The 56,038-nt window shown below is 59.1% G+C and carries 71 protein-coding genes (1 of these 71 cut by a window edge); 65 read left to right on the top strand and 6 right to left on the bottom strand.

The window, feature by feature from the left end; all coding sequences use genetic code 11:
• From V7116_RS09525 to V7116_RS09510, 4 genes are all read left to right on the top strand, one after another.
• Window positions 1-87 carry the final stretch of a coiled-coil domain-containing protein gene (locus V7116_RS09525; protein WP_324391679.1) on the top strand. It extends 636 nt beyond the left edge of the window, so the window shows 87 of its 723 coding nt (coding positions 637-723); its start codon lies beyond the left edge, outside the window; its stop codon occupies window positions 85-87.
• 33 nt (window positions 88-120) lie between these two features.
• Complete coding sequence (locus V7116_RS09520) at window positions 121-549, top strand: hypothetical protein (protein WP_324391678.1); 429 nt, start codon at window positions 121-123, stop codon at window positions 547-549.
• Window positions 550-644: 95 nt separating this feature from the next.
• Entirely contained in the window at window positions 645-1,160 is a 516-nt protein-coding gene (locus V7116_RS09515) for a hypothetical protein (RefSeq protein ID WP_324391677.1), read from the top strand.
• A 2-nt stretch (window positions 1,161-1,162) separates the two neighbouring features.
• Complete coding sequence (locus tag V7116_RS09510; RefSeq protein WP_324391676.1) at window positions 1,163-2,611, top strand: SH3 domain-containing protein; 1,449 nt, start codon at window positions 1,163-1,165, stop codon at window positions 2,609-2,611.
• A 90-nt stretch (window positions 2,612-2,701) separates the two neighbouring features.
• Here V7116_RS09510 and V7116_RS09505 read toward each other — a convergent pair whose 3' ends face one another.
• The 6 genes from V7116_RS09505 to V7116_RS09480 all read right to left on the bottom strand — a co-directional run bounded on the left by V7116_RS09505 (window position 2,702) and on the right by V7116_RS09480 (window position 5,317).
• On the bottom strand, window positions 2,702-2,881 hold the full coding sequence (locus V7116_RS09505; RefSeq protein WP_324391675.1) for a helix-turn-helix domain-containing protein: 180 nt from the start codon (window positions 2,879-2,881) through the stop codon (window positions 2,702-2,704).
• Between the two features lie 56 nt (window positions 2,882-2,937).
• A complete protein-coding gene (locus V7116_RS09500) occupies window positions 2,938-3,213 on the bottom strand; it encodes a hypothetical protein (protein WP_324391674.1) in 276 nt (91 codons plus the stop codon).
• A gap of 94 nt (window positions 3,214-3,307) precedes the next feature.
• On the bottom strand, window positions 3,308-3,445 hold the full coding sequence (locus tag V7116_RS09495; protein ID WP_324391673.1) for a hypothetical protein: 138 nt from the start codon (window positions 3,443-3,445) through the stop codon (window positions 3,308-3,310).
• An 83-nt stretch (window positions 3,446-3,528) separates the two neighbouring features.
• Window positions 3,529-3,822 carry a hypothetical protein gene (locus tag V7116_RS09490; RefSeq protein WP_324391672.1) on the bottom strand — a complete coding sequence of 98 codons (294 nt, stop codon included), beginning with the start codon at window positions 3,820-3,822 and terminating at the stop codon, window positions 3,529-3,531.
• Between the two features lie 301 nt (window positions 3,823-4,123).
• On the bottom strand, window positions 4,124-4,537 hold the full coding sequence (locus tag V7116_RS09485; RefSeq protein WP_324391671.1) for a hypothetical protein: 414 nt from the start codon (window positions 4,535-4,537) through the stop codon (window positions 4,124-4,126).
• Window positions 4,538-5,044: 507 nt separating this feature from the next.
• A complete protein-coding gene (locus tag V7116_RS09480; protein WP_324391670.1) occupies window positions 5,045-5,317 on the bottom strand; it encodes a hypothetical protein in 273 nt (90 codons plus the stop codon).
• A gap of 226 nt (window positions 5,318-5,543) precedes the next feature.
• Between V7116_RS09480 and V7116_RS09475 the strand changes: the two genes are divergently transcribed.
• The 61 genes from V7116_RS09475 to V7116_RS09180 all read left to right on the top strand — a co-directional run.
• The gene (locus tag V7116_RS09475) at window positions 5,544-5,768 is read left to right on the top strand and encodes a hypothetical protein (protein WP_324391669.1); all 225 of its coding nucleotides are present in this window, start codon (window positions 5,544-5,546) and stop codon (window positions 5,766-5,768) included.
• 62 nt (window positions 5,769-5,830) lie between these two features.
• Window positions 5,831-7,399: a DNA cytosine methyltransferase gene (locus V7116_RS09470; RefSeq protein ID WP_324391668.1), complete on the top strand. Its 1,569-nt coding sequence runs from the start codon at window positions 5,831-5,833 to the stop codon at window positions 7,397-7,399.
• Between the two features lie 10 nt (window positions 7,400-7,409).
• The gene (locus tag V7116_RS09465; RefSeq protein ID WP_324391667.1) at window positions 7,410-7,655 is read left to right on the top strand and encodes a hypothetical protein; all 246 of its coding nucleotides are present in this window, start codon (window positions 7,410-7,412) and stop codon (window positions 7,653-7,655) included.
• A complete protein-coding gene (locus V7116_RS09460; RefSeq protein WP_324391666.1) occupies window positions 7,637-7,882 on the top strand; it encodes a hypothetical protein in 246 nt (81 codons plus the stop codon). Before V7116_RS09465 ends, V7116_RS09460 begins: the two co-directional genes overlap by 19 nt.
• Entirely contained in the window at window positions 7,870-8,283 is a 414-nt protein-coding gene (locus V7116_RS09455; RefSeq protein ID WP_324391665.1) for an ASCH domain-containing protein, read from the top strand. Before V7116_RS09460 ends, V7116_RS09455 begins: the two co-directional genes overlap by 13 nt.
• A 41-nt stretch (window positions 8,284-8,324) precedes the next feature.
• Complete coding sequence (locus V7116_RS09450) at window positions 8,325-8,609, top strand: hypothetical protein (RefSeq protein WP_324391664.1); 285 nt, start codon at window positions 8,325-8,327, stop codon at window positions 8,607-8,609.
• Window positions 8,579-9,292, top strand: a complete 714-nt coding sequence (locus tag V7116_RS09445) for a hypothetical protein (RefSeq protein ID WP_324391663.1) — start codon at window positions 8,579-8,581, stop codon at window positions 9,290-9,292. The genes V7116_RS09450 and V7116_RS09445 overlap by 31 nt, the downstream gene beginning before the upstream one ends.
• Window positions 9,293-9,429: 137 nt before the next feature.
• Window positions 9,430-9,732 carry a hypothetical protein gene (locus V7116_RS09440; protein WP_324391662.1) on the top strand — a complete coding sequence of 101 codons (303 nt, stop codon included), beginning with the start codon at window positions 9,430-9,432 and terminating at the stop codon, window positions 9,730-9,732.
• Window positions 9,725-9,919, top strand: a complete 195-nt coding sequence (locus tag V7116_RS09435; RefSeq protein ID WP_324391661.1) for a hypothetical protein — start codon at window positions 9,725-9,727, stop codon at window positions 9,917-9,919. The genes V7116_RS09440 and V7116_RS09435 overlap by 8 nt, the downstream gene beginning before the upstream one ends.
• Before the next feature lie 2 nt (window positions 9,920-9,921).
• A complete protein-coding gene (locus V7116_RS09430) occupies window positions 9,922-10,155 on the top strand; it encodes a hypothetical protein (RefSeq protein ID WP_324391660.1) in 234 nt (77 codons plus the stop codon).
• Window positions 10,148-10,453, top strand: a complete 306-nt coding sequence (locus tag V7116_RS09425) for a hypothetical protein (protein WP_324391659.1) — start codon at window positions 10,148-10,150, stop codon at window positions 10,451-10,453. The genes V7116_RS09430 and V7116_RS09425 overlap by 8 nt, the downstream gene beginning before the upstream one ends.
• A 189-nt stretch (window positions 10,454-10,642) precedes the next feature.
• The gene (locus tag V7116_RS09420; RefSeq protein ID WP_324391658.1) at window positions 10,643-11,644 is read left to right on the top strand and encodes a tyrosine-type recombinase/integrase; all 1,002 of its coding nucleotides are present in this window, start codon (window positions 10,643-10,645) and stop codon (window positions 11,642-11,644) included.
• Window positions 11,645-11,654: 10 nt separating this feature from the next.
• Window positions 11,655-11,894, top strand: coding sequence for a hypothetical protein (locus tag V7116_RS09415; protein ID WP_324391657.1), 240 nt, complete (start codon window positions 11,655-11,657; stop codon window positions 11,892-11,894).
• Window positions 11,895-11,982: 88 nt separating this feature from the next.
• On the top strand, window positions 11,983-12,237 hold the full coding sequence (locus V7116_RS25765; protein ID WP_442891810.1) for a helix-turn-helix domain-containing protein: 255 nt from the start codon (window positions 11,983-11,985) through the stop codon (window positions 12,235-12,237).
• Window positions 12,238-12,964: 727 nt separating this feature from the next.
• Window positions 12,965-13,618 carry a hypothetical protein gene (locus V7116_RS09410; RefSeq protein ID WP_324391656.1) on the top strand — a complete coding sequence of 218 codons (654 nt, stop codon included), beginning with the start codon at window positions 12,965-12,967 and terminating at the stop codon, window positions 13,616-13,618.
• Window positions 13,619-13,696: 78 nt separating this feature from the next.
• Entirely contained in the window at window positions 13,697-15,484 is a 1,788-nt protein-coding gene (locus tag V7116_RS09405; protein WP_324391655.1) for an ATP-binding protein, read from the top strand.
• Between the two features lie 71 nt (window positions 15,485-15,555).
• On the top strand, window positions 15,556-16,884 hold the full coding sequence (locus V7116_RS09400; protein ID WP_324391654.1) for a hypothetical protein: 1,329 nt from the start codon (window positions 15,556-15,558) through the stop codon (window positions 16,882-16,884).
• Window positions 16,885-16,915: 31 nt separating this feature from the next.
• The gene (locus V7116_RS09395; protein WP_324391653.1) at window positions 16,916-17,224 is read left to right on the top strand and encodes a hypothetical protein; all 309 of its coding nucleotides are present in this window, start codon (window positions 16,916-16,918) and stop codon (window positions 17,222-17,224) included.
• A 161-nt stretch (window positions 17,225-17,385) separates the two neighbouring features.
• Window positions 17,386-17,703: a hypothetical protein gene (locus V7116_RS09390; protein WP_324391652.1), complete on the top strand. Its 318-nt coding sequence runs from the start codon at window positions 17,386-17,388 to the stop codon at window positions 17,701-17,703.
• An 8-nt stretch (window positions 17,704-17,711) separates the two neighbouring features.
• The gene (locus tag V7116_RS09385) at window positions 17,712-18,470 is read left to right on the top strand and encodes a hypothetical protein (RefSeq protein WP_324391651.1); all 759 of its coding nucleotides are present in this window, start codon (window positions 17,712-17,714) and stop codon (window positions 18,468-18,470) included.
• Between the two features lie 26 nt (window positions 18,471-18,496).
• Window positions 18,497-18,679 carry a hypothetical protein gene (locus V7116_RS09380; protein ID WP_324391650.1) on the top strand — a complete coding sequence of 61 codons (183 nt, stop codon included), beginning with the start codon at window positions 18,497-18,499 and terminating at the stop codon, window positions 18,677-18,679.
• A 29-nt stretch (window positions 18,680-18,708) separates the two neighbouring features.
• Window positions 18,709-19,905 carry a hypothetical protein gene (locus V7116_RS09375; RefSeq protein WP_324391649.1) on the top strand — a complete coding sequence of 399 codons (1,197 nt, stop codon included), beginning with the start codon at window positions 18,709-18,711 and terminating at the stop codon, window positions 19,903-19,905.
• Window positions 19,906-19,912: 7 nt separating this feature from the next.
• Window positions 19,913-20,698, top strand: coding sequence for a hypothetical protein (locus V7116_RS09370; protein ID WP_324391648.1), 786 nt, complete (start codon window positions 19,913-19,915; stop codon window positions 20,696-20,698).
• Window positions 20,695-21,111 (top strand): hypothetical protein, encoded by a 417-nt coding sequence (locus V7116_RS09365; RefSeq protein WP_324391647.1) that lies wholly within the window; start codon window positions 20,695-20,697, stop codon window positions 21,109-21,111. Before V7116_RS09370 ends, V7116_RS09365 begins: the two co-directional genes overlap by 4 nt.
• A gap of 20 nt (window positions 21,112-21,131) precedes the next feature.
• Entirely contained in the window at window positions 21,132-21,761 is a 630-nt protein-coding gene (locus V7116_RS09360) for a hypothetical protein (protein ID WP_324391646.1), read from the top strand.
• Between the two features lie 32 nt (window positions 21,762-21,793).
• Window positions 21,794-22,150, top strand: a complete 357-nt coding sequence (locus V7116_RS09355; RefSeq protein ID WP_324391645.1) for a hypothetical protein — start codon at window positions 21,794-21,796, stop codon at window positions 22,148-22,150.
• 7 nt (window positions 22,151-22,157) lie between these two features.
• On the top strand, window positions 22,158-23,075 hold the full coding sequence (locus V7116_RS09350) for an N-6 DNA methylase (RefSeq protein WP_324391644.1): 918 nt from the start codon (window positions 22,158-22,160) through the stop codon (window positions 23,073-23,075).
• A gap of 38 nt (window positions 23,076-23,113) precedes the next feature.
• Window positions 23,114-23,425 carry a hypothetical protein gene (locus V7116_RS09345; protein WP_324391643.1) on the top strand — a complete coding sequence of 104 codons (312 nt, stop codon included), beginning with the start codon at window positions 23,114-23,116 and terminating at the stop codon, window positions 23,423-23,425.
• Window positions 23,422-24,201 carry a DUF5131 family protein gene (locus V7116_RS09340; protein ID WP_324391642.1) on the top strand — a complete coding sequence of 260 codons (780 nt, stop codon included), beginning with the start codon at window positions 23,422-23,424 and terminating at the stop codon, window positions 24,199-24,201. The genes V7116_RS09345 and V7116_RS09340 overlap by 4 nt, the downstream gene beginning before the upstream one ends.
• A 237-nt stretch (window positions 24,202-24,438) precedes the next feature.
• A complete protein-coding gene (locus tag V7116_RS09335) occupies window positions 24,439-25,875 on the top strand; it encodes a replicative DNA helicase (RefSeq protein WP_324391641.1) in 1,437 nt (478 codons plus the stop codon).
• On the top strand, window positions 25,875-28,049 hold the full coding sequence (recD2, locus tag V7116_RS09330) for an SF1B family DNA helicase RecD2 (RefSeq protein WP_324391640.1): 2,175 nt from the start codon (window positions 25,875-25,877) through the stop codon (window positions 28,047-28,049). The genes V7116_RS09335 and recD2 overlap by 1 nt, the downstream gene beginning before the upstream one ends.
• Window positions 28,050-28,091: 42 nt before the next feature.
• Window positions 28,092-29,198, top strand: a complete 1,107-nt coding sequence (locus tag V7116_RS09325) for a phosphoadenosine phosphosulfate reductase domain-containing protein (protein ID WP_324391639.1) — start codon at window positions 28,092-28,094, stop codon at window positions 29,196-29,198.
• A gap of 14 nt (window positions 29,199-29,212) precedes the next feature.
• On the top strand, window positions 29,213-30,478 hold the full coding sequence (locus V7116_RS09320) for a DUF4326 domain-containing protein (RefSeq protein ID WP_324391638.1): 1,266 nt from the start codon (window positions 29,213-29,215) through the stop codon (window positions 30,476-30,478).
• On the top strand, window positions 30,426-31,172 hold the full coding sequence (locus V7116_RS09315; RefSeq protein WP_324391683.1) for an ATP-binding protein: 747 nt from the start codon (window positions 30,426-30,428) through the stop codon (window positions 31,170-31,172). Before V7116_RS09320 ends, V7116_RS09315 begins: the two co-directional genes overlap by 53 nt.
• Before the next feature lies 1 nt (window position 31,173).
• Window positions 31,174-31,584 carry a hypothetical protein gene (locus V7116_RS09310; protein WP_324391637.1) on the top strand — a complete coding sequence of 137 codons (411 nt, stop codon included), beginning with the start codon at window positions 31,174-31,176 and terminating at the stop codon, window positions 31,582-31,584.
• Between the two features lie 56 nt (window positions 31,585-31,640).
• Complete coding sequence (locus V7116_RS09305; RefSeq protein ID WP_324391636.1) at window positions 31,641-32,339, top strand: Fic family protein; 699 nt, start codon at window positions 31,641-31,643, stop codon at window positions 32,337-32,339.
• A gap of 31 nt (window positions 32,340-32,370) precedes the next feature.
• Window positions 32,371-33,255 carry a ParA family protein gene (locus tag V7116_RS09300; protein WP_324391635.1) on the top strand — a complete coding sequence of 295 codons (885 nt, stop codon included), beginning with the start codon at window positions 32,371-32,373 and terminating at the stop codon, window positions 33,253-33,255.
• Window positions 33,248-34,054, top strand: coding sequence for a hypothetical protein (locus V7116_RS09295; protein WP_324391634.1), 807 nt, complete (start codon window positions 33,248-33,250; stop codon window positions 34,052-34,054). Before V7116_RS09300 ends, V7116_RS09295 begins: the two co-directional genes overlap by 8 nt.
• 197 nt (window positions 34,055-34,251) lie before the next feature.
• Window positions 34,252-34,785 (top strand): hypothetical protein, encoded by a 534-nt coding sequence (locus V7116_RS09290; RefSeq protein ID WP_324391633.1) that lies wholly within the window; start codon window positions 34,252-34,254, stop codon window positions 34,783-34,785.
• Between the two features lie 414 nt (window positions 34,786-35,199).
• Entirely contained in the window at window positions 35,200-35,703 is a 504-nt protein-coding gene (locus V7116_RS09285) for a hypothetical protein (protein WP_324391632.1), read from the top strand.
• Window positions 35,601-35,960, top strand: a complete 360-nt coding sequence (locus tag V7116_RS09280) for a hypothetical protein (RefSeq protein ID WP_324391631.1) — start codon at window positions 35,601-35,603, stop codon at window positions 35,958-35,960. The genes V7116_RS09285 and V7116_RS09280 overlap by 103 nt, the downstream gene beginning before the upstream one ends.
• The gene (locus V7116_RS09275; RefSeq protein ID WP_324391630.1) at window positions 35,960-37,297 is read left to right on the top strand and encodes an SPL family radical SAM protein; all 1,338 of its coding nucleotides are present in this window, start codon (window positions 35,960-35,962) and stop codon (window positions 37,295-37,297) included. The genes V7116_RS09280 and V7116_RS09275 overlap by 1 nt, the downstream gene beginning before the upstream one ends.
• A 50-nt stretch (window positions 37,298-37,347) precedes the next feature.
• Complete coding sequence (locus tag V7116_RS09270) at window positions 37,348-37,851, top strand: P-loop-containing protein (RefSeq protein WP_324391629.1); 504 nt, start codon at window positions 37,348-37,350, stop codon at window positions 37,849-37,851.
• Window positions 37,823-38,506, top strand: coding sequence for a hypothetical protein (locus tag V7116_RS09265; RefSeq protein WP_324391628.1), 684 nt, complete (start codon window positions 37,823-37,825; stop codon window positions 38,504-38,506). Before V7116_RS09270 ends, V7116_RS09265 begins: the two co-directional genes overlap by 29 nt.
• Complete coding sequence (gene terL, locus V7116_RS09260; RefSeq protein WP_324391627.1) at window positions 38,484-39,962, top strand: phage terminase large subunit; 1,479 nt, start codon at window positions 38,484-38,486, stop codon at window positions 39,960-39,962. The genes V7116_RS09265 and terL overlap by 23 nt, the downstream gene beginning before the upstream one ends.
• A 131-nt stretch (window positions 39,963-40,093) precedes the next feature.
• Entirely contained in the window at window positions 40,094-41,656 is a 1,563-nt protein-coding gene (locus V7116_RS09255) for a hypothetical protein (protein WP_324391626.1), read from the top strand.
• Entirely contained in the window at window positions 41,649-41,978 is a 330-nt protein-coding gene (locus V7116_RS09250) for a hypothetical protein (protein ID WP_324391625.1), read from the top strand. Before V7116_RS09255 ends, V7116_RS09250 begins: the two co-directional genes overlap by 8 nt.
• Before the next feature lie 12 nt (window positions 41,979-41,990).
• On the top strand, window positions 41,991-42,662 hold the full coding sequence (locus V7116_RS09245; protein ID WP_324391624.1) for a hypothetical protein: 672 nt from the start codon (window positions 41,991-41,993) through the stop codon (window positions 42,660-42,662).
• Window positions 42,575-43,378, top strand: coding sequence for a DUF5662 family protein (locus V7116_RS09240; protein ID WP_324391623.1), 804 nt, complete (start codon window positions 42,575-42,577; stop codon window positions 43,376-43,378). Before V7116_RS09245 ends, V7116_RS09240 begins: the two co-directional genes overlap by 88 nt.
• Window positions 43,379-43,447: 69 nt before the next feature.
• Complete coding sequence (locus V7116_RS09235; protein WP_324391622.1) at window positions 43,448-44,338, top strand: hypothetical protein; 891 nt, start codon at window positions 43,448-43,450, stop codon at window positions 44,336-44,338.
• Between the two features lie 51 nt (window positions 44,339-44,389).
• The gene (locus tag V7116_RS09230) at window positions 44,390-44,827 is read left to right on the top strand and encodes a hypothetical protein (RefSeq protein WP_324391621.1); all 438 of its coding nucleotides are present in this window, start codon (window positions 44,390-44,392) and stop codon (window positions 44,825-44,827) included.
• Window positions 44,828-44,897: 70 nt separating this feature from the next.
• Window positions 44,898-46,016, top strand: a complete 1,119-nt coding sequence (locus tag V7116_RS09225) for a hypothetical protein (protein ID WP_324391620.1) — start codon at window positions 44,898-44,900, stop codon at window positions 46,014-46,016.
• A 73-nt stretch (window positions 46,017-46,089) separates the two neighbouring features.
• A complete protein-coding gene (locus V7116_RS09220; protein WP_324391619.1) occupies window positions 46,090-46,650 on the top strand; it encodes a hypothetical protein in 561 nt (186 codons plus the stop codon).
• Window positions 46,651-46,665: 15 nt separating this feature from the next.
• Window positions 46,666-47,061 carry a hypothetical protein gene (locus tag V7116_RS09215; RefSeq protein WP_324391618.1) on the top strand — a complete coding sequence of 132 codons (396 nt, stop codon included), beginning with the start codon at window positions 46,666-46,668 and terminating at the stop codon, window positions 47,059-47,061.
• A gap of 181 nt (window positions 47,062-47,242) precedes the next feature.
• Window positions 47,243-47,779, top strand: a complete 537-nt coding sequence (locus tag V7116_RS09210) for a hypothetical protein (protein ID WP_324391617.1) — start codon at window positions 47,243-47,245, stop codon at window positions 47,777-47,779.
• 6 nt (window positions 47,780-47,785) lie between these two features.
• Window positions 47,786-49,225 (top strand): hypothetical protein, encoded by a 1,440-nt coding sequence (locus V7116_RS09205; protein WP_324391616.1) that lies wholly within the window; start codon window positions 47,786-47,788, stop codon window positions 49,223-49,225.
• Between the two features lie 98 nt (window positions 49,226-49,323).
• A complete protein-coding gene (locus V7116_RS09200; protein WP_324391615.1) occupies window positions 49,324-49,905 on the top strand; it encodes a hypothetical protein in 582 nt (193 codons plus the stop codon).
• A gap of 290 nt (window positions 49,906-50,195) precedes the next feature.
• A complete protein-coding gene (locus V7116_RS09195; protein WP_324391614.1) occupies window positions 50,196-53,588 on the top strand; it encodes a hypothetical protein in 3,393 nt (1,130 codons plus the stop codon).
• Window positions 53,588-54,715, top strand: coding sequence for a Gp37-like protein (locus tag V7116_RS09190; RefSeq protein ID WP_324391613.1), 1,128 nt, complete (start codon window positions 53,588-53,590; stop codon window positions 54,713-54,715). Before V7116_RS09195 ends, V7116_RS09190 begins: the two co-directional genes overlap by 1 nt.
• Window positions 54,716-54,806: 91 nt before the next feature.
• Window positions 54,807-55,433 (top strand): phage tail protein, encoded by a 627-nt coding sequence (locus tag V7116_RS09185; protein WP_324391612.1) that lies wholly within the window; start codon window positions 54,807-54,809, stop codon window positions 55,431-55,433.
• On the top strand, window positions 55,430-56,038 hold a 609-nt coding region (locus tag V7116_RS09180; protein WP_324391611.1), incomplete at its 3' end, for a phage tail domain-containing protein. The genes V7116_RS09185 and V7116_RS09180, both read left to right, overlap by 4 nt.

Here is a 56,038-nt window from a genome sequence, read left to right as displayed (position 1 = left end):
GCTAAGGCCGAGCCGACGCCGGACACGCCAGCCGCCGATGCGCCACCCGATCCGAGCGAAGAAAAGTCACCAACGCCGGGCGAATAATCCAACTCAATCCATGCATGGAGGTATGGAGAAGTGACCGAAAAGCCGTTCTACAAGAGCAAGAAGTTCATTTATGCGGCCTGCACCTTCGTCGCCGCGCTGATCCTGTACCTGCTCCAGCTTGCCAGCCCGGACATGACGCAGGACCAGATCGAGCTGCTGAACCAGATGATCCTGATGGTGCTCATCATGGGCAGCTTGCTCCTGACCGGGCACACGATCACGGATGTCACCGCCGTGTGGGTCAACCGTCCGCAGACGAAGCCGCTGGGCGAAGCCGCGCACGATTTGATTGACGCGGTGACGGGCGGCGATGATGTGATCGAGCAGCCGTACTACGCGGACTATCTGGCCTACCGGGACAAGGCATGGTCCGCTGGCATGGCGGCGCTGTCCTATAAGGACTGGTTCGACGCGCAGAAGCCGAACGAGGGCCTTCCCATCGCCGAACCGACCGCCTGATCCTCTACTCCCCCTGTAGCATCACGGGCAGCTGCGGACACGTGGCTGCCCGATTTTTTCCCCGTCGAACTGAAAAAAAACTCGAGGTGTGAACCATGCGTTTGAACGTCCCTTACGTGTCGCAGTTGGGCGATGGTGCCACGCTGCCGGATGACTGTGGGCAGGCCAGCACCCTGACGCTGCTACTCCATTACAGGCGCGTCACGGCACGCGTCGCAGTAGACATGTTGAGCCGTGACACCTACGGAAAAACGACCGCGCCGCAGCTCGTGAGCCTCGCCAGCCGCTACGACCTGCCGATGGCCTACGATACCGCTCAGAACCCGGATCGCGGGCTTCTAGCGGCGTTTGAGGCGGGCCATCCGGTGATCCTGCTGGTCAACTATGCCGATCTCGGATTCCCCGTGCACCTGGTGGGCGGTGTCAACCAGGGCCTGCACTGGCTGGTCGGAACCGGCCAGGATGAGGACGGGAATTGGATCGTGAACGATCCGCTGTGGGTCGGGAGCCAGGGGGCAGGGCTGACGCTCTCGCCCGCGCGTCTCAAGGCGGCCTATCGCCGCTACCGGGTTTTCCATCAGGACGCCAAGCCTCTCTTGGCGGGAGCGTAACAGTGAAGGGCTTCACGCGGTTTTTGGTGGGATTTGTCATCCTGGCGCTGCTGCTGGTTGAGCTGCCATTTGCGGTGCAGCCAGTCGCAGCGCAGGGCGGTACGTGCACGGTCGAGGTCGTGGCCTCCCCGCGCCTGAACCTGCGCGCCGGGCCGGGCACGAGCTACGCGGTCAAGCGCATTATCAACGATGGCACATTGCTCACTGCAACGGCGTTTAAGCGCGTTGGAAGCGATTTGTGGGCAACCATCCAACTCAGCGACGGATCGGCGGTGTGGGGCGCGGTACAGTACGCGGGGGAGACGCTGATCAGCGTGCCGGACACGGACGCCTGCAATAACATCCTTCCGGCAGCCACGGCAAGCTGCACCGGGATCACGCGCGTCTACCTCAACGTGCGCAGCTCCTACAGCACGGCCAGCGCCGTGATCCGCACGCTGACGACCAATGTGCAGATCACGGTGGCGGAAAAGCAGGCGGTTGGCAGCAATACGTGGTATCGCATCACGTCGCCGGTGGCCGGATGGGTCGCCGGGCTGTACGCCGGAGAAACCTATATCACGCTGGGAACGGGCGAGGCTTGCGATCCATACCGGACCCTGCCTGCTGCTATACCGTCACGAGTCGCCACGCCGAAAACCGGCCTGCACCTGATCTACGGCGCGCAGGCTGGCCCGGTGCTGGCCGCCGTCCGGCGCGGTGCAGTAGGCACGATCAAAGGCACGACGCTGACGGAAAACATCATCAAACAGGTGGAGGCGGAGCGGCCAGGAACGATCACGGTCTGGCGCAGCACACACACGCTGGCCGGTGCCGCAGACTGCCCAACCTTTGCGGGCGATCCGCGTGACGCAGCCACACAATGGTGGAGCTGGCAGTACATCTCTTGGCAGCAGGCCGGGCTGGTAGGCGTGGTTGACTATTTCGAGGTCACCAACGAGTGCTTGGGTGATCAGGCGTGGTTTACTCAGTTCACCCTGCGCCTCGAAGAATTGGCGAACAATGCCGGGATCTGCCTGCTGATGTTCAGCGATGCGCCGGGCAACCCGGCGCTGCTCACCGACTGGCAGACACGCAAACCGGCGCTCGATTATGCGCTGGCGCATCCGTGCCAGTCCGGGCGCACGCACGGGATCGCGCAACATGTCTATGGCATCAATCCCGGCGTCGTCCCTACTGCGACCGGCGCGTGGATCTTCGGGCGTCACCATTTGATCCTGGGACTGATCAGCAGCAAGTACGCGGCGCTACCATGGTATTTCAGTGAGTGGGGCGTTGGGAACGGGCGCGGCCCGGTGGACTGTGGGGCGCTCCAGACGGACGTACGGAAGGCGCTGAGCATCTACAACGGGGAATCAGAGGTGATGGGGTTCGCGGTGTGGAACGTCGGCGGCAACCCGTCCAGCGCGACGGACTGGACAGACATCACCGCCTGCTTGGGCGGATTGTAATCCACCATTTTCGGTGCAATGGCAAATTTTGCACCGAAAATCAAGGGTTTACAGTGAATAAAAAAAGGCCCGGCGATATGCCGGGCCTCACTATTTTGCTGGCCGCCCACGTTTGCCAAGGGAGGCTGCGCGGTAGGCTTCTATCTCGGACTTTCTGATGAACCAGTCGCGTCCCATCTTTTCTGCTTTGAGCGTTCCGCGCGTGATCGCCTGCTGAACCGCGCGGAGCGTGATACCGAGTTCTTCTGCTGCTTGCTTCGTTGTGAGCATGTACCTCTCTCCAGCTTAAGGGGAACCCGTTACCGGGTTCCCCTGCGTGCTCCGCCTCAGTCTTCGTCTTCCTCAGCCTGTGCTTTCTGGTCGGACAGCGACGCCTCAAACCGCTCGATCATGTAGGTGCGATCCGCCTCGCCAAACCATCCTGGCAGGTCCTCGCTATTCTCGATATGGTACTTGGTGAGAAAAACCGCCAACTCGTGAACATCAGTGCCCGGCGTTACATCATAGGCGGCAGTGTCCAGCATGTCACGGACATAACCGTCCAAAATACCGATCTGCGCTACGCGGTCGAACGTTTCGTTTTCGTCATTCTGGATGCTCATCTCTCGGTTTCTCCTGATTTGCTTGGGCGCTTCGTGCGCCGCGTTACTGTCTGTATTGTACGCTAAAACGAACAATAATGCAAATAATCCAAACCTACCGGGCCACCAGTTCATTGAGGGTGATCACCAGCGCCGCCACCAGCGCGGCGAGCACCAGCCAGGGGTCAAGATCACCGCGACCGCACACAATCCAGGTTTGCCAATCGGCCAACCAGCGAAACAGTTTGCGCATTCTGTCCTCATTTCTTTCAGCCGTTCCCCTGCTTCCCGCTCCTGGCAGGCTGTGGGGGTTGCCCCCCACAGCCCTTGTAGCGGTTACATTATGATGGCATCACCATCAATCACAACCGCTACCCCTTCGATCCTCGCTGCGCACTGCATTCCAATCCCAACCAGGATTGTCATGTCCAGTTCGCTGAGACCGAAAGCGACACTGTAGACGAGGACGGTTTCAGAAGCGTCATCATAGATGGGCGCTGCTGACCCGAACCGCTCAGCGAGCTTTCGGCCCGCGAGGTGGACCACATAGTCATCGTCAGGTCCCCGATAGGGGATGACAATTCCGACCATATGGAGGGGGTTGCCAGAAGCGGGAAGTTGTGAGACCATTAGAACGTACTCCTTTCAGAGTAGAGAAAAAGGATACAGAGCGAGGCGCTGGGCCGTTACCCCAGCGCCTCGCTTTACTACCCGCTTACTCCGTTTGTGGTCCCTTTCAGGATTTCGCGGTGTCTCCGCGTGTCTCCGGTTTCCCGGTTTGGCCCCTAGCTCATCGCCGTAGGACACTGTATTTAACTATCTAAATTGTACATTGTGACGTACATTTTGTCAATACCAAATTCCCCTAAAATGGCACAAAAAAGCCTCCAATTTTTGATTGGAGGCAGGGTGTTTTTGAGGGGAAAACGGCTTACTGAAGCACGTCGCCGGGCGCGATGGGAATCGCGTGAATTAGGAACCCTTTGAGGCCGGTCGTCAGATGGCCGTAGAGGACGTGGAACTCGTCCAACGACAGGCCGAGATCCGTGATCTGCTCGTCAGTCAACTGCGCGCAATCGACCATCGTAATCTCGATAATCTGAAGGTCGATCCGGCGCTTCGAGGGCAGGGCGCGGATCGAACATGTGCCGCCCTGGGTGCTGGTCGAGAGGCCCGAGTGATTGACACTGTAAACCTGCTGGCCGGGTTGGAATACATCGTCGCGCCGTTGCCAGGGTGCATCCGGCGTGATCTGCACACGATCTGCCGGAACAGCGAAGGTGAGTAGGGCGCTTTTCTGGCCGGTTAGGAATCGATCTGCGTATGGGGTTGCACCGCGAAACATGGAATCTCCTCCTATGCACTTTGCTCTACCCGACAGATTAACACGAGCACCACGCCCTAGCAAATGGTGTAATCCTCCTGTACAATGAGCGCAGCACTTTGCTCTGTGCTAGCCGGGCCGCGCGGATTCTTCCGTTGCGGCCCGGCGCGCTGCTATCCCCTTTGACTCCTCTAAACGGGTGATGTATTCTCACATCATGCCCGAGTTGTGGTGACTCTTTGCACTGTGTTCCAGGGGCGATCCGGCCATAGATCGCCCCGACCCTCCTTTCTGTGTTCTTCTTTACCCTGCACACGTATCGTCTGATGGTACGTGTGCCCAACTTCGATCTATTTTTAACTGTGATCGGGCGGCAAGGACGTAAGACTGTATCGGTAGTAGTGAAGGCCGCCCACAGCGACGGGTTGCCTGGATGCCAGATTTAGGCGATCCGTCGCTCCAAAACGCGAAGGGCCGGAGACTTAACATCTCCGGCCCGTTTTGTTTCAAGCTAATTACTACACGAAACTACTTGCTGTTTTTAATCGCTTCGAGCTGCTCCTGGTGGCGCTGCTCGTTTCGCAAGCCAACGCTGTTACGCCACGCCAGCAGCGCGAAGAACGCGATGATCGGCAACCCCACGCACAGCAGGATCGTCACGCCCGCGCCCTGGCCGAGCTGGTAAGCATCCTCATTCACGCCCGGCTCAGGATCGGTTGACAGACCGCTGATGATCCACAGCGCCAGGAACACCGTCAGCAGCAGCGCGATACCCGTGAACAATCGTTTGCGGAACCTCATACATACCCCCGAAGTGTGCTTTAAACCAACCTATATGTGCTCCATTATATTCCTTCATAGGGATATGCCAAAGGGCAAACGCTATCCCCTTTGACGCTCCTGTTACGCGAGTTGTAAAATGAAATAGTAGGTTATAAATCGCCGGGTGCGCGCATGAAGCTATATAAATCATCGCGTATAAACGGCTGAATAGGCGGAGAAGCCCATATAGGAGAGTGCAGATGTAATGGACCTGCGTTGGCGTTTGAAGTACCTCAAGGCTCGCATCCCCGTCCTGCAGGAACAACTCATCATGTGGATCGTGTGGCACTTGCCGCGCAAGCTGATCTACTTCGCTGTGATCCGCTGCTGGGCGCATGGCACTACGGGCCAATACGGGATGACCAGCCCGGATGATCTTGGCTGGGGTGAAGCCCTGGACCGCTGGGAAGGCAAGGCGAAGGCCGCCTAACCTTCATCGCATTGACCAGTTCTATACCCGGCAGCACAAGCGATGTGCTGCCGGGTCTGTTTATGGGAGACGAGGCCATGTTGCCACATTCTTCAGCGATCACGGTCACCGATCAATTTTGCGGCGCGGGCGGAAGTTCTTCAGGCGCGGTGGAAGTACCGGGCGTCGAAATCCGGCTTGCTATGAATCACTGGGATCGCGCCATTGAAACGCACAATAGCAATTTCCCTGACACCCTACACGCGCTGGCAGACGTCAGCCAGAGTGATCCGCGTCGCTATCCGACAACGGACATTCTGATCACGTCGCCGGAGTGCACTAATCACAGCCTAGCCAAAGGCCGAAAGCGCAAAAACATCGCGCAACTGGACCTGTGGGGAAACGATCAAATCGATCCGTCTGAAGAACGCAGTCGGGCCACGATGTGGGATGTGCCGCGCTTTGCGGAACATCACAACTACCGAGCCGTGATCGTTGAGAACGTGGTTGACGCCCGGTATTGGGTGATGTGGGACGCCTGGATTCACGCGATGGCGCTCCTGGGTTACGAACATGAAGTTGTCTACCTGAACTCAATGTTCGCGCCGCCGACGCCCCAAAGCCGGGATCGGATGTACGTAGTGTTCTGGAAGAAGGGCAACATCAAGCCCGATCTAGACTTCCGCCCGGTGGCGTACTGCGAACACTGCGGCCAGGAAGTCGGGGCCGTTCAAAGCTGGAAGCGGCAAAACAGGAAGTGGGGCCGCTATCGCAAACAGTATGTGTATCGCTGCCCGCGCTGCACGAACGTGGTCGAGCCGATGTACTTCCCGGCTGCCAGCATCATCGACTGGAGCCAGCCGGTCGAGCGGATTGGGGATCGGAAACGTCCGCTGGCTGCCAGCACGCTGAAGCGTATCCAGTACGGCCTGGACAAGTACGCCAACCAGCCGGTCGCTGTGGAGCTTGGATACACACACGCGGGCGATAAGCGGTGCAGGCCCACCGATGGGCCGCTACCAACCATGACAACACAGCAGTCGGTGGGCCTGTCATTCCCACCGTTCCTGATGCAGTACTACACGCGGAACTCCGCCCACAGCCCGATCGATGAGCCAGTTCCAACGCTCACGGGCGAGCCGCGTCACGCGTTGGTCATGCCGCCCTTCCTGGCATCGGTCAACTACTTTGACAACATCGTGCGTGGTGTCAACGGTGTGTTCCCGACGCAAACCACAGCTAACAAGATCGGACTGGTGATCCCGCCCTGGCTGATCACGATGCGCGGCACATTGACCAGCCAGGGACTTGATGAGGCCATGACAACGGCCATAGCGTCCGGCATCCAGCAGGCGCTCATCACGCCGCCGTTTATCAGCAGCTATTACGGCAACAATCAGGCGTCGAGCGTCCTAGAGGCAATTCCGACCATTTCCGGCATCGAAAAGCACGCTTTGATCGAGCCGAAACCGGCGCTGGAAGACTGCGGCTTCCGCATGATTCAGCCTCACGAGCTGCAACGTGCGATGGCCTTCCCAGATAAATACAACGTCACCGGGAACAAGCGTGAGAAGGTCCGGCAGTTGGGAAATGCTGTGACGCCGCCTGTCATGAAAATGTTGGTTGAACGTGTCGTTGCAACATTCGCTTAAAGGAGCACACATGCTTACCTATGACCCGGCCACGCGCACCGTGACCATGAACCTGACCAGCCTGGAACACTGCGGCTTCGATCACGAGCAGTTCGACGATGAGCTTTTCATACACGGCTACGAATCAGAGGAAGCCCGTGCGCCGGAAAAGATTATCGTGATCATGGCGCCCTCGAAGTCGATAGCGAGCTTGCAAGCATGGCTCGGAAACAATCCAGACGGCGAGGATAAAGCAAAGTGTCCACCAACCGCATAACCCAAACCGCACTAGCCGACCTGCTTGACTACTACACCATGCGCATCAACGGCAACTTTGTGACGCCGGAGGAACGCCAGATCCATGCCGCGCTTACGGAGCTACAGGACAGGCGCGACGAAGATCCGCCATTTGAGTCAGGCTGGCAACCGATCTACGACAGCGACGGCGTTCAAGCTGGTTGGATGGGCATATGTTTCTCGGAGGATGACTGTTGCTCGCCCTGAGTCTCTGGCAGCCCTACGCCTCCATGATCGCGCTAGGGCACAAAACGCACGAAACCCGTGATTGGTCAACGCGCTATCGCGGCCTGCTGGCGATCCACGCGGCCCGGCGCTGGACAGCGGAGGAACGTGCGATCTGCGCCAGTGAGCCGGTCGCCTCTATCCTGGCCGCGCACCAGATCACGCCGGATGCCCTACCCCGTGGCGCGGTGCTGTGCATCGTGCGGCTGGTAGATGTGGTCACTACCGAGCAGGCCATCGTCAAGGGCCTGGACCCGGTTGACAGGGCGCTGGGCAACTACGCGCCGGGCCGCTTCGCATGGGTGCTTGAGCTGGTTCGCGTCGCGCCGGAGCCGGTGCCGGTGCGCGGCGAAAAAGGACTATGGGACTGGCGCTGGCGGTAGTTGTCATATTTTCCCGATCATTTGCCACCATGGAGGATGTTTTGAACACGAAAGATGAGACTGCCCGTGTAATCGAGGATCTTGCGCCTGAGCAGGTGGTCGAACCCACCGCGCCTACGGAGTTCGAGCAACCCGCGTTCGGCTTCACCATCGGCCTGCGCGAGTTCGAGCAGAAGCTGGCCGTGCCCCAAGGCGCGCGGATTCAGTCTATCGTCCTGATTGATGACAAGGTGCAGATCGTGTTTCATGCGCCGGGCGAAAAGGCGCAGAGACGCCTGGCCGGATGGTTCGGCTGGTGGAAGAAGCAGCGCAAGCTGAAGAAGTGAAACCGGTGCAGCAGCTCACACTCCCCGGCTTAGAGCCGGATACGCGCCTATATTGTCCTCTATGCGGCAAACCGGCGACCCTGTTTGGACAGTTCTCGCCGGTCCTGCCCTGGGGAGTGTGCCGCGATTGCTGCATCCAGTACCCGTACCCGGATGTGTTTGTGCCAAGCACGCGGCGGAACGCAGATAAAAACCCGCTGATGATCGACCCGGATGCACCGTACGAGTTGCGCGAGCGCCGGATGTGGCTGGATGAGATGCTACGCTGCGCCATCGATCCGTCGCGTGCTGACCGCCCTATCGTCAAATACAACCTGAGCGGCTTGGAGATACGAAACCCGATCCGGCGCAGCAAAGCACACCAGTATCAGGCGTGGCACAAATCCGCCATGAAAGCGCTCGAAGTGCGCCAGATGCAGATGCCAGTTTGCGAGCGCTGCGGCAAGCCGCATGACCGGCTCTACAAGATGCGACCCGGCCAGTTTGATTACTGGTCCACCTGCCAGCGCTGCGCGGACGAACTGAGCGTTGAGGCGCTGCACCGGCTCCGGGCCATCTTCGGCCAGGACGATGACGAAACAATCCTGGACCGGCTTTACCAATCACATCAGGACTTGTTCGAGCGCGGCGTGTTGCCGGACTACTGGTTCAAGTTACACCCAAAGGCACAGCAAGGCCGCTGACGGACGTTTGCGGCACGATTTGACCCACTATGAGGCGTTGGCATGAAACGCGCTACAGCGGCTTGCAGGGCCGCGCAGGGCGAGTGTTTAGAGAGTGACCCGCAGTGCGTGCCGATCAAAGGAGACTAAACGGCACTATGTATAATGATATGGACGACATTGACCTGGAACTTGAGGATGCGATCATCGAAGACACGGTGCGCGTCCAGTGCCCAGCGTGCGGAATGCACAACCAACACGTGCTGGGTACGGCCAACGATGAGCTGTGCTGCTGGTACTGTGACGCGGCGCTGCGCCTTACGTTCGATGAGCGCGTGGCGGAGATCATTCAGGTGTGCCCGATCTGCGGCGGGTTTGAGCTGGTCGAGCTGAACCAGAATGCTCACAGCACAGTCTATCGCTGCCCGCACTGCGGACTGGTGACGATAGACCATGAGTAAATCGAAGCGATGTTTCCGGTGGGCGCTGCTCATCTGGATTTCCGTTTTGCTGGTTGCAGACATCTCGGATGGGCTGGCCGCGCTGCTCTCCAATGATGTAGACCTGTTTGGTTACCTACTGTTTACAGTGAGCGTCCTGATGATTTGCGCCGCCTATATCGGCCATCGACTTGGCCTATGGAGCTGAACATGGACCCTGTTTTCTGTAGCTTGTGGCTGATGATGCTACTCTGCGTGGCGCTCGGCTACTACCTACGGATACTGGTCGAGCCGTCCAAAAACCAGCCGGAACCGTCCAGCGACTGGCTCGCCGACACCTTCATCCAGGCGCTACAGGATGCCCTGGACATGATCGTCAAAATATCTCAAATCGTAGGAACTTGGTTCTCACGCATACTCAAGGGGAAAAGTGAACATGGATAACACGCCTCGCCTCACTGCGGATGACCTGAACAGGGCCGCCGAGACAATCCGGGAAGCATTCCGAGTCATCAGCGAAGTCATTCGCCCTGTAGTCGAGTGGGTCCAGAAGCTGATCCACAGGATCTATCACGGCTTGGTTCGGCATGGCTTCATTCGCGTCTATGCGCCGCCTCGCCCGGTGCAGCACGGTGGACGTCGCCGCTCCCAGCGCGAGCTGGTGCAGATCCGGCAGCAGAGAAAGCGCCAACCGCGCGGCCTGTGGCTGCGCGATTTTACTGCAATCCGCCAGCTTCGATAGAGGGGTTTATACCATACCCCCCTTCATGTGGTGAACCCCTACCCCCCTTCACTGTATGAACCCCCTCCACTTCACATCATGAACCGGGGGGGTTCACCACATGAAGCCTAACTAGACTCTTGATTCTAGATCCAAGAATCAAGAATCAAGACTCTACTACTTACACGATATCCAGTGAGAGCAGGAGTCATGCGCAAGAAAAAAGGTGAGATCACAATCTACAACGATTGGGGATCTGTTCTTCTGGAAGGCATCACAAACAAAGACGCCAAGAGCAGACTCCAACGCTATCAAACCTACCTACACCACAATGGGATCGATTGGTGGTCTCCTGATCTCGCCCTATACCGGGATCACCTACGCCGCGAGGGACTGTCAGAGAGCAGCGTAAAAGCGCATCTGGCTACCATCCGATCCCGCTACCGTGCTCTTATTCGACAGCGGGATCTTTTTTATGGAATGCTCCCGCCGTCTGGCAGCATGGCGGATACAAAGGCAGTGGTCGATGAACTGATCATGCGCATCCAGAATGCGATTCACCCGGACGAAGCGCCGACGCGGGTGATCAAAAAACAGGACAGGACCGACCGGGAGCGCATGTGGTTGACCGCAGACGAGGCCGCGGACCTGATCGCCCAGCCGGAGCATCTTTACGGCGATACGCCGCTGGCGTGGCGTGACAGCGCGATCCTCGCCATGCTGCTGAGCACCGGCGTCCGTGAGTTCGAGTTGTCTGCGCTCAACGTTTCGGACCTCTACCACACGGTAGATGGTGAACTGTGTTTGCTGGTGCGCGAGGGCAAAGGTGGGAAGCAGCGCGTGATCCCCTATGGCGAGGCGCTGGCGGGCCTGCACTATACGGAACGCTTCGTTCAGTACCTGGATGATTGCGGGATCACCGGCGACCCGGCAGTGTACTGGTCCTTCTGGAAAGATAACCGGAGTTTGCGCGGCAGACTGTCAAATCGCAGGATTGGTGAAATTGTGCGATCATACAGTACCATACGTGATGGTATGATGATAACTGTAGCACCACACGATTTACGACGGACTTACGCGCGGTTGCAATATCATGCAGGGCTGGGCCTAGTCGCGCTCAGTCAGAACATGGGCCACAGCTCAATCGACGAGACTAAAACGTATATTGGCGACATGGCGATAGATGAGCGGCGGAGCCGTAGGGCATTTTAGGAGGAGCACCGTGGAGAGCAAAAAAAAGCTCACGTTGACGGACCTACACCAGCCGGTCATTGACCATGCGGACGCCAGCCAGGAGCCAGAGACGTGGCCGCTCTACAGCAGCCAATGGCCGGGCTGTACATGGCTCTGGCTCTACCTCAACCCTGCCCCGCTTGGGCACGTCCTGGAAATGATGATTTTAGTCCCCATCGAACAGGGCGAGCGCCAGCAGAAAAGCCGGATCGGGGCATGGCTAAATTAAGAGATTACGAGTAGTATTGAGTAAATTTTCACAGGAAAAAGAGTCATTCCTGGAAAATGAAAAACGTAACAGGGCGGGAGTTGCCAGCATGGGAATTGGAGTCTATACAATGCCTGAACTCGGGGGGGAACTAATAGACCTGGAGTTAGACGAAACGCTTCGCAGTGAGTGGGTCCGCGTGCCGTTCGCAGCGGAGTACCTGGGTGTGCACGATAGCACGCTGTACAAGCAGATCAAAAAAGGCCAGATCCGGTCACGACGGATTGCCAGCCTTGTTTTGGTATCGCGGGAAGATATTCTGAACTGGTCACCGCGACGGCCAGGGCCGCCACCCAAGCGATAGACCAGCACAGAAAATTATTTACGAAATTAAGTTTGTCAACTCTCTTGACAAACCCCAACTGCGCGCTATAATGTGTCTTGTAAGTCAGAACCACACGACTTACAAGCCCTTTAACAACATCCCTTGCGAAAAACATTTTTCTGGCACTTTCGCCAGAAACCACGCGGGGCAACTTCGCCGGTTGCCCCTCGCATACAGCATCGATGCTAGCTTGGTATCCGGGGTGATCAATCCCCTCCAAGCTGTTCTGATCATACAGGATTACGGCATCGCTTGCAAGTGGTTTCCGTAAATACGTCAATAACGATTGCGGAAACCGGGGTAATATGCCGGACGGACTGCCCCCCGAAACGTGATCCGCCTGGACACGGATCGCCAGTGTCGAGAGATACAGGCGTCGAAACCAGGGCCAGCAATCGGGATAAGGGGAAAATCGCGCGCCATGCCCGCCATCGCAGCGGGAAGTGAAGAAGCGGCGAGAAAACCTAAGAGAGACGTGGGGAGAGTGGTTGGTAGTATGGCGAATAGACGGTTCCGGCAGATCCGTGCAGGTGTGCACGGCGGGAAACGAGGCTAATTACCTCTCCCGATACAAAGGACGCCCACATGGGCAGCGCGTCAGGCGCGCTCGTGCAGGGGTTCGACTCCCCTGGCCCACATTCAGAGCCTCAGTCACCGACTGAGGCTTTTTTGTTTCATAGCACAGGGCAAAGGGAAAGGGGCACATATGACGTGCAATGGCGTGGTCGTCACGCGGGCAACGCTCGCCCTGGACGACCTGGATAAGCACTTAGAGTCCGAGGCGCTGCGAAACGTGCTGACAGAGATGTTGGCCGCGCAGGGGATCGAAGTTCAGTGGTCCAAGTGGACATTTAGTGGGTGGAAGTTTCGGTTCAACGATGCTTACATTGAGTTTTCCTTCAATGGAGGCGAGGTCAAGGTCACTGACCAGAACTACGGACAAGAGCAGGCCAAGCCCGGCATGAAGGCGCGCATCGAAAAAACGCAGCAGGTGATCGCCCTGTTCGCCGGGCAGGTGATGCAGGGCCAAGCGGTTAAGAGCTTTCAGGCAATGGGGATGAACCCGCGTGATGTCAAGGCGCTGCCAGACGGTGCGCTTGAGTTTCGGATCGACCTCTCCGCTGCTCCGTCTCATCCTAATAGCCTGCTGCGCGAAACGGCGCGTATCCAGGTCGGTCTAGACGGCGTGATGAAGACCATCACTGAGGATGGTGGATTTGATGCGGGCAAGAAAAAGCTCGAACTCATTTTGGGCATGTTCGGCCAGCAGTCCGGGCTGAACGTTACACCGTCGAACGAGTTCGAGTCTCATCGCCACGAGCAGGACGCCGCGCGGCTGACGCTCAATAACGGCTGGTAATCCATACCACATCGCATAACCGGGTACGGGCAACACTGTGTTGAGTGTTGCCCGTTTTGTTTTGAGGAGCACAGTGCAATGGCCCCGAGTTTTTGGCAAGTCGCAGGCAGCGCCTACCGCGCAAGCACCGCGCACAGTTTTCTTCTGCATGGTGATGGCACGCAGGACTACGTTGACGGCACGGTTGACCTCGTGCCGTGGCTCAAGTCGGCGCTGATTAAATCATCGTTCGATCTGGTCATCGAGTACGACCCGGCGAACGGTCTGCGGTTCCCCGTTTCGTCGATGAAAAACCTCTTTCTGAAAGAGGTGATGGGCATCAGCGGCGGCGCTCCGGCGAACGGCGCGCTGTCAGTGATGACCGGCCAGACGGCGCAGCAGGATATTGACCTGCGCCTCTCCCTGGTCGAAGCGCTCCCGCTGCTGGATAAGGCGCTGAGCCTGAGCCAGCGCCGGAACCCTGACTCAAACGAGCTTTACCGCGTGAGCGTGATCTTCAGCATGGCCGACCTGACGTTCCCGGCCATGAACATCGGCCCGCTCCCGCCGTCACTCGCTCAGGCGAGCGCCTATATCCTCTCCTGGCTGCGCAATCCGGTCTGGCGCGCGGCGAATGCACCAATGATTTGGTTCGTCGCCCCTACCCTGAGCGCGGTGGCTGACGTGCTGCGCGGTGCGTACACCATCGCCGTGAGCGCGCCGGACTACGACGAACGCAAAACGTTCGCGGAACAGTCCATCAAGGCAAACGGTGTGCAGTTGGCGGACGGCCTGACGCTGCACCGGCTGGCCGCGATGACGGCGGGCCTGCTCCGGCTGCACGTTGAGGACGTGATCGTCAAGGCGCGCATTGAGGATGTGCCGCTTACACCAGCGCTGGTCAAAGCGCGCAAAGACGAGATCATGGCGGCGCGCTTCGCCGGAGTGCTGGAAACGGTCGAGGCAACGGGGAGCCTGGATGACATCGCCGGGCTTGCTTACCTCAAAGACTACCTGCGCAGCGAGATCGTCCAGCCGATGAAGGACGGCGAGGTTGATGGGATGCCGATGGGTGTCCTGATGGCAGGACCTCCCGGCACCGGCAAGACGTACATCGCTGAAAAGCTGGCGGCCAGCGCCGGAGTCAACTTCGTAATGCTCCGCATGAGCAACATTCTCGGCGGGATCGTCGGCGAAAGTGAAGCGAACTTAGAGAAGGCGCTGAGCGGTATCCAAGAGATGACGCCCTGCATCGTGTTCATTGACGAAGTTGAACAGCAGGTGCGGCGCGATACCGGCGCGAGTGGCTCACCGGTGGCGGGCAATCTGTTCGGGCGTTTGCTGAACGCGATGGGCGACACGCGCAATCGTGGCAAGGTGGTTTGGTTGATGGCAACCAACCGCCCTGACCTGCTGGACGCCGCGTTCAAGCGGTCCGGTCGCATCGACGGCAAGTTCGCTGTCATGCCGCCCGACGACGACCAGGAGCGCGCGGAGATGTTCCGGGTGATGGCACGGAAGAACGGCGTCACCCTGGCTGACGACGTGCGGCTAGACGAGATCGCGCCGTCCTGCGAGGACTATACCGGCGCGGACATCGAGGTCATCGTGAACAAGGCGCGCAAGGTGGCGCGCGGGCACGGTCGCGCTGAGGTCACGCACGAGGATCTGGCCTACGCAGTCAAGACCATGCGCGTAAACGCGACCGGCGAGGCCAAGCGTATGATCGCCCTCGCGCTGGCAGAGGTCAACGACCTGGATAACCTGCCGCCCTCCTACCGGGCGCGGGTGATGGCCGGGGAGTTCGAGGAACAGCCTGCGACGGTTGCGGCGGAACCGGAAGTAATGACCGGGCGAACCGGGCGCGCGTTCGATTTCGAGGCATGACAGAGGGGGCAACTGCCCCCTCTTTTGTTTTTCGGGCACAGAGCACAGAGCACAGAGTAGGAGCACGATCGATGGACGAGTTGAACAACGTTCGTAAGGTTCGGCCTGAGTGGGCACAGGTGATGAACGAAACCGTGTTGGTGGACCTCACGGTTGGTCGCTGGCGTGGCAGCGTGAAAACGAATTGGGAGCAGCTTGGGCTGCCTGCTTCCGCATTCAACAAAGCGTTCACGCCGGGCGCGCGGCGGCTTCTGCCCGACACGTTGCAGAAGGAATTGGACCAGATCGAGCAGTTGGCGCGGCAGACGCTTAAGCGCCTCTCCTACGACACGCTGTTCGGGCAGCTCATGCCGAAGGAATCGTACTTCGAGTTCCGCGCATGGCTCAAGGAGCGGCCTCTGACGGAGCTGCGCCGGTGGCTGTACCGCTCCGAGCCGCCGAAGTATGCGGACGCGTCCATATGGGACAATACAACGCTCTATGAGCGCTGGTTCCAGTTGGCGCAGGAAATCGCCTATAACCGCGACGTGATCGTGGATGAGGTCGCCAGCCTGTACGATCAGGCACTCGAAAACGTCTGGCGTCGTCAGCACGATATTTCACCGCGCAGTCGCGACCTGGACGTGCAGGAAGAAGTCGAGTTCGCTGACTGGCTTGACCAGAAGAAGGCGGGCATCGTCGCCAGCATCCCGTCCGCGGACTACATTCGAGAATCCTTCGTGTTGGACTGGACACTCGCTGAGGTTGAGACGCCGCCTGAAGCTGTCAAAGCCGCCAAGCTGGAAGAACTGGAAGCGCGGGCGCGCGAGCTTGACGCGCAGATCGACGCGGCCACCGACGAGAAACGCCGACTCATCGTCCAGCGCGAGCGCGAGCGGGTGGAGATGGAGCAGCGCATCCAGGAAGAAATCGCCCGGACGCGCGCTGACGCCGGGGATCGCTTCAATGAGGCGATCAATCAGATTATCGGGCAGCTCCAAGGCTCGATTTACGAGATGGTGTTGGACCAACTCGCCTACCTCGAAGATAACCAGTCGCTACACCCGCGCAACGTAGGGCGCATCAAGAATCTGGTCGAACTGGTCAAAGACAAGCTGGTTGGCCTGACGGATGACGCCAGCCTGAAGCAAGCGTGCAACGAACTGGAAGCCCTGGCCGCCAGCGGCACGGCGACCCGCGCGGCAAACGCTGGTGAGGTACAGCAAACCCTGCGCCAGATCGCTATCGATATGAAAGTCGATCTGGTTGCGGCGGGCGTGCCGTCACGGTCGGGCCGCGAGTTGGGCATCCCGGATGAGCCGACGCGCGATGATATGGCGCGGCGCGAACGTCGCCTCTTCCAGAATGGCGACGTGGACCTGGGCGACGCGCCGACACGGGGAGATCGCTACCTCCCCTAGTAAGAGTGATTGGCGAGGCCCGCACTATCAAGTGCGGGCCTTTTCATTGGAGCAGCAGATGGACGGCGATCCGGTGTGGATACGGAACCCGAACAGTGATGATTGGCGGCTGGAGCTGCCGCCAGAGAACCCGGTCACGGTGCAGGTGATTCTGGCCGGGACAACGGCCAGCGGAATGCCGCTGTATGCGGTCCTCATCGAAGGGCCGTGCGGGAGCGGTTTTGTCTCCCGTAAAGAAGGGGATGACCACGGCGGCAAGTGGACGCTGCAAGGCGCGATGCGCAAGGCCGTGAAGTACGGTCAGGACGACGACTGGCTGCGGCGACACGGCGTTATTTAACCAGTACAGAGCACAGAGCAGAGGGCACAGAGCATGAATGAAAATGACGGTCGGGAGATCACTCATTGGGAGCTGGACATATCCCAGCGTGTAATGGCGTATGCGTTGTGCGTGTTGGGCGTTCTCTCCCTGGTGATCATCATCGTGGGAGTGGTAATCAAATGGCTGTGATATTCACCAACACTGCTGAGTTGACGCCTGCTCAGCGGCTACTTATCAACGATCTGGCCGCCTGGATGATGTGGTGGCTTGGCCTGGATGATTCAGACGCCTTGCCTATTGAGGTCCAGGTTATTGGTGAACAGGCTGAGTTTGTGGCCGCGTGGGGAGACACTGCACCGGTTATCAGCATCACCTTACCAGATGTGTCGGCCAGTGAAAACGACCGGTCCTACATCGGTAAGACGCTGGCGCTCCGGTGGAGCCAGGGGCTTGATCTGGCGATCACCCGGCGCGGGCAACTCCTGGTGAGGTCGTAGCAGTGGATATGTCTGCACTCTTCGACCTGGATGCCATCAGAACAAAAGCGGAGTCGAGGCCAGCCGCAGACGATATCGAACGCGAGCATTACCCCAGCGATCCGCGTGTCGTAGAGTTTGCAGTTTCCCGCCTGTGGCGGCCTACACGTCCCCGCCCTATCGTGCTGGACCCGTGCGCAGGTTCAGGCGTGTGGGGCCAGACCATCAAGCGGTTCTGGCCGCAGGCTATCGTGATCGGCGTGGACCTGCCCGGCGTAGAGCGGCCTGACGGCTACGATCACTGGTTCGCCGGTGACTTCCTGCGCATCGGGAGACGGATGCTCAAGCGCGGGATTCGCATCGACTTCACCGCGACGAACCCGCCGTTCTCAAAGTCAGAGGAGTTTTCAGCGCTGACCTATGAGCTGCTGCGACCCGACGCATGGCAAATCTACTACCTGCGTATCGCAATCCTGGCCGGTCAAGATCGGTGCAGAGAGTTCTGGCCTAAGCTCCCTCCCCGCGCCGTGACCACTTCGGCTAAGCGCCAATCGTTTTCTGGCAATGGCCGAACGGACCCGCAAACCGAGTATGCCCTGTACATCTGGCAGAAGGGCTTCACCGGTTTCGGGACCCTCTTACCCTCTTTTATCTATGACGATCCTGAAACGTGGGACTGGAGTCACACATGGATGAGCATGGCGTTTCCACAGCAGTCGCGCCGGTGCAGGCGAAGTGCTGCCCTGTCTGTGGTGCGGAATGGCGGCTTGGCTGCCCGCACCATCTGATCGTGGTCGATGAGCAGCGCAGCGTTGTGATCACCTATTCGGGGCTGAAACTGCTGACGGACGAACTGTGGCTGCCGATGGAGCGCGTGGCCGCGCAGTACCGCGCGCTGCTTCCGACCGACCGTGAACCGACCGAAGACGAGATCCAGCGTGCGTTTTGCGACGCATATCGTGCCGTGTTGTCCAGTATGTTGAGCGGCGCGGCCTAAGCCGCCTGGAACGGGTGAGGAATAAACACATGGCTACGGGAACGACCAATACCGATGTGAATATGGCCCTGGTTGAAGGGCTTGAGCCGACGAAAGTGAACGAGGAGGCGCTTGGACTGAAGATTTCTACGCTCCAGCAGCGTTATGTGTGGATGGTGAAATTCAAGGACTCTGTTCTTCGGGAAGGTATCGACTATGGCGTGATTCCCGGCACGGACAAGAAGTCTCTGCTTCAGCCAGGCGCACAGAAGATGGCGATCCTGTTCGGTCTGCACGCCCGGTTCTATGTGGTTGAGAAGGTCGAAGACTGGACTGGCGCGGATCACGGCGGCGAGCCGTTCTTCCACTATCTCGTAAAGTGCGAGTTGTACGACGATACCGGCGCATTCCAGGGCGAGATGGAGGGTGAAGTCAACTCCTGGGAATCGCGCTATCGCTACCGCTGGTACAAGGACGTCGATCTGCCGGAAGACATCAGCACGAAGGGACTGCGCCGCCGTACCACCTACCTGGAAGAATATGACTTCGCCATTCAGCGAAAGCTAATTGCGGGGAAGTGGGCCAAGTCGCCTGAGTACTGGGAAATGTGGGATGCCGCCATTGCAAGCGGTATGGCAAAGAGCTTCAAAAAGAAGTCGGGCAGTGGTGAGGAAAAAGACGCGTGGCAGATGCAAACTGTCGCCTACCGTGTCCCGAACGATGACGTGCACTCGCAGATCAATACGATGGTCAAGATCGCTCATAAGCGGGCGTTCGTTGGCGCTGTGATCCTGGTAACTGGCGCATCGGAGTTTTTCACCCAGGACCTTGAGGACTTCGATGAAGACACATTGGAGAGCATGGGTCTCAAGCGCGAAGGCCGGTCGCTCCCGTCTCTGCCTGACTCCAAAGAGGGAAAGGATAGCGGGAAAGATAAAGGGAGCACGTTGCAACGCACGGGGCGCGCCCTGCCTGAGAAGGAAGCGGCGGGCGAAGAGAGCGTCGGCGAGTTGGTGGTGAACTGGCGCTCAGGTAAGGGTAGCAAGATGATCCCTGCCTTGCGCAAGTCCACCGGCCTGAACAACCAGGATTTGCTGGCCGTACTGGATACGTTGGTTGACGAGGTTGACCCAACGATGACGGTCGATGAGATTACCGCCGTGATCATGGGTCAGTCGGGCGGGCCGGAGCCTTCGACGCCAGCACCAGACGACGATCCTGCAACGACCAGCAACATCCCGTTCTGAGGCTGTCATGCAAAAACAGTTTTCATCCGAGGTCGCGGCCACCAAGCTGATCGACCTGCTCGAAGATGGTGGGGAGGATCTGCCTCCCCACCTGCTGGCCGTGCTCCAAGCCAACGAGTACGAAAGCGTTGGGGAGTTACGGGACGACTGTATCAATGCCGATGAGGAAGAACGTGAGCAGATTTGGGCGAAGGCGGATCGCGCCGCCCTGCTCCGGGTGCTGCTGCCCTATACGCGCCCGGATGGGCGGGTATCGAATGTTGGCCGCAAGCTGGTCGGTTGGCTGGCGAGTGACTGGAAAGTCAGCGGCCAGAGCGTGCGGCGGTACATCGACCTTGGCCTGAACTATCCACCTGAGATCAAAGAAACAGACCCGGAGACGGGCGAAGTGACTACGATCCTGGTGCGTGACCCGGCCACGCCAATGAGCATCTATCTGGCCGGGCTGCTGGGCGAGCGGTACGGCATTCAGCCGCTTGAGGCAGTGTTGTATGCGATCCGCATGGGTCTATCGGCGGGACAGCTCCGCACGTGGATCAAAGAGGAACGCTACCGGCAGCAGGGCGACATTCCGCCCGTTTCACGTGAATGGTATGCGGAACGACTGGATGGGGAGCCGGGCCGGGATGCGGTGGCGGCGGCGCTGGCCGATGCTCAGGAGACGGTCGAACGGGAGTTCAAACGCCTACTGGCGCGCGGCGTGCTGCCTCAGATGGTGGCCGTGACAGTCCGGGCCATCGAACCGGCTGAGGTACTGACGCAGGAACTCGAAGGTGAGGCGGCGCGAGCATGAGATCATACGGGCGCAAGTTCGATCTGTACCAGATTGGCGATCCTACAGTTCTGCAAGCCAAAGTGTACCAGGGCGAGCTAGATCTGGAAGGCGCATACGAGTTTCCGAACGATCCTTCGTTCGTGGTCGTGAAATATCAAGAAGATTACCCGTGCACAGTGTGCGACGGTGATGGTGTTTGCCCAGACTGCCACGGCGATGATGACAACTGCAAAACTTGCTGGGCCAGTGGTTGCCCGGAGTGCGAAGGAACCGGACACTGGATCGAATGGGAAAAAGCCTTGATGACGGCAGGCGAGTATCGAGCCGAGATCGAGCATAGTCGGCAGGCAAAAGCGATTCTTCGTCGCAAAGAAAGCGGGCAGGATACAGCCCAAGTCGTTCGGGACTGGTGGCTTCAGCCGGGAACATAGAGGCTTATGCGGGGCAGTATATGAACGTGACAGTGCATCTCAATCCAAGTTCTGAACCGCGCGAACTAACGATAGAGCCAGGAGGCCGATACGGTTTCCTGGTTTCTTTTGAAGATGGGAAGAAACACGACGTAAACGAAGCAACGCTCGTGTTTCTTTTGGAGCGGATTAAAGAGAAACAGGAGCACTACGATCCGCATTTCCGCCAGCGTTGTATCAAGGATTTCCCCTGGATATGCCCGCTGTACCCTTACCGTCCCTGCGGCCTGTGGGGGCCGAATAAAGCGCGCCAGCGCCGTGACTTGGTTGACGTCCAGGTATCCGTATATCGAGACGAATTGCAGCCGGTCGGCCAGATGAGCTTGTTCCAACCTCACGTGACCCATAAGCGGGTGTACCGCAACCCCTACACCAACGAGGTTGTAGAGTCACCTACTCGCCCGTTTTCTACGCAGGCGACTGTATGTAAAGAGATGGGCGTGGCTGCGATGGAGTTTCTTAAGCATCACCCCGAGCACTTTGGGATGAAGCCGTTTTTGGAAGCTGACAGGTGGCGTCTGACGCCGGTGAAGCCGGATGCGAAATGGCGCGAAGAACAACAGGAGAGATATGCCGGAAAGATAAAAACCTGCGTTTTTGAGCAATATTGATCGACCACAACACAGAGCAAAGGTGAATGATCATGGCTGTTACCGTGAGACAACTGCACGAACGGGCGATGGCGCTTGCAGACGATGCCCTGATTGCCCGGACGCGTGGGGAGATGTCGCGCGTGAAGCGCCTTTCCCGGCGTGCGTTCCGACTTGAGAGGCGTGCGGCGCAAAGCGTCCCCCTCGCGCCGGAATCAGAGCCTACACGTTCGATCCTCTATCGCAGCGCGGCGTGGCTGGCGCTGGACAGCGGCGCGCCGGAAGACGCGCTGGAAATGGTGAAGTTCGGCCTCGCCGGTGATCCTCCGATCCTCGTCCGGCGCGAACTGTTTGATGCTCGCCGCCATGCGCGCGCCGCGCTGAAGCCGTCCGAAGAACCTCCCTTCTGAGGCTGGTATGCCGCGCCACAGCGACTATCAGCCTAAACATCTGCACAAGATGACGCCGGGCTGGTTGTTCCCCTACCTCGTGGACGGGGATCGCGTGTTCGGCGTCAACCGGTGGGCCTATTGGGACGAAGCCCTGGACACCTATCGCGTCCCTACTGACCCAATCCCCTACATCGACTTTGATGAACAGCCCGACCGGGAAGCCGTCAAGAATGTCAAAGACTGCCTGGACTATGCAACCCGGTATGATGGCATCCGGCACAGTGACGCATTCGAGGCGTTTGTAGCCTGGATGCTGCACGGGTTTGGCGATCCGGTGTTTTCGGGCCTTACGGCGGATCATCTTCCAGATCGCCGCGTGTCGCCGCTGGTGCTGGACTACTGGTACGAAACGTTCAAGCTCGGCCTGCTCCAGCTCCACCCGACTGATTACATGGCGTTCTTCGCACAGGGCGGCGCAAACCACGATTACAACCCATACCACGGGAGTGGCTTCTTTGCGACGCCGATGAGCGTATGCAAGATGATGGCCGGAATGATGTTCACCGGCGACCCGGACGAGATGAAACGGCAGTCCGTGTGTGATCCGGCGTGCGGGACGGGGAGCCTACTGCTCGCGGCCAGCAACTACAGTCTGAACATCTACGGCCAGGACATATCCAGTTCGATGGTGCGCTGCACCAAGCTCAATATGTGGCTGTACGCGCCCTGGGGCGTGTTCTGGCCTAACCTCTCGCGGTGGGGCGGCCCGGATGCGGTGCAGCTCAAACGGCTGCTGTTCGAGTCCGTGCCGGTGATGCTGGTCGCGCCGGAACCGGAACCGCTGTTCGCGCCGGTGGCTGAAAACGTCATGCGGGGTGAACTCAAACAGACCGATACGGGGCAGTATGTGCTGCCGCTGTTTGACGAGTTGATCGAGGTCTAGACGGCATAGAGCCGTCTTTTTTTGTTTCAGGAGGGAGCATGGAAACTGCTGAATTGCCCGGCCTGAAGCGGCGAGTACCAACGCCGCCGAAGGTGGCAGCAACCGCGCGGTCGTGTAAAGGGCTGCGCTTGGTGTGGTCGGGAACGGTGCGAGATGAAACCACATTCCACCTGACCACGTCGCTGAGATACGAGATCGATGAAGTGAGCACAGAGGCGATTAATCGCCTGCTTGCGCAACTTCAACAGATCCCCTACTATCGAACGCTTAAGATCGATAGTCAGCGTTCCGGGAAGTCGATTTTCATTGAGATGGTCACGGTCGCGCGGAAACAGGAAGTGCAATCGTGAACCGTCAAAAGAAGTTCAACCCGGACGGCACGATCAAATCGCGCGGGATCGAGTGGACCGATCAATCATGGAACCCAGTCCGTGGCTGTGAACAAGGATGCTGCTGGGAAATGGAGGATGGGAGTGTTGCAACCTGCTACGCAAAAGCGGTTGCTGAAGGCGTAGCGAGCGCAGCATATCCGAATGGCTTTGAGGCACACTACTTCCGGCCTGACAGCCTGGATGAGCCGCTGAAGCTGAAGGAACCCAACAAAATCTTCCTTGGAAGCATGACTGATCTGTTCGGCGTGTGGGTTCCAGAGAAGCAACTGCGACAGGTGTTGGCGGTTTGTCGTGAGGCTCATTGGCACACGATTCAGACGTTGACGAAGAATCCTGGCCGCCTTCTGAAGTTCGCAGATTTGTTCCCCCGCAATCTATGGGTCGGTGTTTCGATGCCCCCCACGATCATGCGCGGGAACACTCTCACACAGGTCCAGCAGAGCCGGTACATGGACAAAACGCTTGACGTTTTGAGCACCTTGAAACCGCGTGTTCCGGTCCGCTGGCTCTCGCTGGAACCGCTCAGTTTCGACGTAGGGCCGATGTTGTGGGCCTACGAAGATGCGGTAAACTGGATTGTGGTTGGCGCGGCCTCGAACGGGCCGAAAAAATACCAGCCCGACCCGGAGCACGTGCGGCACGTCCTGCGCTTCGCAGATGCACATCGTATTCCGGTGTTTATGAAGGGAAATTTAGAGTGGCCTCACCGCCGCGAAGAGTTCCCAGGGGTTTAAAGCGAAAGACGGCGGTCTGGCCGCCGCCGTCCTTCATGGGTTTTTCTGGAGTCGTTAACTAACTCACGTTGAACCACCAGTGTATCGCTGATTTGGATCTGGCACAAGTGCAAATCCGCGATATCTCCGTTAGGGACTCCTAAACAGGCCAATATAGTCCTATATACCAACACAGCAGTGATGGACGCTGCTGTGTTGGTCGTACCTATCCTCACGAACCGATGAGGTCTGTTTGCTATGGCAAAACAAGCTGCACCGCCTACCCCACCTGCGCCTGAAAACCTTCCACCACACAGTGTTGAGGCGGAGGAGGCGCTGCTGGGGTCTATTCTGATCAGCCCGGACATGCTGCCGTTGGTGAGCTACGTCCAACCGGATCATTTTTTCATCGTTCGTAATGGATACGTGTGGGATGCGCTGCTCAAGCTCGACGCGGCCAGCATGGGTATTGACACCGTGACGGTCGCTGAACAACTGAGAACGGATGATCGTCTGAATGAAATCGGCGGCCCGGCGTACCTCACCTATCTCATCAACCACACGCCAACCTCGCTTTATGCTGAAGCCTACGCGCAGATCGTCTCCCGAGCAGCGGCACGGCGATTAGTCCTCAGAACGGCCAGCGATATGGCCGCCACTGCCTACGACGAAAACGCTGACATCGATGAGGTCATGAGCCGCGCTCATGACGCGCTGGATGGCATCGCGCTGACACTGCCAGCCGCCTCGACTTTCCCGCTTGAAACGGCCTTATCCAACTATATGGATGAGGTTGAGGACGCTGCTAACATGCGGTCGGTTGCGACCGGTTTCTCCGACCTGGACGACCTGCTGGGCGGTCTGCGCGGGCTTTCGCTCTTGGCCGGACGTCCGGGTATGGGCAAAACTGCGTGGCTGCTGACGGTGCTGCTATCAGTCGCCAGACGCTTGAGGGACGCCGGTGATCCGGGCGTGCTCGTGCTGTTCAGCCTCGAAATGGATGCATCTGAAGTGGTCGAACGTCTCATTTCAATGGAGACGGATATTTCTGTTGTGACTCTGAAGTCTGGCAAATTGAGTGATGAACAATGGAGCCAGTTCGTGAATGCAGTAGCGGAACTGGCTGGTCTGAACATCCTCATTGACGAACGCGGCAGTCTGACGCCGGGCGATATCCTGACCACGTGCAAGCGCATCACACGCGAACATGGCCCGATCCGGCTGGTGCTTGTTGATTACGCGCAGCTCATGACGGTTGATGCGGAGCAACGCAAATACGTGCGGACTGACGTCGAAGTCAACGCCTACATCAGTCGCAACCTGAAACTGCTCGTGAAGCGCATCGGTGCGCCGGTGCTGGCCGCTGCGCAGCTCAACCGCGAGGTTGAAAAACGACAGGACAAACGTCCACAACTGTCAGACCTGGGCCGTTCTGGGACTTACGAGCAGGACACTGATATTGTCCTGTTTCTCTACCGTGATGAGGTTTACAACGAAAACACAGAGCGAGTCAATCAGGCTGAGTGCATCGTTGCTAAGCACAGGCACGGGCCAAAGGGCACGGTGGACCTGTTCTTCCGCGCCGAACGTATGAAGTTCTCAACGCTCAAAAAAACCGTGATCGATCTCGCGGGGTTCAGTGATACCTGGACGCCGTATTCCGAGATCCCGCCCGATGTTGGAGGGGAATACTGATGGTTGAACTATCCGGAAAGGTGGCTTCTGTCCAGTTTAGGAACGATGACAGCGGCTACACGGTCATGAAGCTCAATACGAACGGCAAGGGTGGACAGAAAACGCTGCTGGCGTTGGCTGGCGTGACGGTGGTTGGTGTCATTTCCCCCGCGCCACAACTGGACGAGCAGCTTTTGCTGCACGGCGACTGGACCACGCACCCGAAATATGGTGAGCAGTTCAAGGTGCAGCGTGTCGGGCGGCGTGCGTTGGCTCAGTCCGGCGAGGCGTTGGTAGCCTATCTCGCCAGCGGTATTTTCCCTGGCATTGGCCCAGCGATCGCGCAGGCGATCGTGGACAAGTTTGGCGACAAGACGCAGGACGTGATCACGGACACGCCGGAGCGCCTGGCTGAAGTGAAGCGCGTCACCGATAAGATGGCCGGGGAGATCGGCCAGAAGTGGCGCGAACATGAGGCTGAGCGGGACACGATGACCTGGCTGTGCAACCTCGGCCTGAGCACGGCTATCGCCATTCGCATCTACCGGACCTATAACGGCGAGGCCCGCGCGAAGATCGAAGAAAACCCCTACCAGCTCGCCCGCGACGTGGATGGCATCGGATTCCAAAAGGCTGATGAGATTGCCCGGCTGGTGCTCGACGATTACCGGCCTGACCTGCCCTACCGCGTCCAGGCGGGCATCCGGCACGCGCTGGCGCTGGCCGCTAATGACGGCCACTGTTACCTGCCCCGTCCACTGCTTCTGCAGCAGGCGTCAGAACTGCTCCGCGTGCCGCAGCCGACAATCGAACCCATATTAAAGCGTATGGAATTTGAGATGAAGGAGATCGTCGCGGACGGTGAGCCGAAAATGATCTACCTGTCCGGCTTGCTCCGGGCGGAGCAGCAGGCGGCGCAGCGCCTCAAGGCAATCGCAGCGAGCAAGGATGACTCCCTGGACAATATTCGGGATCGCGTCAAGACGCTGATTGCTGAGATCGAGATCCAGCTTTCTTTCAAGCTCACGGACTTGCAGATGGAGGGCGTCGAAACCGCCCTGCTCAACAAAGTGACGGTCATCACGGGCGGGCCGGGCGTTGGTAAATCGACGTGTCTCAAGGCCATCACGGACGTTCTGCGCGCCTCGAAGCATTCTGTATCACTGTGCGCACCGACCGGACGCGCGGCCAAGCGGCTTGGTGAGGCGACGAAACGATCCGCCTCGACCATCCATCGGCTGCTCGAATTTGATCCGGTGATGTGGAGTTTCAAACGGGATGAGCATGACCCGATCCATGATGACATGTTCATCGTGGACGAGTCCAGCATGATCGACGTCAGCCTGTTTAATCACCTGCTGGCAGCTATCCCGGAGGATGCTCACCTGCTGCTGGTTGGCGACGCGGATCAGCTCCCCAGCGTCGGCGCTGGGGACGTCCTGCGGGACATTATCAAGTCCGGCGCATTCCCCGTTGTTCGTCTCAACAAAATCTTCCGGCAAGCTGAAACCAGCAAGATCGTCAGCAACGCGCATCGCATCAACCAGGGTCAAGCGCCGACACTCGACGCCGCTCCCGACTGGCTGTACGTTGAGGCCAATGGTCAGGAGCAGATTCAGGCCGCTATCGTCAAGCTGGTCGGTGACCTGCTCCCGTCCAAGGGGATTCCGGTGCTCTCTGACGTTCAGGTGTTGGCGCCGATGTATCGTGGCGCAGCGGGCGTTAATGATTTGAACCGCCTCATCCGTGACCGGCTGAACCCGGCAAAGGCCAGCGATAAGGCGGATCGTAAGTTCCGCGCCGGTGATCGTGTGCTCCAGCTTAAGAACAACTACGAGTTGGAAGTGTTCAACGGCGACATGGGCACAGTCCGCATGTTCGACCCGGATAACAAGATCCTGGTGGTTGAAATGGACGGGCGCATGGTGGAGTACCCGAGTACAGACTTTGACCAGCTTACGCTGGCGTATGCGTGCACGATCCACAAATCGCAGGGCAGCGAGTACCCGGTTGTGATCATCCCGGTCACGATGGGGCACTATGTGATGCTGCGCCGCAACCTGATTTATACCGGGATCACACGCGGCAAGAAGCTGGTGATCCTGGTGGGAGAAAAGAAGGCTATTCACACGGCGGTGAGTAGGGTGGACGCGAGCAACCGATTTACTCGGCTGGCTGATCGATTGAAGGGATAACCCATGACCTCACAGCAGCCCTCGCTATTCGAGGGAGTACGGATGACGTTGAAGGAATCGCTGGATCTGTCGATAGCGTCTCTGGCCGCCTACGGTGAGCGGTACAACCATTGGGCTATCGCTTTCTCCGGTGGAAAAGACTCGACTGCAACCACGGCGTTTGTGGCGTGGGCGTTGAAAACAGGACAGGTGAAAGCGCCGGAGAGCTTAACTGTACTGTACAGCGATACCCGACAGGAACTCCCGCCACTCCAAGCAACGGCCATGCGGTTCATGACGGCATTGCGCGCAGATGGCTATGACGCGCGGGTGGTTCTGCCAAAGCTCGATGATCGCTTTTATGTCTACATGTTTGGGCGAGGTGTTCCCCCGCCCAAAAATAGATTTAGGTGGTGTACACCTCAACTCAAGGTGGAGCCAATGCAAACCGCATTGGCTACTAAGCGAGATGAGATCGGCGAAAAGTTTCTGATGTTGACCGGCGTGCGCTATGGCGAAAGTGCAGCGCGTGATGCCCGGATCACACTGTCTTGCAGTAAAGACTCTGGCGAATGCGGACAGGGCTGGTTTCAGACCATGCCGAGCGAGGCCATCTCGGACACATTGGCTCCCCTGCTTCACTGGCGGTTATGCCACGTGTGGGACTGGATCGCATTCGGAAAACATGGGTACAAGCTGGCTGATATTGCGCTGGTATATGGCGAGGAAGAGGCTCGCACGGGGTGCATTGGATGTAACCTTGCCTCAAGGGATACGGCGTTGGAAAACCTCTTGAAAACGCCGCAGTGGTCACATCTCGCGCCCTTGCTCGAACTCAAGCCATTGTTTGCTGATCTCGCCAAACCGAAGTGGCGGTTACGAAAGGCCGCCCCTGAACGTTTGAAGGATGGTCGATTTGCAAAGAATGGTCAACGGATGGGGCCGCTCACGATGGAAGGCCGAAAACATGGGTTGGCACGCGTACTTGACATCCAGGCGCGTGCTCGTGTTGACCTCATCAATGCCGAAGAAGAAACCCGTATCCGAGAGATGTGGGAGCAGGATGTTTGGCCGAATGGTTGGCGCGGAGATGAGATCCGCGCAGATGTTCCAGTGGATGCGATTAAGGCGATTGGCAGCGATCTGATCGTTCAGCCGTTGCTCGTCTAGGCGAGAGGACCCTTATGGACCCAAAAGATGGTTTTGAAGTACGTGACACGAGGCGCGGCGGCTGGTTTTGGGCTGACGCGGACCTTATCCGCCGCGACGGGCCTGAGTTGGGCGTGTACGGGGTGGCGGTTTATGCCGCCCTGTGCACCTTCGCCGGGCACGATCAAACCGCCGTGCCCAGCATCCCCAAGCTGGCCGCGATGCTGTCATGTTCTGAAGGCGCGGTGCGAACTGCGCTGAAGAAACTTGAGCAGCTTGGTTGGATACGGAAGGAGGAACGGCGGCAGCAGCGCGAAGACGGCGTTTGGACCCAACTCTCGAACCTCTATCACCTGCTTTCCAAGCCGCCCGACCAACCAGCCATAGCAGATAATACGAGTAGTAATGTCCCGGTGGCTACTGCGGAGGCCGATCCGCCTGCCCCGTCTGGCCTGACGACGGTGGTCAACGTCCGCACGGTGAACGGCCAGCGACCCGCGTATGATGTGTATGTAGGTCGGGCCAGTCGCGGGTTTAAGGCAAGTGACTGGCAGAACCCGTTCAAGATCGGTGAGGATGGTGATCGGGATGAGGTAATCGAGCAGTACCGCGATTATCTCACGGCCTATCGCCCGGACCTGTTGGGGCGCATCCCGGACCTGACCGGCAAGCGGTTAGGCTGCTGGTGCAGCCCGGAACCGTGCCACGCGGAGGTGTTGGCTGAACTGGCGAACAAGCACGCCGCTGGAGAATGGGAGCCGCCCGATCCAGGTGACTTCACGTCCTGGGAAGCGCCCTGTTTCCACACCGTCAGCCAAATCAAGGCGATGAAGCTGACCCGGCAGCAGTGGGAAGCCATGTTGGAAAACGAGCGCCGGGGGAAGAATCGCCGGAGCGTGATCCAGCATGTAGAAGCCAAGCTCAACCAGCACCCGCTTGAGGCGCGCTTCGAGGACATGATGAAAGCCGTGGATGCCTGCTGTATCCAAAGCGTTGACGATCCGGGCATGGCGAGCGCGTTCGCGCAGGTGATCCGCACGAAATTGTGGTCCGGTGATCAGCCCTACACGCCGGAAGAACTGATTCAATTCATTCGGGAGAGCCAGCCGGTCGAAAACGTTTACTGGCTCCCGAACCGTCTCAGTACGTGGCGCCAGAAGAAAACACAGAGCAGAGGCAAAGATGGCAAAGCAGCTCCGGGATCTCCTGAACAATCTGAACAACCTGAATGGTGGCGGAAACTTGGACGTGAAAAGCCGCCAGTCGTCGCTACAGACGTCGCCGCCGTGTCCAAAGTGTGATGGCAACGGCGTTTTTCTGGCAGACTGCCCACAGCTACCGGAATATCACGGGCAGCCGGTGCTGTGTGACTGCGCGGCGGGCCTGAAGCTGCGCCGGGAGCGGGCGGCAAAGCTGCGTGCAATCTCGCAACTTCCGCCGCGCATGGCTGCCTATACGTTCGAGAGCTACGCCGCGCTGCGCCTCTCAGACACGCAGCGTCGGGCGGTTGAGATTGCGGCCACCTATGCGCGTTCCGGCAGCTTGGGCGAACGGCACGGCCTGTTCCTGTTCGGCCCGGTCGGAACGGGCAAAAGCGGGCTGGCAGCGGCCATCAGCAACGCCGCCATGAACGCCGGGATTTCGACCATCTATAAAACTGCGCCGGATCTGATGGACTACATCCGGTCCAGCTTCAAAGCAGACAATGATGTGTCGTATGACAAGATCCTGGACCAGATTCAGCGCGTCGAACTGCTGGTGCTGGATGACCTGGGCACGGAAAACCTCACCGCCTGGGTGGTCGAAAAGCTGTTCCAGATCGTTGACTTCCGGTATCGGCATGACATGCGGCTGATTGTCACATCCAACTGTGCGCCGGACGTGCTCATGGAACGGTTCGAGCGCGCAGGGGAGCAAACCGGGCAACGCATCGTGGACCGGATCATGGAGATGTGCGCCCTGGTGGAAGTCTCTGGCGGGAACCTGCGAGGGTGAGATGGATGAGTTCACGCGAGACGTTTTCAAGGCCGTTTACGACGAACTGGCCGATGAGGATAAAGCGATCACGCCGGACATCCTGATAGAAAAGGCAGAGGCGCTCTATCAGGAATATAGCATCTTGACGTACCTGCAAAGCTGGACGGTGCAGACGCTCATCAACGTGCCTCAATGGAAGCTGATCAAAATTGCGGATCGAGTGACGGGGTTGCTTGGTTGGGTGGATGCCATCGAAGCAGGTGACGATGATCCTATCTGGATCTGCGAGGTCGTGGCGAGCGGGCTGGCACAACTCCGCTGGCATAACCGGCTGGATCGCGGGCTGGCTCCGCGCCTGAAATACACAGAGAGCGACGTTCAGACGTTCTTTACTGAAGTGACGCCGCTGGAACAGTTGGCGCTTTTCTAGCCAAACCATTCCAGACTGCATGTTTTCGTATAGCCATCAACAAATCGGAAGCGACCATGACCACATGGCATGAGGTTTATCAACGCTACGGGCTGCACACTGAAACGCCAGAGGAACAATCGTTCTGGCGTCGGCTGTGTCACCCGCCTGCTTTCCATCGCCCTGCTCCACCACCTGAGCACCGACTGAGGTTCATCATGGGGATGATCGCGTATCACTCTGGTGCGCTGGAAGGCGCTCCATGGAATCAGTGGGAACTGCACGCCGATGCGCTCTATAATGCGTTTTGTGCGGGCCAGGAACACAAGCGTTTGAACATGTATCACTTCCTCACATGGCATCGGGCTATCCTGCCGCATGGCGGCAGCTTACGCACACTCGATCCTGTTTCGGTTGGGATGGGTGAATCGTTCCGCCCCGAGCCAGCTATCACGCTGGGCGCAAAAGTCAATCAGTTCGTGTTGAACTACACGGAACCATTGATCGCGCAGGGGAAGGTGCTCCCGCACCTGACTCTGGCCGTGTTACACTTCAACCAGTGGCGTATGCACCCATTTGCGGACGGCAACAAACGCCATGCGCGGCTGATGACTGTCTACGGTTGCGGTTGGCTGGGCCTTCCTCCGGTGGACATCACACTGGCGGAGAAGGCGCGCTACCTGGATGCCCTGGCCGGTGCTGATCTACCGGCGTTAGCACGCTTGTTCAGAGATTGTGCTGTATCATCATTTTTCGAGGTTAGTCAGACCTCATAATCTGACTCGCACAGAGCAAAGGATGCGAACAATGAAACCTGTTACGGTAACGGTGTATTGGTCAAAGGGCGGTGTGGGGAAATCGACCCTGGTCCAGATTCTCGCCGCTTTTGGGGCAGGGGTTGGGATGCGCGTCGTGATCGTAGATATGGACCTCCAGGGCGGGCAGTCCGCGCTGTGGGAGTGCTTGGACCCGGATACGGGCCTGAGCTACGAAATGCTGCACCAAGTGATCCGCCGTGAGGTGAAGATCACGGATGCCCTGCGACGCGTCGATGACATGTTTATTCCGAAGTTCAAGAGCTTCAATCGCGGCACTGTGATGTTGGTAGAAGGCGGGCCGCAGACGCAGTATGCGATTGATGATGTGGCCGCGCGTCCGGTCCAGTACCACACGCGCCCGGAGCACCTGATTTCCGGTGTACTGTCGGACCTGGACGGCATTGCAGATATTGTGCTGCTGGACATGGGGCCGAGCAATCAGGTGACGACGTTGGCCGCGCTGGACGCCACGGATTACTTGGTGCTCCCGACCCTGATGGATCGGTCGAGCGTCGAGCGCACGGCGGTCGTGCTCGATGAAGTCGAAGTGGCGCGCGAAGTCAACTCAGCCTTGAGCATCATCGGGATCATCCCGACGATGACCATGTACTACTTTGGCGGGCTGCGCACGTCACCCAACGTCAAGGCTGGTCGGGAACTGTTGGAAACCGCCTACAGTGAATACCTGCTGCGCAACAAGAAGGGCGGGATACTCGAACTGCCCTACTCGGAAGATTACACACGGGCGCGCTGGGCTGGCACAAACATCCTGGCAGAAGGTGCGCTGCGTCCTTCGACTATGGAGGCGTTGGCGGTGGCGCGCGAAGTCTACAGCGGGATCGGGATTGATGTACCGGAGGTTTCTTATGCCTAGTAACAATCCGTTTGCGGATCGGATGGCCGTCAATCGCCAGAACCTCATTCGCCAGCAGCAGGAGCGCGCCGCTGCGCGCCAGACTGCGCCGGTTGATCCGACCCGCCGCGTGCTACTGGCCGATCTGCACGTCGATGAGCGCGTGCAGGTCCGGCAGAAGGGCCTCAGCCAAGGCAAAGTCGAAGAGTATGCGCAGGCCATGATCGCCTATGGCGGTTGGGGGGAATTTCCGGCACTCGAAGTTGTGGAGGTCGATGGCCGTCTGGTCATTGCAGACGGTATGCACCGGAATGCAGGCGCGCATCTTGCCAACACCCTGGCAGGTATGATGCTGATTACCGAAGTGCCTGTGATCGTCCGTCCGGGCGGCCTGTGGGAAGCGTTCGTGTACGGTGCTGAGCGCAACATCCGGCACGGGCAGCCTCTCACGAAAGCGGACAAGATGCACTACCTCACAGTCCGCATGAGCGAGGATGCGCCGGAAGAACTGTCATGGCGCGGACTGTCAGCGCGCGCTATCGCCCCGCTGCTGGGCGTGAGCGACAAGACGGTTTCCGCATGGCTCACTTCAGTTGCGGAAAATTCCGCAACTGACACCGTTCAGGGCACGGACGGTAAGACGTATCGCCGCCAGCGTAAGCGCGGGCGCGCTGCCATGACCGAAGAAGAAAAGGCGCAGCGCGCGGTGGTGAAGGGCCTGGGAACGGCAGCGGATGCGCTTGACGAGTTGGGGCGTATCCACGAGGCGAAGGGCTACCGGAGCGACGCTGACAAGTACAGCGAGGAGTGGGATTTATGATCCTACTTCGTAAGCTGTGGCGCTGGATAGCAAGCGCCGATTATAGGAACGAAATTGGGGACCGGCTTCTTTACCGGTCCCTTTTATTTCGAGCCTCTATCAAGCCGACCGATCCATTGGTAGAAGCCCGGCGTGATCGTGCGCGGGCATTATTGCGCCAGGGCTTGACTCCTGATCGCCGCAACTGAGGCAGGACAATGACCATTACATCAATTACCAATTCCGGCCAGGACTCCGAAAGCCGCGCGCCGCAGCAAGAGCGGTTGCGCGATGAACCGATCCGCCTGCACTTCACGCGCACGCCAGCGGGCTGGCAGACGCGCACAGGGCGGGATATGCCAGCGGTTCGGGAGCGGCGGAAACAACTCGCGCCGATGCTGGAAAATGACTGGTTCCGGCAGGGCGGTGTGGTTGTTGTGGAACGTCACTGGACCGAGATCAGCGAAACGGATGGTAGTACGCGGTACTGCCATGAAAACGTCAAAGGCCGCTTGTTGGGCCTGTCCCGGAACGGGCGCGTGTGGGTGCTCGTCCACCGTTACGTCCGCCTGAAATTCCCCAAGAAGGGCGTCCCTGCTGAGATGCAGGATTGTTGGGAGCTTCGACTGGTCGATCCTGATGATATCGAGCCGTTGGGATATGGCTTGAAAGAGCCGCCGCCCATACCTGCTGACATTTGGCGATTAAAATCCGATACTATGCCCTTTGACAAACCCAAAGGCATAAAGTAGGATCACAGTTAGTACACACCCCGTACTGCAAGTGCACCGACAGACCAATAACCGCTAACACGCTGTTGGCTGTCATACTGTTCTCTATACGCATTGATCCGCGTATAAGAGAACGTGCACGCGCAGTGCGGGGTGTTTTTTTGTTTTTCGTCCGGTCCCTGAGCAGTACGGGGTTGTGGACTGGACAACCAACCACGCGGGTGAATCGCCAACAATCGAGCTGCACCGACTCGCCGGATCTGGTGCAGCAACTCCCCTCCCCCTCACGGTAGGTGATCAGGATCTTGGCTCCCTCCTTCCAAGATCCTGGTCACCAATTCCACCTTTCAACACCGTGTTGCGAATGGAGAACGGACCCGCGTTGCGTGTAGGCGCTGCGCGTCTTCGGACGCTTTCCGTTCGTGGAGGTTAGTGGTGGACACGGTACAAATCCCACAGGGCGATCTACTCAATCTGAACTATGTGCGCCTGGATGATGCGCTGGACATGCGCTGGCCGGGCAATCCCAAGCGTCACGACATCCCTGCGCTGGCACAGTCGATTAAGCAGCACGGGTTCCGCGATCCATCCATCTACGATGGCACGCTGGGCGCGATTCCTGCTGGCAATGGGCGGCTTGAAGCGTTGGCCTATCTTCGAGACACGGGCGAGGAAACGCCGGTAGGCGTGGGCCTGGATGAGACGGGCGTATGGTGCGTGCCGATGATCTTCGGCGCGGACGCGGCCAGCCAAGCAGCGGCGGAAGCCTTTGGCGTTGACCATAACAACCTGACAATCGCCGGAGCGGGATTCACGGCGGTTGAGACGGCTAGATTGTGGACGACTGCCGATACCTTGCGCTGCTCGAACGCATCAAGGAAGAAGACGTTGAGGTCGTCACAGTTGATGATGATGATCTTGAAACGCTTCTTCATTTAACCGTCATGGAGCAGTACGAGTTCGAACAGGAACCGTTTGACGCCTCCGAACTTGAAGGGGCTGGGCAAGCGAAAGAAAGCGGTAGTTACCTGATCTATGTAGCTTGTCCAGACCGGGAAAGTTTCGTGAAAGCCTTGCGTCTCTTGACGCTTGGAAATCGCGTGTTAAGCGACTCGGAAGATTTTCACATGGCACAGATCAAAGGCACAGATTATCTACATCTGTGGGCGGATCTGTTGACGGTTGGGGTGGAATAATGGACCTTGAAGAAGGCTATTATGAAAGCCCGCGTTGGACATACGAGCTTCCAGACTGCTCTATGCCGCTGACGTTCGATACCTACTCGAACTGTGCTCATCAGTGCCTGTACTGCTTCAGTTTCTTCCAACGTGCGGTTGGTGACACAGCTAACGACTACCTTCACCACAAAGTGAAGGCTGTGAACGTTGAGAAGGTAAAACGCTTATTTCGGCTGGAGCTGCCCAATCATCAGTTCAATTGGTACATCGCCAATCGGCACACTCTGCAATGGGGCGGCCTGTCAGATGGCTTTGACTGGTATGAGCGCCGATTCCGCAAGAGCCTGGAACTGCTGACGTTTTTCAACGAGATTAATTACCCAATCTCTGTCAGCACAAAGGGTACATGGTATCTTGACGATCCGGCCTACGTCGAGCAGTTCCAGGGCCGAAAGAACATCCACTGGAAGATCAGCATCATCACCGCCGATCCTGCTCAGGCAGCCAAGTTGGAGCCAGGAACACCCTCGCCAAAGGAACGTGTTGAGGCGCTGCGCCGGATTAAAGAGCTGGGCATTGCTCAGACGACTTTCCGACTCCGGCCATTCATCCTTGGAGCATCCGATCGAACGCTTGATGAGCTATTCCAGATGGCAGCGGATGCCGGAGTGGACAGCATCTCAACGGAGTTCCTCTGCATTGAGAAGCGCGCGACGGAAAATCTTCACGAACGTTACCGTCGCATTTCTAACGTAATCGGTATTGATCTGTTCCCGTTCTATCTCAAAAACTCCTATAGCGGAAGCGGTCTCTTTCGGCTGAACTACGATCTGAAGCGACCTCACTATGATCGCATGATGAACCTATCGGCCAAGCATGGTATTCCGGTCTACATCAGCGATGCCCATCACAAAGAAAAGTCTGAGGCGTGCTGCTGCTGTGGCATTCGACCCAGCGCCGATCCTGTTGGGAACTACTTTCGCGGTCAGTTTTCAGAGGCAATTCAGATCGCACGTCGGAACGGGTTTGTTCGATGGAGTGATATTTCAGATGACGCTGAAGGGTTAAAGAACGTTCCTCTTGGGCGTGCCATCGGCTACAACCAGGGATCGACCTTCACGCGCGCAAAGTTTGCATACCACACCATATATGACTTTATGCGCGCACTCTGGAATAACCCAAAGTCTTGGCAGTCACCCGCTCGCTATTTTGGCGGCGTTCTGGTTCCTGCTGAGTCTGATGATAGCGGAGATCTGATTTACCTCTATAACCGGCCTTACGTTGAGACTGGCTATCGAGTCGCTTCGGTTGATGAACTGAAGGCCATGATTGGCTATGACCGGAGCGAGCAGTGATACGAATTGTTGGGATAGGTGGGGAGCCAGCAACAGGAAAATCTCACCTCGTGTGGTCCATCATGAGGACGCTGGGTCCTGGGAAGCAATTTGCATTTGGACGTACTCTGCGGGGCATTCGATATGATGCCTCGCGGATGTTCGTTTTAGGGGTCTATGACGGTTCGCCATTCAGCGGTACAGACAAGCTGGCAATGAATGTGCAGCCCAGTGCCGAACTGTTTATCAAAGCACTGAACAATCGTTCTGATTACGCGGGTTGGACTGTTCTGTTCGAGGGTGACCGGCTGTTTAACCCAAAGTTCCTTCGGCTTGCGCTTGATATTGATCCTCATGCCGTTCTAGTTCTTCTGACCGTTGATGAATCAACCTTGTCTGCCCGGCACGTGGATCGTAATGACAAGCAATCGGAATCGTGGCTTCGCGGACGGAAAACAAAGTATCGCCAGATTCAAAAAGCATTTCCTGAGATCACGGTTCATACGAACCGTGATCCCGCCGACGCAGCCCGCTTGATGAGATGGATTGAAGAAGCGAGAACTCATGACAGATAGGGCTGATGAAATTGTTGAAGATGAGGTAGGCGGAATCTGGGAAAAGCTCGATGACGAGCCTGGGAAGGTGTATCGAGCCTTTCTCGACTACTGCCAGATGGGGGCCGGGCGCTCCCTCACGAAGCTGCAAAAGCGTTACCAAAGCGCTGCCGAAGCGCTACCGCTTTCCGATCCTGTGGAACCGCCGACTAAACGTCTGCAAACCCTCAAAACGTGGTCAGTCAAATGGGACTGGCAGCGCAGGGTAGAGGCATGGGACAAGGCGCAGCAGGAAGCGGAAGATGCGCTGTGGCGGGAACGCCAGCTCAAGATCCGTGAGCAGGATTGGGAAACCGGAACAGACCTGCGCGATCTGGTTGATACCATGCTGCGTGAGGGGGTGAACTTCATCAAAACGAAGCGCCGCTTCATTAAGGGTGATCCTGAGAAGGGCGTACCGGACCGCGAGATCATCACCATGGCCCTGGATGGTCAATTCCTTGTTAAAGCGGCAGAAGCTGCCAGCAAGCTCCAACGGCTTGCGGCGGGGATGCCAGACAGCGCCACGGAAGTGAGCGGTGAGGTAAAGAGCGTCGGGAGCGGGAATGACTTCAGTGGCCTCAGCAACCTCAGCACCGAACAGCTTGAGGCGTTTGCAAGAGGTCTCAAAGACTGAACTTCTCGACGGGGTTCAGGTTGAGCTTGCCCGCCGCAAGCTGATTCATTTCACCACCTACACCTATCCGCGTTACGTAGTCGATCCGGCGCATGAGCTGATCGCCGCGACGCTGGACAGGGTAGTTTCGGGCGAGATCAAAAAGTTGATGATCTTCGCCCCGCCACAGCACGGTAAATCCGAGTTGACCTCGGTTCGCCTCCCGGCGTACTGGCTGGGTAAGCGACCAAACGATCCCGTGCTGATGACCTCCTACGGCGCGGATCTGGCTGAGTTTCACGGCGGCCAAGCGCGTGACGTGGTGATGTCAGAGGAATACAAACACGTATTCCCTGATATAGAAGTGCGGAAAACCAGCCGGTCCACAAAGCTATGGCGGCTGGATGATGACAACCTCGGTTACATGCTGTCCGCAGGCGTGGGCGGCCCGATTACCGGGCGCGGCGGTCTGCTGGGCATTATCGACGACCCGTTTGCTACATGGCAAGCCGCGCAGTCACCAACCATCCGTCAGTCGGTGTGGGAATGGTGGCGCGGAACCTTCCGTACCCGCGTATGGGAAGGCGGCTCTATCGTCCTGATCATGACGCGCTGGCACGAGGACGATTTGGCCGGGCGGCTGCTCCAGGAGCAGGGCGACGAGTGGACGATCCTGCGCCTCCCGGCATTGGCCGAAACGCAGGAAGAACGCGACGAAAGTAACCGGATTCTCGGGTTGCCTGCTGGTTTACCCGATCCGCTCGGACGCAAACCGGGCGAGGCGCTGTGCCCGCGCCGGTTCAGCCGCGAAGCGCTGCTAAAGATCAAACGGGACGTCGGGACGGTCGCCTGGAATGCGGAATACCAGGGCGTGCCGCGTGCGCCAGAGGGCAACAAGTTCAAGCGGGCATGGTTCGACGTGGTAGGAGCGTCGCCAAAGCGGGCAGCCAAGCGCGTCCGCTATTGGGACAAGGCCGGAACAGAAGACGGCGGCGCATACACCACCGGCACGCTGATGAGCCTGTCGCCGGACGAAACGATCTACATCGAAGACGTGGTGCGTGGTCAGTGGTCGGCGCTCGAACGCGAGAAGACCATCAAGGAAACCGCCGAATTGGACGCGCTGAAGTACGGCAGCAAAGCCGCCGTGCAGATTTACGTTGAGGAAGAACCGGGCAGCGGCGGCAAGGAAAGCGCTGACGCCACAGTCCGAAACCTACGCGGGTTTGTCATCCGAAAGGACAAACCGTCTGGCGATAAGCTGGTGCGGGCTGAACCGTTTGCGGCCTACAGCGAGGCGAAGATGGTCAAGCTCGTGCGCGGCCTCTGGAACACGGTATGGCTGGACGAGATTACCGCTGTGCCGAACAACAAATACTGGGACCAGCTGGACTCCGCATCCGGGGCGTTCAATAAGTTGGCAAAGCGGACGAAGACGAAAGCCGGATCTGTTACGCGAAGACGGCCAGGGACGTGATCATGCTCGATTGGGTGAGGTTGGTAAGCATGTCAGTTTCGACAGGATTCCGCACAGGCATACGTAGTGCTATAGCGACGTATAGGCGTGAAAACCTGCATCCGGTCGCTGGGGCGTCTGTATCGCCGGTGATGATGCCGGGGTGGGATTCCTGGCCGTCGCGCCTGTGGCGCTACTTCCACTACGACCTCTACTACTTCAACGATGTGTTCACGCAGCTTGAAGCCTATGCGCGGGAGCACGTCACGACGGATGACCTCTACAAGTACACGCGCGGGATCTACAACCCGTTCTTCCGGCTGGTTGCGATTACAGCGGCCAAGTGCTACGGCGGCGCGCTGGATTGGGAAGACCTGAGCAGTGGCGCCGTCCCGCTGCTGGGCCTGGATACCTACACCGAAGGCGCGATCCGCCAGCTCTGGAAGGATAGCAACTTCGGCCAGCTCAAGATGCGCTATGCGCGGCAGTCGGCCCGGTACGGTGACGGAATACTCAAAGTTGTGGACGTCCCGCACAAACAGCAGGTGCGCCTCGAAGTGCTGCACCCTGGCGTGCTGGTGGATGCTGACATTGACGCCGTAGGGTACGCCAAGAGCGCCGTGATCGAATACGAGCGCGTTGACCCGCTTGGGAACAGTACCGACCCGCTGCGCCCGGATCTGTGCATCTATCGGGAAGTGTGGAAAGACGGCGAAGTTGCCACGTACCGGGTGAAAAACGAACAAGCAGAGTTGTTCGGCTGGCAGAAAGACGGGGATGGAAACGCGATCGCGCAGTGGGATAACCCATACGGTTTCGTGCCTATTGCTTTGGCACAGGCGGCGGATATCGGGCGGCCCTGGGGCGCGGTGACGTGTCACGGCGGCGCGCTGCGCAAGATTGACTACCTCAACGACCTTGCCTCGCTGACACACGATCACATGCGTCAGGCGGTGGACCTCATGTGGTATCTGGCCGGAGCAGACGGGCCGGAGGATCTGCACGTCGCTGACGTCGCCGTGGATGAAGATACCGGCGACGTGGAGGAACTGAGCGACAAGGAACGCCATGAGGAACGCAGCACGGTTCCGATCATGTACGGGCCGGAAGGGTCGCAGCCGCACCCGATGATCGGGAACGTGGATTTCAACGGCGCGCTGGAAGCCGTCAAGGGCATGTTGCAGGAAATTGAAAACGACTGCCCGGAGCTGATGTTCTACCGGCTTGCAGATTACCAGCTTAACAGTTCACCCGCTGTGCGGACGGTGCTTGGCCCGGCGCTCGACCGGCTGACCGAGTTCAACAGCAACATGGATGCGCCGCTTCTCCGGGCCTTCCAAATGGCAATCAGCATCGGCGGTTTGGGCCACTATCCTGGCTATGAACATTTCGGCCTGGACGACTACGACAAGGGCAATCTGGACTTCCAGATCAAACCGCGCGAGATCGTCCTGGACGACCTGAGCAAGAAAGAACGCTTGGAATTGCTCAGCACGACCGATGCGCCGCCGCGCTGGATCTGGCAGGAACTTGGCATCTCTGAAGCTGAGATTGCAAAGGCGGAAGCCGAACGTGAGAACCAAGCGCGTGAAACGGCGGGCGGCGTTGCCAATATGCTGGCGCTGCTCAAGAGCGGCCAACAGCCACGCGGCGACGAAGACGAAGACGAGCAGGACGAGGACGTAAACGAGGCTCAGGAGGCCGCAGTTGGCTAAGAAGAAGCGCTCCAAACACGACCATGTACCTGCCTATAGCGCGGCTGAATTGGTGATGGCCGCTGAGATTGTGAGCCAGTCCAACCTGCCTGTCCGGGTCCAGCTTCAAACGCTGGGCATCCTGGTTGAAGCATCCACGCCGGATCGTCACAACCTCAAGCGCGCACCCGGCGAGCAGGGCGCGAACATGCGCCAAACACAGAAGGTCGTTAAGGCGCATGGCCGGAGCGCGCTGAACCGGGCGTTTGCAGAACTGGACAGCATCCCCGACTCGGAATGGGAACGCCTGCTGGACGAGGCTGAAGAAACCGCGTCGGACTAAGGCAGGCGCGGCATGGGCAGCAGATCACAAACTGAGCTTAAAACCGGCCTGCAACGGCGGTTGGGCAACATCTTCCGTATGCGGGATGAGGAGATCAATGCCCTGGCCGACAGCCTCTACAAACAGCGAGTGCAGGCGTGGAAGACGGCCATCGCGGAAAACGCAAAAGCGTGTGGCTACACGGGCGCAATCCCTGAACCCTCCGGGCGTGACGCGCAGTGGCTCAAGTCCATGAGCCGCCTCGATGCTGACAGCATCGCTAAGACGTGGCGTAAAGACGTTGAGAAAGAGATCGGGCGGCTGTACGAAGCAAACCATCGAGGCAACCGCTACTACTACCGCAAGGGCATTGACGAGTGGAATGCCAAGCGGGAAGTGTGGAAGTCCCGGCAGATCGCCAACCAGACGGAAATGACCACCTTCGGGTTCGCACAGGCGCGATTCCTGGGTGAGAACGAAGGGCTGGTGGCGCTCTACACGTTCGTTGGCCCGCCGCCTGTCTGCGTGATCTGCATCCGGCTTTATGGCATGGGAGCCGTCACCAAACAGGTGATGCAAGAGTATCCAACGCCGATCCATTTCGGCTGCACGCACACATGGCGGATCATGCCTGGAACCGCCACAGGGATCGACCCGGGCAAACTGTGGGTAGGCGGAAAAACGCCGAGAAAGCGAGCTGCATGAAAGCGCACTGGCAGTATTTGCGATACGTCTTGCGACACAAGTTTTTTGTCTTCCAAGCGGGGTATGGCCTCGTGCCGCTGGTGCAGCTTCTGTTGCACGACTGGACGAAGTTTCTGCCGCGCGAGTGGTTTCCCTACACGCGCACCTTCTACGCGAAGGATGGCAGCAGCCAGTACAAGCCGGATGCTACGTTTGACACGGCCTGGAACCATCACGAGAAGGCCAATCCGCATCACTGGCAGTATTGGGTTCTGATCAAAGACTCCGGTGACGAAGTTCTGCTCCCCATGCCGGAGAAGTACCGGCGCGAGATGCTGGCCGACTGGAAGGGTGCAGGCCGGGCGCTGGGTAAACCAGACACTGCATCATGGTATGAGCAGAACCGCTACCGTATCAAGCTACACCCGGAGACGCGGGCATGGGTTGAGCGCGAACTAGGCGTAATCCCGGACCGGCTGGATGACGATCTTGCTCCCCTCCTGTTCGAGATGTGGCGGGATCACATCGAGGGGATTCTGAAAAGCAAGACGTGCACTATCAACGAAGACGGCACCGTGACCCTGTCGGCTGACGTGGCCGACGCTTGGTTAACCATCATCGGGACGCGCTACGAGGACCTGGAACTGATGGATCGCTATAAGTGGATTGATCGGGCCTTCTTGGTCATCGACGTGATAAAGCGCACGGTGTTCTATCGCGGCGAAGACGCCGCCTAACCCCATTCACCTGTCATCTACGAGCAGCGATGGAAGTCTGCTCGATAAGCATAGCGGAGGTTTTGTCTCATGTTCGTATCACTCGACACGCTGCGTTCCTCGTTCCGTCCTGTCTTCGACTTTGCGCCGGATACCGGTGCTGGGTCGGGGGGATCTGCGACCAATAACAATTCCGGTGGCACTGCGACCGGCCAGAACAGCGGTGATGGTCAGCAGCAGAACAACGGCGGAACCAACACGGCCAATACGGGCCAGAATGCCAACCAGCAGGGCAACGCGGGAAACACTCAGCAGGGCGGCCAGCAGCAGAATCAGCAGGACGCCAACGCCGTGACCATGCCCCGCGAGACGTTCAACGAGCGCATCGCCCAGGAGCGTCGCGCCGGTACGCGCGAACTCCTGACGGAGATGGGCTTTGAGGGCGTCGAAACTCCTGAAGGTCTGGTGCAGGCCCGGACCGAACTGCGCACCCTGATCGACTTTGCACGCGAGCAGCGCCGCTCCCAACTGAGCGCTGAGGAACGTGTTGCGGAAGACCTTCAGGCCGCTCAGACGGCCCGCGAACAGGCCGAAACACGCGCTACCGCTATGGAAACCCGTGCGACGACTGCGGAGCAGCAGCTTCAGCAGTACATCCGACGCACGGTGATCCTTGAGGCGGCCAGCGATGCCCGCTACCCGGAAGACGTGTACACCTGGGCGCTGAACAATCAGGCCGACCAGGTGGCCGCGATCCTCGTTGCCGACCAGTCTCTGTTCGAGAACGGGACGCTGAACACGGCAGCCATCAACCGGGACGCGGCGAAGGCCATTGTTGAGGAATGCGTGAAAGCGCGCCGCGACTGGTTCCGGGCGAAGCATCCGGGCGTGCCGTCGAACGCGGGCGCGCAGCCCCAGCAGCGTCCAGACGTGAACAGCGACAAGAAGACCGAGGCCGCCGCGTACACGGCTCACATGTAAAGAGCGAGGTTCACTCGCGCAGTCCGCTCCAAGAGCGAGAGGTAAAACAACATGGCAGATCTGACGATCAGCACGTTCAACCCGATCTTCGACAATGCGCAGCTTCCGCCCAAGATGCTCAGCGCGCCGGTGGCCGCGGACATGACCAAAGGCACGCCAGTGAAGTTCAACGCGGATACCGGCAAGTTCGAGAAGATGGCAAGCACGGACGCCGCCCACCTGTTCGCGGGCCTTCTGACGAAGGATACGAAAAAAGGCTACATGGGCGTGGCGTTCCGTGGCTTTGCGTTCATCAGCGACCTCGGCACGCTGACGCTCACCCAGCTTATCGCCCTGAGCGCCAATGCGGGCAAGCTGGCCAACGACCAGACGGGCATTTTGATCGCGCGCATCGTGCCGCTGCACCAGTTCGGCAACCTGGGTAACTCGGTCACCAAGATGATCGAGATCTTCGATCTTCCGATCACCATCGAAGCTGCTGCCGGGTAAACCGCGCTGTACCTGAGACAACCATACCCGCACACATAATCCTGTTTAACTCGGTCAAGGAGATAAGCACATGACCGTTCGTGTCGCTCCAGGATTCTTCGACCTGGAATACGCATTCTCGAAGCGCGTGACGGCGATTGGCTGGCAGGTGATCACCGACGCCGTTACGCAGTCCGCACAGATCCACTCCGAGCAGTTGAACCGGATGCTGGGTTTTTGGGCGCGGGCGATTGACCCGACGAGGCCGCAGATCAAGTTCCGTCTGCCGGTACTGGTCGAGATGCAGATGTTGCAGGGCGAGGACGACAGCCCTGTGGCAGTTCGCGGTTTCGACGAGTACCAGATTGGCTTCCCGCTGTATGACGTGGGTCTGGCGTGGGGTAACAACCGCAAGAGCCGCGCCAAGATGACGGTTGGCGATGCCAACCAGTTCACCTTGAACATGCTTCAGGCGGACAGCCGGTGGCAGCGCGGCCAGATGTTCCGCGCGCTGCTCAACAACGTCCAGTACGTCTACGAGGACAAGGGGATCGGCGGGATCGGTGACATCACTGTCAAGCCGTTGGCGAATGGCGATACCGACCGCTACCACCGCACGGACGGTGAAACGGACGTGGATAACCACTACCACGCTCAGGCAGACGCCATCGACGCCACGCACTCGCCCTTCGAAGACATCTTTGAAGACCTGACGGAGCACCCTGCCAACCAGGGCAACGAGATCCTCAGCTTTGTCCCGCGCGGCCTCGTGAAGTCAGTCCAGGCGCTGCCGGACTTCATTCCGTTTGCTATGAACGGGCGTGTTCGCAACAGCACATCGCAGGACGTCCTGACGGACTTCCCGGACGTGCCGTTCGGGGATCGGCCTCTTGGTCTGCTTCAGGACAGCGGCGTGTACGTCAAGGAATGGCGCGCGCTGACCGCGAAGTACATCATCAGCGTGCCAGTGGACAACGCTGAGGAAGTGCTGGGCTGGAGAGACGAGCCTGAAGCCGAGCTTCAGGGCTTGCGGCCCGAAGTTGCGACCTACGACGGCAACCATGTGGTTGAGCGCGGCCTGCGCACGCGCGGGTTTGCGGTTCGCAACCGCGTCGGTGCGCGCGTGGACCTCATCGGTGCAGCCGTGGATGACGTCTATGAAGTCCCGGCCAACTTCCTGGTTCCGGGCCAGGACGATCCCGAAGAGTAGGCCAAGCCCACTTGCTTCTGATCCGCGAGGGGAGGGGGAAACCTCTCCCCTATAGCAAGAAAGGTAACACCGTATGGCAGTGAAAACGGTGGTTGCGCGCAACACGCAGTTGGCAATCAACAGCCTCGAAGCGTCGCTGAACCGCATGGCCGTGCAGGTTGGGGTGGATCCGATCAATCTGGCGGGCATTCAGTACCGGCGCGATCCCGACTACGAGGCCATGCTGCGCTATGAGGCGATGGCGGCTCAGGCGGCGGCTGTGGCCGCCAAGATCGCGCCGCTGGAATTGACGGGCCAGCAAGACGTGTCTCTGCTCGTGCCGACGTCGCTGATCACTCTTATCGCGCCATATCTCTCCCCGGAGCAGATCGACGCGATCCGCAACCAGATTTCGGACGACCTGGACGAGATCGGAGAGGACGATCCGATGCTGGCCATGTTGGTTGAAGTGGACGCGGCGCTGGCGGACGTTCAGTTTGATCCGTCCATTGAGCCGGAGGAATCCGCCGATGATCTGGCCGACGAGGAACCGGTCGAAGACGAACCGGCGCAGGCGCTGGATGAGACAGACAGCGCGCCGGATGACAGCAGCGAAACCGCTGCACCTGCTAAGAAGTCGCGCAAGCGCAGCTAAGGCATAGAGGCCACTATGGGCTACTACGCACAGGTAGATGACGTAACGAACGTCCGGCAGATCGCGCTCATCGGCATTGATACGGATCTGGTCACGGCCATCATCAACGGCGTGGAGGCGCGCGTAAACAGCGTGCTCAAGGCGCAGGGCTATCCGATCATCCCGGCAACGGGTGAGACGGATAAGGCCATGATCAAACGCCAGATCCTACAGAAAGCGGCGGTGCTGTGCTGGACCAGCGTGCGCGGCGGGGATGATCTGCCCGCCTGGATTGAGGTCTGGAATGACGAGTTCGAGGCATGGATCGAGGCGCTGGAAAAGGGCCGGATCGTGCTGATGGACCAGTCGCCAGCCACGCCGGGCGCGCCGGATCGCCGGGTACGCATGGGCCGCCTGCGCGTGCTGCCCTAACCAAGTGAGGTGAACATGATCACACTCGTCTATACCGGCCCGGTGGTCGAAGTTGGCTTTACTGGCCCGGTCACGTTGCAGAGCTACGTGGTACGCCCCAACGAGCCGTTCCAGGTCGCGCCGGAGGATGCACCGGAGCTGCTCCGGGTCCATGGCCGCGTACTCGGAAAGGTGGAGGCGGATGCCAGTCGCGCAGAGACGCCGGTTGCGGTCGAACCAGCGTCAGGAAGCAACGAAGATGCGGCAGGTAGCGAGCGAGCTACGAGCCGCCGCCGAAGCGCACGGCCAGGAACTGAAGACTGAGTTCGAGGGGATCGTGTCGGACTGGGAAAACCAGCCTGATTTTATCGTCGAACCCAAAGTCTCAGCGCAGGAAATCCGTGTGGAAGTCCGGCCACGCAAACGCCGGAAAGCATCAACCATCTTCGGCTATGTGGACCGAGGTACGGACGGGCCGTACCCTATCGCCCCTAAAGCCCGCAACAAGCGCGAACGGCTGGCATTCCAGATGGGCTACAGTGCCCGGACTGCACCTGTAGCACAGGCGCACGTGGGCAGCGGCAGCGCCTCCGGGCCGTGGGTCTTTCCTCAAGTTGTGATGCATCCGGGCATCAAAGCCCGGCTGTTTTCCGAAACCATCCAGAAGCGAACCTACCCGAAATTTCGACGCTCAATCGAGAGCGTATTTCGTCGTATGGCAGCACGACAGAGAGGCTAAATCAGCATGGCAGGCGACACGATTCTTTCCAGCGTTAGTGCCGTGATCGAGATCCAGGACGCCGGAACCGGGCACGGAAACCGGCAGATTCTGGACGTGGCGACGGGCATCAAGCCCGCGCTGGGCGGATTCAACAAAAACTTCGGCGCGATCCAGCGCAACTACATGATCAGCCCGCGCACCAACCGGCCCGTGCCGCGCCCTGTTAAGCGCGAGATGCCAGAAGCCATCGCACCGGAAATGAAGTGCAAGATGGCTGCGGCCAACTACATGGAACGGTTTGACGAGGATGCGCGTTTCACGCTGTATGTCCGTCATCCGGAACGCCACGTGGCTGACCTCCTGGACTACAAGCGCATCGACATCTTGCAGGACGTCGCGTTGGAGAGCTTCAACTTCGGAGACTTTGTGGCCGATGAGCCGACCACCGATGACGTCACCCTGACGGTGCCGTTGAATGCGGCGGCGCACATGCTCATCAAGCCGCTGGCTGGCGTCAAGCTCCAGACGGGTCTGAATGACGCAAAGGACTGCGCGATCGCGGCGGCAGCGATCGATGAAGATGGGGTGGTATATGCCGTGACTGAGGCGGACGCCGTTGGCAACAAGCCTTTCCTCGTGGTTGTGAAGAAGGACGGCGCGAGCTTCAGCGAGATCGAACTGACCGACCTGTCCGCGGACTGCGCCGCGATCACGGTGGCCGGGAGCAATCTGCTCATCGCATCGGGCACGGGCATCCACACCTACACCAAAGCGGGCGTCAAGGTGTCCTCGTACACGGCGGCGGGCGCGATCAATGCGCTGCTGGCGGTGGACGCGGCCAACATCATCGCGTGCGGCGCGGCGGGCCTGCTGATCACGTCCAGTGACAGCGGCACGACCTGGACCACGCTGACGACCGGCCTCGCCACGGCGCTGAACAGCATCTCGGCCCGGCACATCGGCGAATGGTTCGTCGGCGGTGCGTCTGGTGCGCTGCTGAAGTACCAGAGCGGGCAGCTCACGGCGCTGACCCTGCCTGCTGCGCTCAACACGGCCACGGTCAATGACATCGCCCTGCCGGATGCTCCGGCTGGCTTTGATCGCAGCGATGACATCTACATCGCCTGCTCGAACGGCTCTGTGTGGCGCTCCGGCGAAAACGGCGCGGTAGACACCTGGGAACAGGTGGCCTATCCGGGCAACGGCGCGGGCGCGGCCACCAAGATCGCGTTCGTCGGTTTCTTGGGGCAGGTGCTCTACATCCTGCATACCAACGCGGGCGGCGACTCGGTGCTGCTGCGCGACTTCTGCGGCGGCGTGGGCAGCAATGCCAACGTCGAGCAGATCACCGTCCCGGCCAACAGCGGGTTCAATGCGCTGCTGGCGCTGGGTCCCAATGACGCGTGGCTGCTGGGCAACGTCCACAGCGCGGCGGATCTGGTGGTCAAGGTCGAGGAAAAGTAGCCCGACCCAGCCACATAGCACAACACACGATTTGATATAGCAGCGTGAGCGTACCAGCACAGAGGCAGAGCATGAAGCGAAACGGAAAGCCAGTCCAGATGCAAAAGTCCCGGCGCAGTACGGGCGATGACCTCACCATCAGTGATCGCCTCGCCGTGCCGATGTCCAGCGGCTACACCCTGATCATCAAACGACCGTCGATGGAGGTCGTCCGGGCCATCAACGCTAAAGCCATCGAACTGTACCCGGACCCGGAGCCGCCGACACAGAAGATCGAAACCGTCACCGGCGCAACCTATCAGGTGCTCGCACCGGGTGACGATCCTGAGTTTGCAGAGGCGCAGAAAGCCTATGAGCAGGCGCTTCAGCAGGCGCAGGGTGAACGGGCGCAGCACTTCCTCGAATACATCTTCAAGGCTCGCCTGCGCGTGGAGGGGTACGAAACCGAGGAAGCGCGCCAGGAACTGATCTCGAAGTACGCGGAGGAGCGCGCGGCGGTTGAGGAGTTCGGCAGTGTACCCGAGGACATGAAGGCGCTGGACGACTGGCAATTCACGCTGCGCATGTTCATTGTGGCCGATGCGGTTGACTATGGCGCGCTCACGCTGGCCGCGCACAAAGCCTTCGATGTGAATGACATTTCGGAGGACGAGCTGCGCTCGCGTGTGACGTTTCTTTAACGTCACCTTCGAGAACCAACCGATCTACGACCTCAAACACCCGGCGCTCGAAGCTGAAACGAGCGTCCGCACGGGGGCGGCCTGGAGGGATGCTCAGGCCGCCAAAAACATCCTCAACATTGACTACGACACGTTTATGACGCTCCCGCGTGACCAGCGCATCACGGTCGTTGCGCAGCATGAAATTGGCTGGCGCATTGAAGCGCTGCAAGCGTGGGAACGGGATCAAAAAGCAAAGTCGCGCAGGCGGACGCCGAAAGGAACGCCGCGCAAACCCCGGAGCGCAAAACATGGGCGCATTTCCTGAAAGCGGGCTGGCAGCGGTACTCGACCTGTCGAAGTGGAGCGGCAACGTCGAAAAGTACCTCAAAGACAGCCAGCGCATGAATCAATCGGACGCGGCCAGCGAGAAGGCCAGCACGCGCAGCGCCAAATCGAAGTCCGAGTACGCCGACGCGCTGAAGAAGGCGCTCGACCCGACGCAGAAGCTGACCGGCAGCGTGACACAACTTTTGAGCAGTGTCGGCGCAATGCCGTCTGGCCTGGGCGCGGCGGTCGGCGGGTTGGGAAGCCTGGGGAACGGTGCTGTGGGCGCGGTGGAAGGACTGTCCGCGCTGGGTATTTCGGTCAGCGGCACAACCCTGCTGCTCGGTGCAGCGGCGGTTGCAGCGGTGGCCGCAGGCGCGGCGCTCTTTTCATTGGGAATGCGCGGCGCGGCCATGCCGGGCGTCATCCAGGCGTTTGACATCACCAGCGCCAAAGCGGGAATGCTCAGCGCGACCCTGCTGGGCGACCTCCGTGCAGCGTCACGCGGCACGGTTGCAGATATGACGCTCATGAAGTCGGCCAACCTTGCCCTGGCTGGTGCAACGCAGGAAGTGGCACAGGCGTTAGGGCCGGGCGGCGGCTTGGCCGGGCTGATGAACATCGCCCGCGCGCAGGCCCGCGCAACCGGTCAGGACGTCGATTTCCTGTTCCAGTCGCTCGTATCCGGCGTCAAGCGCAGCAGCCCCATGCTTATCGACAATACCGGGCTGGTGCTCAAGCTAGGCGAGGCCAACGAGAAAATGGCGAAGTCGTTGGGCAAATCAGTTGAGCAGCTCACGGCCAGCGAAAAGCAGATCGCCATTCTCAACGCCACGCTGGAAGCCGGTCAGGGCGCAGTCGAAACCTACGGCAACGGCCCGCTGCAAGCATCGGAACGTATCGCGCAGATCCAGACGCAGATCACGAACCTGCTCGACCGCATGGCGCTGTCGATCCAGCCGATCTTCAACTTCCTGCTGGCGATTGGGCAAACCCTGCTGTCGGTCGTCATCTACCCGATCCAGAACATCCTGCTCCCGATCATCTACGAGGTGAGCAACGCGATCTTCGGGCCGCTGACGGCGGCGTGGGAGACGGTGACGGACGTGCTGGGCACGGTGTTTGCGCCGGTGCTCAATCTGATTCATCGCTGGCTGACGCTGGTGATCAGCGTTGTGAGGGCGCTGGGCACGGCGTTTCAGTGGGTCGTCCGGCAGATCGGGAACATCCTGAAGCCAGTGGCGAACATCATCAAATCCACCGTGGTTGAGCCGATTGCAAAACTGCTCGATCCGGCGTCGTTTGCGAAGGCAGGCGGCGCGGTGTTCGGAGCGTTCGCGCAGGGCATCATGGCGGCGGCCAATCAGCTTATCTTCCCGACCGTCATCGCTATCGCGCAGTTCATCCGTGACTTCCTGATGGGCTTCAGCCCGCCGAAGGAAGGGCCGCTGAAAACCATTGACGAGGGCGGTTACAACGTCATGGCAGCCTGGATGGAAGGCTTCACCGGCGTCCCGCTCACGCCAGTGGATGACATGGCGGCGAAGGTAGACGCCGCGCTGGGTGACATCGGCAAGTACTCATACCAGCAGGTGCAGGATCGTATAGCCGCGCTGGATAAGGCGCTGCAACCGTTCATCGACAATTTGGAACTTGCCAAAGCGAAGATGGACGCGATTGTCGAACCGCTGAAGGAGGCGCAGGACGCCATTCAGAAGCGGCTTGACAAGACGGTGAAGGCGTTTTTCGCAGGCGAAGCGTCCGATGAAATGGTGCGCTCGCTGGACCGCCAGAATGAAGCTATCGCGGACCAGATCGGGCTGTACGAGGACATGAGCAGCGAGGCGCAGTACCAACTGTCGATGGCTAAGGCACGTCAGGCCGTCGAACGCGCACTGCTCACTATCCAATCGCGCCGGGTGGAAAAACCGGAAGAAACCGCAGCAGCGGTTGAAAAAGTCGCGGCGGTCAAGGAAGAAGCTGCACCGAAGGAGAAAAAAGGGAGCGGCGCGGCTGACCTTCCTGAAGCGGCTGCCGGTGGCGGTGGCGGGTGGGAAGACCTGACGCAGAGCGATCCGGTTGGGTCGTTTATGGGCGTCACCGACGAAGACGTCTCCGCCCTTTGGGGTGACATCACGGGCGGCTTCAGCGAAGGCTTTGACTTCGCCACCAGCGACGGCACGGTGTCAGACTTCCAGGCCAACATCGACACACTCAAGAGCACGATGGGGGAGATCGGGGAAACGACCGGCTTCCAGAAGTTGACAAACACCTTCGAGAACGTCTTCGGCGACGGGCCGGACTCGATCAAAACGAAGGTGTCCAACTTTGTGACGGACGTCAACAACTTCTTCACGGTAGACATTCCCGCAACCTTCGATGCGTTCAGCCTGGATAACCTCACGACCAAACTCGACGGCGTTTTCGGCTGGCCGGATGGGTCGCTGTACTCCTCACTGGACACATTTGAGACGAACTGGACTACCTTTTGGGCGTGGCCGGATGGAACGCTTTACACCAAGCTCTCGGAGTTTGGGACGAACGTTTCGACGTTCTTCACGACCACGCTGCCGGGCTACTTTGACGGCTTCACGCTTGACAGTATCACGACGCTATTCACAGACACCTTCGGCAACCCGACTGCCGGTATCCAGGCCAAGATAACCGACTTTGAGACGTTTATCAGCGGATTCTTTGGGGAAGAAGGGACGCTGGGCGGCATTCTGAAACTGTTCTCGTTGGACACAATCACCGGCGTGTGGGAATCAGCGTTCGGATCTGACGAGTCGGGCGTTCGGAAGTTTCTGAATGACTTCAAGACGGATATTACCAGCTTCTTCTCGAATGGACCCGGAGGCGCGATCTTCGATGCCCTGAGCGCGGTTGGTGGAATGCTCTCCACCTTGGTGCTCGCGCCGCTGTCCTTTGTTGCGAACGGCTTCATCGCCGGTTTTTACGGCCTTGTGAATGGGATCATCAAAGCGATGAATACAATCATCCGGGGCTACAACTGGCTCCCGCTGGGCGGTGATCTTGAAATCGGAGAGATTGACGAACTCGGTGATCCACCGGTGATTGGTGATGTGGCTAGTTCGAAAACCGGCGCGTATTTCGCGGGCGGCGGTCTGGCGAAGGTGCACCAGGGCGAAGTCCTGGCATCGGCAGCCGGTCCGTTTACAGTGTTCCCGGCGCGCTGGGTGAATGCAATGGAAACCATAGCCGACCGTATGAGCTACGCGCCGCCGTCGCCGCCCAGCTACGAGCCGATCATCATCGACTCGGGCGGCATGAACATCAGCCAGACGTTTACCGGGCGCACGGACGCGGCGGGCGTGAAGCGATCGATGTACGAGTTGCAGGCGCTGGGGGTGCTGTGATGCAAGCAAGCTACACCATCAATGTCTTGGACTCGTTTGGCGCGGTCGTCGCCACGTTGGATACGGCGCGGGCGTCCAGTCTGCGCTATGAGCGCACGCTGAACGACGTCAGCACGGCACAGTTCACGCTGGCGCTAAATGACCCGGCGACGGCGCTGCTGGGTAAGCACACATGGTTTGAAGTGTTCCGGCACCGTACACCGGCTGAGCGCCAGCGTGAGGGTACGTTTATGGTGGCCGTCCTCGATCAGTTTCGTGACGAGGACGGCCAGGACTGGCTGATCGTCTCTGGCGTGAGCCTGGAATTTCTGCTGCTCCAGCGCGTGCTGGACGTGCGAAACGACCCGCTCGTGGCCGGGGGATGGTCAACCAAACTGCTCAAACGTGACGTGCTCATGGCGCAGCTCGTGCACGAGCAGGCCGGGCCGGGAGCATTCCAGCACGGCATCACACCAAGCCAGCAAGTACCCGGCTTGACGGTCGAGGACAGCGGCGGCGTGGGTGATCCGATTCCATTCCGGCGCGCATGGGATGGTTTGTTGAGCATCCTCACGGATCTGGCGGCGGGCGATGCGATGGACTTCGAGATTACCCGCACCATCGGCGTAAACATGCTGTTCCGGGCGCGGCAGATCGGCGAGGACAAAACGAAAGCGGCCAACTATCCGCTGCGCCCCTTTGTGGTGCTCTCCCCGGAGCTGGGCCGCCTGGCTGAACCGCGCCTACTGCGCGACTGGCGCGAGGAAAAGACGGTCGTCTACCTGATGGGCAAAGGTGCAGGGGATAACCGCGAGTTTTACGGCAGCATGGCCGCCAACGCGCAGGAAACACCCTACAGCTACGCGGCGACGGTTGAAGACCTCCGGCAAGCCGACGATGCAACTGAGTACATCACGCAGGCTCAAGAGGCGCTGGCAAAAAACCGGGCCAAAGTCGAGTTTTCCTGCACCGTGGCGCAGGCTGAAGACCTGTACGGCGTGGTGTGGGATCTTGGTGACGTTGTGACAGTCCGCTGGATGAAAAACGAGCGGGACATGCGCATCACCGGCGTCACAGTGGACGTCTCGGACGAAACCGAAACGGTGACACCCAAACTGCGGGGGCGGTATGAACAAAACGCTGGTTGAGCTTTTCAATGAACGCTGGGCTGACATGCGCCGTGACCTATCCAGCATCAAAGTGGAAACACAGCGCACAGCCCGGCAGGAACGCGCTGAGGTGGCCGCTTCCGTCCCTGTATACCTGTCTACCGACGATCTGCCTACTCCGGGCCAAATGGGGCGGTTGGCAGTGGTCAGCGGCGTTCTGTACGTCGATACGGGGTCGGTGTGGCAAGCACAGAGCAGCGGCGGTGGCACGGTCGGTTCTGCGCTGCCCGTAGGCGCGATGATCCCCTATCCGGTCACAACCCCGCCGACCGGCTGGCTTCTGTGTGCCGGGCAACCTGTCAGCCGGACGTCATATCCTGATCTGTTCGCCGCGATCGGCACAACATTCGGCTTAGGGGATGGCAGCACAACATTCAATCTGCCCGACTTCAGAGGCCGGACGATTGCTGGCCTTGACAACATGGGCGGTGTGAGCGCCAACCGCGTGACGAATGGCGCGGCTGATGCGGTTGGCGGCAGTATGGGCGAAGAACTTCACCAGCTTACCGTTGAGGAACTGCCGCCGCACGCACACCCTGCCAGCGCGGGCAACTTTTGGGGCAACGCCAGCGGACCCTATGGTGTGACCAGTGGCGGCACGGCGGTGCAGCAAGCCCAAACGGGATACGCCGGGAGTAACTACTTCCACAACAACATGCAGCCTACCACGTTCATGCCGTGGATCATCAAAACGTGACGGTGACAGTGAACGAAAACGAATACCTCATCACAGCAGACGGACAGGTCTACCCGCTGGCGTACTACGGCGCGAAGGTGACCGGGCTGGGCAGTCTCCCGGTCGAGTACCAGACCACGCAGGGCTACAAGCAGCACGGCGTCACGGTGCGGGATTATCGGATGCAACCCCGATCTATCTCGATTGTGCTCACGCTCAATGCCATGACTCATCAACTGCTGTGGACCCTGCGCAGCCAAATCATTGGCGCGGTCAACCCTGAGCATGGTGCAGTTACGTATCGCAAGGTGCTGCCGGATGGTCAGGTGCGGGAGATCAAAGGCTGGCTTGAAGAAAGCCTATCCATCGAAGATGCGGACGATCTGCGCTCCGCCGAAGTCGGGCTAAGCCTGATGTGCCCGGACCCGTCGTTTTACAGCCCGGCGCTGAAGACGGCCACAGCAGCGAACGAAACGTCGGCGGCACTGGTACTGCCGGTCGTTCTACCGGACGACTTCTGGTTCGGAGGGGCGAACCAGTACCCGGTCGATATCGACTATATGGGCACATGGCGCGGCTATCCCCAACTCATCATCCGCGGACCCTATGACAGCGCACGCATCTCG

This window comes from Aggregatilinea sp., assembly GCF_036822615.1.
Taxonomy (GTDB): Bacteria; Chloroflexota; Anaerolineae; order Aggregatilineales; family Aggregatilineaceae; genus Aggregatilinea.
Note: the sequence above shows the minus strand (reverse complement) of the source record. Positions and strands in the feature narration are given on the sequence as shown.

Bases quoted from the DNA above. Each gene is read 5' to 3' on its own strand.
- V7116_RS09505 (WP_324391675.1), bottom strand. From the start codon at position 2,881: ATGCTCACAACGAAGCAAGCAGCAGAAGAACTCGGTATCACGCTCCGC.
- V7116_RS09310 (WP_324391637.1), top strand. From the start codon at position 31,174: ATGGATGAGTTCACGCGAGACGTTTTCAAGGCCGTTTACGACGAACTG.
- V7116_RS09220 (WP_324391619.1), top strand. From the start codon at position 46,090: ATGGCAGTGAAAACGGTGGTTGCGCGCAACACGCAGTTGGCAATCAAC.
- V7116_RS09435 (WP_324391661.1), top strand. From the start codon at position 9,725: ATGAGTAAATCGAAGCGATGTTTCCGGTGGGCGCTGCTCATCTGGATT.
- V7116_RS09235 (WP_324391622.1), top strand. From the start codon at position 43,448: ATGTTCGTATCACTCGACACGCTGCGTTCCTCGTTCCGTCCTGTCTTC.
- V7116_RS09410 (WP_324391656.1), top strand. From the start codon at position 12,965: ATGACGTGCAATGGCGTGGTCGTCACGCGGGCAACGCTCGCCCTGGAC.
- V7116_RS09470 (WP_324391668.1), top strand. From the start codon at position 5,831: ATGGGAGACGAGGCCATGTTGCCACATTCTTCAGCGATCACGGTCACC.
- V7116_RS09290 (WP_324391633.1), top strand. From the start codon at position 34,252: ATGACCATTACATCAATTACCAATTCCGGCCAGGACTCCGAAAGCCGC.
- V7116_RS09190 (WP_324391613.1), top strand. From the start codon at position 53,588: ATGCAAGCAAGCTACACCATCAATGTCTTGGACTCGTTTGGCGCGGTC.
- V7116_RS09245 (WP_324391624.1), top strand. From the start codon at position 41,991: ATGGGCAGCAGATCACAAACTGAGCTTAAAACCGGCCTGCAACGGCGG.
- V7116_RS09345 (WP_324391643.1), top strand. From the start codon at position 23,114: ATGGAAACTGCTGAATTGCCCGGCCTGAAGCGGCGAGTACCAACGCCG.
- V7116_RS09465 (WP_324391667.1), top strand. From the start codon at position 7,410: ATGCTTACCTATGACCCGGCCACGCGCACCGTGACCATGAACCTGACC.
- V7116_RS09490 (WP_324391672.1), bottom strand. From the start codon at position 3,822: ATGGTCTCACAACTTCCCGCTTCTGGCAACCCCCTCCATATGGTCGGA.
- V7116_RS09365 (WP_324391647.1), top strand. From the start codon at position 20,695: ATGAGATCATACGGGCGCAAGTTCGATCTGTACCAGATTGGCGATCCT.
- V7116_RS09275 (WP_324391630.1), top strand. From the start codon at position 35,960: ATGGACCTTGAAGAAGGCTATTATGAAAGCCCGCGTTGGACATACGAG.
- V7116_RS09515 (WP_324391677.1), top strand. From the start codon at position 645: ATGCGTTTGAACGTCCCTTACGTGTCGCAGTTGGGCGATGGTGCCACG.
- V7116_RS09210 (WP_324391617.1), top strand. From the start codon at position 47,243: ATGCCAGTCGCGCAGAGACGCCGGTTGCGGTCGAACCAGCGTCAGGAA.
- V7116_RS09400 (WP_324391654.1), top strand. From the start codon at position 15,556: ATGGACGAGTTGAACAACGTTCGTAAGGTTCGGCCTGAGTGGGCACAG.
- V7116_RS09225 (WP_324391620.1), top strand. From the start codon at position 44,898: ATGACCGTTCGTGTCGCTCCAGGATTCTTCGACCTGGAATACGCATTC.
- V7116_RS09405 (WP_324391655.1), top strand. From the start codon at position 13,697: ATGGCCCCGAGTTTTTGGCAAGTCGCAGGCAGCGCCTACCGCGCAAGC.
- V7116_RS09370 (WP_324391648.1), top strand. From the start codon at position 19,913: ATGCAAAAACAGTTTTCATCCGAGGTCGCGGCCACCAAGCTGATCGAC.
- V7116_RS09360 (WP_324391646.1), top strand. From the start codon at position 21,132: ATGAACGTGACAGTGCATCTCAATCCAAGTTCTGAACCGCGCGAACTA.
- V7116_RS09495 (WP_324391673.1), bottom strand. From the start codon at position 3,445: ATGCGCAAACTGTTTCGCTGGTTGGCCGATTGGCAAACCTGGATTGTG.
- V7116_RS09480 (WP_324391670.1), bottom strand. From the start codon at position 5,317: ATGAGGTTCCGCAAACGATTGTTCACGGGTATCGCGCTGCTGCTGACG.
- V7116_RS09375 (WP_324391649.1), top strand. From the start codon at position 18,709: ATGGCTACGGGAACGACCAATACCGATGTGAATATGGCCCTGGTTGAA.
- V7116_RS09350 (WP_324391644.1), top strand. From the start codon at position 22,158: ATGCCGCGCCACAGCGACTATCAGCCTAAACATCTGCACAAGATGACG.
- V7116_RS09335 (WP_324391641.1), top strand. From the start codon at position 24,439: ATGGCAAAACAAGCTGCACCGCCTACCCCACCTGCGCCTGAAAACCTT.
- V7116_RS09200 (WP_324391615.1), top strand. From the start codon at position 49,324: ATGCAAAAGTCCCGGCGCAGTACGGGCGATGACCTCACCATCAGTGAT.
- V7116_RS09420 (WP_324391658.1), top strand. From the start codon at position 10,643: ATGCGCAAGAAAAAAGGTGAGATCACAATCTACAACGATTGGGGATCT.
- V7116_RS09475 (WP_324391669.1), top strand. From the start codon at position 5,544: ATGGACCTGCGTTGGCGTTTGAAGTACCTCAAGGCTCGCATCCCCGTC.
- V7116_RS09500 (WP_324391674.1), bottom strand. From the start codon at position 3,213: ATGAGCATCCAGAATGACGAAAACGAAACGTTCGACCGCGTAGCGCAG.
- V7116_RS09430 (WP_324391660.1), top strand. From the start codon at position 9,922: ATGGACCCTGTTTTCTGTAGCTTGTGGCTGATGATGCTACTCTGCGTG.
- V7116_RS09195 (WP_324391614.1), top strand. From the start codon at position 50,196: ATGGGCGCATTTCCTGAAAGCGGGCTGGCAGCGGTACTCGACCTGTCG.
- V7116_RS09305 (WP_324391636.1), top strand. From the start codon at position 31,641: ATGACCACATGGCATGAGGTTTATCAACGCTACGGGCTGCACACTGAA.
- recD2 (WP_324391640.1), top strand. From the start codon at position 25,875: ATGGTTGAACTATCCGGAAAGGTGGCTTCTGTCCAGTTTAGGAACGAT.
- V7116_RS09230 (WP_324391621.1), top strand. From the start codon at position 44,390: ATGGCAGATCTGACGATCAGCACGTTCAACCCGATCTTCGACAATGCG.
- V7116_RS09205 (WP_324391616.1), top strand. From the start codon at position 47,786: ATGGCAGGCGACACGATTCTTTCCAGCGTTAGTGCCGTGATCGAGATC.
- V7116_RS09385 (WP_324391651.1), top strand. From the start codon at position 17,712: ATGTCTGCACTCTTCGACCTGGATGCCATCAGAACAAAAGCGGAGTCG.
- V7116_RS09320 (WP_324391638.1), top strand. From the start codon at position 29,213: ATGGACCCAAAAGATGGTTTTGAAGTACGTGACACGAGGCGCGGCGGC.
- V7116_RS09295 (WP_324391634.1), top strand. From the start codon at position 33,248: ATGCCTAGTAACAATCCGTTTGCGGATCGGATGGCCGTCAATCGCCAG.
- V7116_RS09325 (WP_324391639.1), top strand. From the start codon at position 28,092: ATGACGTTGAAGGAATCGCTGGATCTGTCGATAGCGTCTCTGGCCGCC.
- V7116_RS09425 (WP_324391659.1), top strand. From the start codon at position 10,148: ATGGATAACACGCCTCGCCTCACTGCGGATGACCTGAACAGGGCCGCC.
- V7116_RS09300 (WP_324391635.1), top strand. From the start codon at position 32,371: ATGAAACCTGTTACGGTAACGGTGTATTGGTCAAAGGGCGGTGTGGGG.
- V7116_RS09255 (WP_324391626.1), top strand. From the start codon at position 40,094: ATGATGCCGGGGTGGGATTCCTGGCCGTCGCGCCTGTGGCGCTACTTC.
- V7116_RS09390 (WP_324391652.1), top strand. From the start codon at position 17,386: ATGGCTGTGATATTCACCAACACTGCTGAGTTGACGCCTGCTCAGCGG.
- V7116_RS09485 (WP_324391671.1), bottom strand. From the start codon at position 4,537: ATGTTTCGCGGTGCAACCCCATACGCAGATCGATTCCTAACCGGCCAG.
- V7116_RS09240 (WP_324391623.1), top strand. From the start codon at position 42,575: ATGGCGGATCATGCCTGGAACCGCCACAGGGATCGACCCGGGCAAACT.
- V7116_RS25765 (WP_442891810.1), top strand. From the start codon at position 11,983: ATGGGAATTGGAGTCTATACAATGCCTGAACTCGGGGGGGAACTAATA.
- V7116_RS09355 (WP_324391645.1), top strand. From the start codon at position 21,794: ATGGCTGTTACCGTGAGACAACTGCACGAACGGGCGATGGCGCTTGCA.
- V7116_RS09440 (WP_324391662.1), top strand. From the start codon at position 9,430: ATGTATAATGATATGGACGACATTGACCTGGAACTTGAGGATGCGATC.
- V7116_RS09215 (WP_324391618.1), top strand. From the start codon at position 46,666: ATGGGCTACTACGCACAGGTAGATGACGTAACGAACGTCCGGCAGATC.